The sequence below is a fragment of the Herbaspirillum sp. 1173 genome, assembly GCF_031455335.1.
In the GTDB taxonomy this organism is placed as follows: domain Bacteria; phylum Pseudomonadota; class Gammaproteobacteria; order Burkholderiales; family Burkholderiaceae_D; genus Herbaspirillum; species Herbaspirillum huttiense.
This window is the reverse complement of the sequence record NZ_JAVDSP010000008.1, coordinates 55,645-112,442: the sequence shown is the minus strand read 5'-3', so window position 1 is coordinate 112,442 and position 56,798 is coordinate 55,645. Positions and strand designations below refer to the sequence as shown.

The 56,798-nt window shown below is 61.6% G+C and carries 55 protein-coding genes and 1 tRNA gene (2 of these 56 only partly in view); 15 read left to right on the top strand and 41 right to left on the bottom strand.

The window, feature by feature from the left end; translation table 11 throughout:
* Positions 1–1,052, bottom strand: the 5' portion of a protein-coding gene (locus J2X56_RS21805; protein ID WP_310162561.1) for a DegT/DnrJ/EryC1/StrS family aminotransferase. The gene continues 115 nt to the left of window position 1, outside the view; the window shows 1,052 of its 1,167 coding nt (coding positions 1–1,052); the start codon lies at positions 1,050–1,052; the stop codon falls past the left edge of the window.
* 280 nt (positions 1,053–1,332) lie between these two features.
* Here J2X56_RS21805 and J2X56_RS21800 point away from each other — a divergent pair, with 280 nt between their 5' ends.
* A complete protein-coding gene (locus J2X56_RS21800) occupies positions 1,333–2,946 on the top strand; it encodes a hypothetical protein (RefSeq protein WP_310162558.1) in 1,614 nt (537 codons plus the stop codon).
* Here J2X56_RS21800 and J2X56_RS21795 read toward each other — a convergent pair.
* On the bottom strand, positions 2,913–3,182 hold the full coding sequence (locus J2X56_RS21795) for a hypothetical protein (protein ID WP_134135089.1): 270 nt from the start codon (positions 3,180–3,182) through the stop codon (positions 2,913–2,915). The genes J2X56_RS21800 and J2X56_RS21795 overlap by 34 nt on opposite strands.
* Before the next feature lie 47 nt (positions 3,183–3,229).
* Positions 3,230–3,712, bottom strand: a complete 483-nt coding sequence (locus J2X56_RS21790; RefSeq protein ID WP_310162556.1) for an XRE family transcriptional regulator — start codon at positions 3,710–3,712, stop codon at positions 3,230–3,232.
* Between the two features lie 56 nt (positions 3,713–3,768).
* Between J2X56_RS21790 and J2X56_RS21785 the strand changes: the two genes are divergently transcribed.
* Complete coding sequence (locus J2X56_RS21785) at positions 3,769–3,963, top strand: hypothetical protein (RefSeq protein ID WP_310162553.1); 195 nt, start codon at positions 3,769–3,771, stop codon at positions 3,961–3,963.
* Positions 3,964–4,020: 57 nt separating this feature from the next.
* Here the strand turns inward: J2X56_RS21785 and J2X56_RS21780 are convergent, their stop codons facing one another.
* From J2X56_RS21780 to J2X56_RS21755, 6 genes are all read right to left on the bottom strand, one after another.
* Positions 4,021–4,827, bottom strand: a complete 807-nt coding sequence (locus tag J2X56_RS21780) for an alpha/beta fold hydrolase (protein ID WP_310162549.1) — start codon at positions 4,825–4,827, stop codon at positions 4,021–4,023.
* A gap of 236 nt (positions 4,828–5,063) precedes the next feature.
* Positions 5,064–5,792: an ABC transporter ATP-binding protein gene (locus tag J2X56_RS21775; protein WP_034330243.1), complete on the bottom strand. Its 729-nt coding sequence runs from the start codon at positions 5,790–5,792 to the stop codon at positions 5,064–5,066.
* 2 nt (positions 5,793–5,794) lie between these two features.
* The gene (locus J2X56_RS21770; RefSeq protein ID WP_209568387.1) at positions 5,795–7,762 is read right to left on the bottom strand and encodes an ABC transporter permease subunit; all 1,968 of its coding nucleotides are present in this window, start codon (positions 7,760–7,762) and stop codon (positions 5,795–5,797) included.
* Positions 7,763–7,766: 4 nt separating this feature from the next.
* Positions 7,767–8,657, bottom strand: coding sequence for a branched-chain amino acid ABC transporter permease (locus tag J2X56_RS21765; protein WP_039786681.1), 891 nt, complete (start codon positions 8,655–8,657; stop codon positions 7,767–7,769).
* Between the two features lie 176 nt (positions 8,658–8,833).
* Positions 8,834–9,985: an ABC transporter substrate-binding protein gene (locus tag J2X56_RS21760; RefSeq protein ID WP_034337699.1), complete on the bottom strand. Its 1,152-nt coding sequence runs from the start codon at positions 9,983–9,985 to the stop codon at positions 8,834–8,836.
* A gap of 156 nt (positions 9,986–10,141) precedes the next feature.
* Positions 10,142–10,567, bottom strand: coding sequence for a thioesterase family protein (locus tag J2X56_RS21755; RefSeq protein WP_204725298.1), 426 nt, complete (start codon positions 10,565–10,567; stop codon positions 10,142–10,144).
* Between the two features lie 432 nt (positions 10,568–10,999).
* Between J2X56_RS21755 and J2X56_RS21750 the strand changes: the two genes are divergently transcribed.
* Positions 11,000–12,676, top strand: coding sequence for an electron transfer flavoprotein-ubiquinone oxidoreductase (locus tag J2X56_RS21750; RefSeq protein WP_209568389.1), 1,677 nt, complete (start codon positions 11,000–11,002; stop codon positions 12,674–12,676).
* 79 nt (positions 12,677–12,755) lie between these two features.
* Here J2X56_RS21750 and J2X56_RS21745 read toward each other — a convergent pair whose 3' ends face one another.
* From J2X56_RS21745 to J2X56_RS21645, 21 genes are all read right to left on the bottom strand, one after another.
* Positions 12,756–13,331, bottom strand: a complete 576-nt coding sequence (locus tag J2X56_RS21745) for an NUDIX domain-containing protein (RefSeq protein WP_121039211.1) — start codon at positions 13,329–13,331, stop codon at positions 12,756–12,758.
* 110 nt (positions 13,332–13,441) lie between these two features.
* Positions 13,442–13,756, bottom strand: a complete 315-nt coding sequence (locus J2X56_RS21740; protein WP_121039208.1) for a DUF2818 family protein — start codon at positions 13,754–13,756, stop codon at positions 13,442–13,444.
* Positions 13,757–13,768: 12 nt separating this feature from the next.
* Positions 13,769–15,277: an NADH-quinone oxidoreductase subunit NuoN gene (nuoN, locus tag J2X56_RS21735; RefSeq protein ID WP_121039205.1), complete on the bottom strand. Its 1,509-nt coding sequence runs from the start codon at positions 15,275–15,277 to the stop codon at positions 13,769–13,771.
* Between the two features lie 155 nt (positions 15,278–15,432).
* Positions 15,433–16,923: an NADH-quinone oxidoreductase subunit M gene (locus J2X56_RS21730; RefSeq protein ID WP_039786695.1), complete on the bottom strand. Its 1,491-nt coding sequence runs from the start codon at positions 16,921–16,923 to the stop codon at positions 15,433–15,435.
* A gap of 22 nt (positions 16,924–16,945) precedes the next feature.
* Positions 16,946–19,036 carry an NADH-quinone oxidoreductase subunit L gene (nuoL, locus tag J2X56_RS21725; protein WP_034337678.1) on the bottom strand — a complete coding sequence of 697 codons (2,091 nt, stop codon included), beginning with the start codon at positions 19,034–19,036 and terminating at the stop codon, positions 16,946–16,948.
* A gap of 114 nt (positions 19,037–19,150) precedes the next feature.
* Positions 19,151–19,459 (bottom strand): NADH-quinone oxidoreductase subunit NuoK, encoded by a 309-nt coding sequence (gene nuoK / locus J2X56_RS21720; protein WP_013233782.1) that lies wholly within the window; start codon positions 19,457–19,459, stop codon positions 19,151–19,153.
* An 18-nt stretch (positions 19,460–19,477) separates the two neighbouring features.
* A complete protein-coding gene (locus J2X56_RS21715) occupies positions 19,478–20,140 on the bottom strand; it encodes an NADH-quinone oxidoreductase subunit J (protein WP_034337675.1) in 663 nt (220 codons plus the stop codon).
* Between the two features lie 144 nt (positions 20,141–20,284).
* A complete protein-coding gene (gene nuoI, locus J2X56_RS21710) occupies positions 20,285–20,773 on the bottom strand; it encodes an NADH-quinone oxidoreductase subunit NuoI (protein WP_008327661.1) in 489 nt (162 codons plus the stop codon).
* 21 nt (positions 20,774–20,794) lie between these two features.
* Positions 20,795–21,865: an NADH-quinone oxidoreductase subunit NuoH gene (nuoH, locus tag J2X56_RS21705; protein ID WP_121039202.1), complete on the bottom strand. Its 1,071-nt coding sequence runs from the start codon at positions 21,863–21,865 to the stop codon at positions 20,795–20,797.
* A gap of 2 nt (positions 21,866–21,867) precedes the next feature.
* Positions 21,868–24,195: an NADH-quinone oxidoreductase subunit NuoG gene (gene nuoG, locus J2X56_RS21700; RefSeq protein WP_134135081.1), complete on the bottom strand. Its 2,328-nt coding sequence runs from the start codon at positions 24,193–24,195 to the stop codon at positions 21,868–21,870.
* Between the two features lie 82 nt (positions 24,196–24,277).
* Positions 24,278–25,573: an NADH-quinone oxidoreductase subunit NuoF gene (nuoF, locus tag J2X56_RS21695; protein WP_008327658.1), complete on the bottom strand. Its 1,296-nt coding sequence runs from the start codon at positions 25,571–25,573 to the stop codon at positions 24,278–24,280.
* Positions 25,570–26,061 carry an NADH-quinone oxidoreductase subunit NuoE gene (gene nuoE / locus J2X56_RS21690; protein ID WP_006712943.1) on the bottom strand — a complete coding sequence of 164 codons (492 nt, stop codon included), beginning with the start codon at positions 26,059–26,061 and terminating at the stop codon, positions 25,570–25,572. Before nuoE ends, nuoF begins: the two co-directional genes overlap by 4 nt.
* An 88-nt stretch (positions 26,062–26,149) precedes the next feature.
* Complete coding sequence (locus tag J2X56_RS21685; RefSeq protein ID WP_034330584.1) at positions 26,150–27,403, bottom strand: NADH-quinone oxidoreductase subunit D; 1,254 nt, start codon at positions 27,401–27,403, stop codon at positions 26,150–26,152.
* Entirely contained in the window at positions 27,403–27,999 is a 597-nt protein-coding gene (locus tag J2X56_RS21680) for an NADH-quinone oxidoreductase subunit C (RefSeq protein WP_034330585.1), read from the bottom strand. The genes J2X56_RS21685 and J2X56_RS21680 overlap by 1 nt, the downstream gene beginning before the upstream one ends.
* 9 nt (positions 28,000–28,008) lie before the next feature.
* Positions 28,009–28,485, bottom strand: coding sequence for an NADH-quinone oxidoreductase subunit B family protein (locus J2X56_RS21675; RefSeq protein ID WP_006712940.1), 477 nt, complete (start codon positions 28,483–28,485; stop codon positions 28,009–28,011).
* 3 nt (positions 28,486–28,488) lie between these two features.
* The gene (locus J2X56_RS21670; protein WP_006712939.1) at positions 28,489–28,848 is read right to left on the bottom strand and encodes an NADH-quinone oxidoreductase subunit A; all 360 of its coding nucleotides are present in this window, start codon (positions 28,846–28,848) and stop codon (positions 28,489–28,491) included.
* 119 nt (positions 28,849–28,967) lie between these two features.
* Positions 28,968–29,052: transfer RNA gene (locus J2X56_RS21665), tRNA-Leu, on the bottom strand.
* A gap of 109 nt (positions 29,053–29,161) precedes the next feature.
* Entirely contained in the window at positions 29,162–29,536 is a 375-nt protein-coding gene (gene secG, locus J2X56_RS21660) for a preprotein translocase subunit SecG (RefSeq protein WP_084320059.1), read from the bottom strand.
* Positions 29,537–29,624: 88 nt separating this feature from the next.
* Entirely contained in the window at positions 29,625–30,374 is a 750-nt protein-coding gene (tpiA, locus tag J2X56_RS21655) for a triose-phosphate isomerase (RefSeq protein ID WP_084320061.1), read from the bottom strand.
* Between the two features lie 111 nt (positions 30,375–30,485).
* A complete protein-coding gene (locus J2X56_RS21650) occupies positions 30,486–31,463 on the bottom strand; it encodes an NAD(P)H-quinone oxidoreductase (protein ID WP_134135080.1) in 978 nt (325 codons plus the stop codon).
* A gap of 36 nt (positions 31,464–31,499) precedes the next feature.
* A complete protein-coding gene (locus J2X56_RS21645) occupies positions 31,500–32,072 on the bottom strand; it encodes a winged helix DNA-binding protein (protein ID WP_084320063.1) in 573 nt (190 codons plus the stop codon).
* Positions 32,073–32,268: 196 nt separating this feature from the next.
* Here J2X56_RS21645 and pxpB point away from each other — a divergent pair, with 196 nt between their 5' ends.
* The 6 genes from pxpB to J2X56_RS21615 all read left to right on the top strand — a co-directional run bounded on the left by pxpB (position 32,269) and on the right by J2X56_RS21615 (position 37,750).
* The gene (gene pxpB, locus J2X56_RS21640) at positions 32,269–32,922 is read left to right on the top strand and encodes a 5-oxoprolinase subunit PxpB (protein WP_134135079.1); all 654 of its coding nucleotides are present in this window, start codon (positions 32,269–32,271) and stop codon (positions 32,920–32,922) included.
* Complete coding sequence (locus tag J2X56_RS21635) at positions 32,919–33,953, top strand: biotin-dependent carboxyltransferase family protein (RefSeq protein ID WP_310162519.1); 1,035 nt, start codon at positions 32,919–32,921, stop codon at positions 33,951–33,953. Before pxpB ends, J2X56_RS21635 begins: the two co-directional genes overlap by 4 nt.
* Before the next feature lie 9 nt (positions 33,954–33,962).
* Complete coding sequence (pxpA, locus tag J2X56_RS21630; RefSeq protein ID WP_039786721.1) at positions 33,963–34,703, top strand: 5-oxoprolinase subunit PxpA; 741 nt, start codon at positions 33,963–33,965, stop codon at positions 34,701–34,703.
* Positions 34,704–34,963: 260 nt separating this feature from the next.
* Positions 34,964–35,689: a DUF969 domain-containing protein gene (locus J2X56_RS21625; RefSeq protein WP_013233768.1), complete on the top strand. Its 726-nt coding sequence runs from the start codon at positions 34,964–34,966 to the stop codon at positions 35,687–35,689.
* Positions 35,686–36,672, top strand: a complete 987-nt coding sequence (locus tag J2X56_RS21620) for a DUF979 domain-containing protein (protein ID WP_039786724.1) — start codon at positions 35,686–35,688, stop codon at positions 36,670–36,672. The genes J2X56_RS21625 and J2X56_RS21620 overlap by 4 nt, the downstream gene beginning before the upstream one ends.
* A gap of 73 nt (positions 36,673–36,745) precedes the next feature.
* Positions 36,746–37,750 carry a DUF2891 domain-containing protein gene (locus J2X56_RS21615; protein ID WP_310162515.1) on the top strand — a complete coding sequence of 335 codons (1,005 nt, stop codon included), beginning with the start codon at positions 36,746–36,748 and terminating at the stop codon, positions 37,748–37,750.
* An 82-nt stretch (positions 37,751–37,832) separates the two neighbouring features.
* On the opposite strand, the gene J2X56_RS21610 is transcribed toward J2X56_RS21615, so the two are convergent.
* From J2X56_RS21610 to rpsO, 3 genes are all read right to left on the bottom strand, one after another.
* A complete protein-coding gene (locus J2X56_RS21610) occupies positions 37,833–39,125 on the bottom strand; it encodes an NAD(P)/FAD-dependent oxidoreductase (RefSeq protein ID WP_204725289.1) in 1,293 nt (430 codons plus the stop codon).
* Between the two features lie 307 nt (positions 39,126–39,432).
* A complete protein-coding gene (pnp, locus tag J2X56_RS21605) occupies positions 39,433–41,568 on the bottom strand; it encodes a polyribonucleotide nucleotidyltransferase (RefSeq protein WP_039786731.1) in 2,136 nt (711 codons plus the stop codon).
* Positions 41,569–41,904: 336 nt separating this feature from the next.
* A complete protein-coding gene (gene rpsO, locus J2X56_RS21600) occupies positions 41,905–42,174 on the bottom strand; it encodes a 30S ribosomal protein S15 (RefSeq protein ID WP_006712917.1) in 270 nt (89 codons plus the stop codon).
* A gap of 219 nt (positions 42,175–42,393) precedes the next feature.
* Between rpsO and J2X56_RS21595 the strand changes: the two genes are divergently transcribed.
* A complete protein-coding gene (locus J2X56_RS21595; protein ID WP_121039164.1) occupies positions 42,394–42,918 on the top strand; it encodes a hypothetical protein in 525 nt (174 codons plus the stop codon).
* 104 nt (positions 42,919–43,022) lie between these two features.
* Here J2X56_RS21595 and J2X56_RS21590 read toward each other — a convergent pair whose 3' ends face one another.
* The 4 genes from J2X56_RS21590 to J2X56_RS21575 form a co-directional block, all read right to left on the bottom strand.
* Positions 43,023–44,375, bottom strand: coding sequence for a GntP family permease (locus tag J2X56_RS21590; protein ID WP_039786736.1), 1,353 nt, complete (start codon positions 44,373–44,375; stop codon positions 43,023–43,025).
* 188 nt (positions 44,376–44,563) lie between these two features.
* Entirely contained in the window at positions 44,564–44,947 is a 384-nt protein-coding gene (locus J2X56_RS21585; RefSeq protein ID WP_017450656.1) for a RidA family protein, read from the bottom strand.
* Positions 44,948–45,071: 124 nt separating this feature from the next.
* Complete coding sequence (locus J2X56_RS21580; RefSeq protein ID WP_209568395.1) at positions 45,072–46,562, bottom strand: amidohydrolase family protein; 1,491 nt, start codon at positions 46,560–46,562, stop codon at positions 45,072–45,074.
* A 1-nt stretch (position 46,563) separates the two neighbouring features.
* Entirely contained in the window at positions 46,564–47,448 is an 885-nt protein-coding gene (locus J2X56_RS21575; RefSeq protein ID WP_039786740.1) for a MurR/RpiR family transcriptional regulator, read from the bottom strand.
* Positions 47,449–47,606: 158 nt separating this feature from the next.
* Between J2X56_RS21575 and J2X56_RS21570 the strand changes: the two genes are divergently transcribed.
* Both J2X56_RS21570 and J2X56_RS21565 read left to right on the top strand, forming a co-directional pair.
* A complete protein-coding gene (locus J2X56_RS21570) occupies positions 47,607–48,899 on the top strand; it encodes an amino acid deaminase (protein ID WP_310162501.1) in 1,293 nt (430 codons plus the stop codon).
* Between the two features lie 35 nt (positions 48,900–48,934).
* Complete coding sequence (locus J2X56_RS21565) at positions 48,935–49,858, top strand: sugar kinase (protein WP_134135067.1); 924 nt, start codon at positions 48,935–48,937, stop codon at positions 49,856–49,858.
* A gap of 28 nt (positions 49,859–49,886) precedes the next feature.
* On the opposite strand, the gene J2X56_RS21560 is transcribed toward J2X56_RS21565, so the two are convergent.
* Positions 49,887–51,218 (bottom strand): tetratricopeptide repeat protein, encoded by a 1,332-nt coding sequence (locus J2X56_RS21560; RefSeq protein ID WP_134135066.1) that lies wholly within the window; start codon positions 51,216–51,218, stop codon positions 49,887–49,889.
* Between the two features lie 130 nt (positions 51,219–51,348).
* Positions 51,349–52,878, bottom strand: a complete 1,530-nt coding sequence (locus J2X56_RS21555) for a PLP-dependent aminotransferase family protein (RefSeq protein WP_209568399.1) — start codon at positions 52,876–52,878, stop codon at positions 51,349–51,351.
* Between the two features lie 176 nt (positions 52,879–53,054).
* On the opposite strand from J2X56_RS21555, the gene J2X56_RS21550 reads away from it, so the two are divergent.
* The 3 genes from J2X56_RS21550 to J2X56_RS21540 all read left to right on the top strand — a co-directional run bounded on the left by J2X56_RS21550 (position 53,055) and on the right by J2X56_RS21540 (position 55,802).
* On the top strand, positions 53,055–53,408 hold the full coding sequence (locus tag J2X56_RS21550; protein WP_209568401.1) for a hypothetical protein: 354 nt from the start codon (positions 53,055–53,057) through the stop codon (positions 53,406–53,408).
* Positions 53,409–53,587: 179 nt separating this feature from the next.
* A complete protein-coding gene (locus J2X56_RS21545; RefSeq protein WP_121039142.1) occupies positions 53,588–55,087 on the top strand; it encodes a sensor domain-containing diguanylate cyclase in 1,500 nt (499 codons plus the stop codon).
* A gap of 4 nt (positions 55,088–55,091) precedes the next feature.
* A complete protein-coding gene (locus tag J2X56_RS21540) occupies positions 55,092–55,802 on the top strand; it encodes an alpha/beta fold hydrolase (protein WP_310162490.1) in 711 nt (236 codons plus the stop codon).
* Positions 55,803–55,828: 26 nt separating this feature from the next.
* Here J2X56_RS21540 and J2X56_RS21535 read toward each other — a convergent pair whose 3' ends face one another.
* Positions 55,829–56,320: a hypothetical protein gene (locus tag J2X56_RS21535; protein ID WP_245202161.1), complete on the bottom strand. Its 492-nt coding sequence runs from the start codon at positions 56,318–56,320 to the stop codon at positions 55,829–55,831.
* A 185-nt stretch (positions 56,321–56,505) separates the two neighbouring features.
* A protein-coding gene (pssA, locus tag J2X56_RS21530; RefSeq protein WP_121039133.1) for a CDP-diacylglycerol--serine O-phosphatidyltransferase crosses the window boundary here: on the bottom strand, positions 56,506–56,798 show its 3' end. The gene runs 568 nt beyond the window's last position; only the last 293 of its 861 coding nucleotides appear in the window; the start codon falls outside the window, past its right edge — the gene reads right to left on this strand; the stop codon is at positions 56,506–56,508.

The window sequence follows — 56,798 nt, the reverse complement described above, 5'->3', positions numbered from 1 at the left end:
ATATCAGCGGCGAAGCGTCCGTTGAACATTTCCTGGCGATGATCGGGCACGGGAAAATGAATATCATGGGGCACCTGCATGGTGCGCAAATGCGCTGACAGGGAATCGCGCTGTCCGCAGCGGATGACATACAAGTGGCCAACATGATCCGGGCCGTAAGGAGCCGGCAGCGTGATCTGCGGATGACGGAGAAGCTTGCCGTACAAATCAAAAATGGCCCTGCGGCGGGCATTCCAACGGTCAAGATACGGCAGTTTGACTCTGAGGATAGCTGCCTGTACTTCGTCCAGACGACTATTTCTGCCACCGATCACCGTGGAACGATACTTTTGTGTCCAACCGTACTGCCGCAGTTGCTTGGCGCGTTCCGCGACATCCGGGGCGTTCATGGTCAAGGCACCACCGTCACCCAACGCACCGAGATTTTTGGTCGGGTAGAAACTGAACGTCGCCAGATCACCCCACGATCCTGCTTTTTTTCCATCTCGCACAGCGCCGTGCGCCTGTGCGCAATCTTCGATGAGCTTGACACCCTGGTCTCTTGCGAGGCGCGAAATTTCTTCGATGTTGGCCAACCGCCCATACAAGTGGGTCACGATGATGGCACTGATGCTGGAGGCCTGCAGTGCGCGTTCCAAAGCCAGGACGTCCATATTCAAACTGAAAGCATCCACATCGACATAAACGGGTACGGCCCCTATCGCATTGACGGCAAAGGTGCCATAGCCCCCCGCGTTGGCGACCAAGGCAACGCGGTCGCCCGCCTCAACGCCTGCCGTCCGCAGCGCCAGCTCCAGGGCATCAGTGCCGTTGGCCACACCGAGTGCATACTCCGTTCCGCAATATGCGGCGAACTCTCGCTCGAACGCAGTGACCTCTGCCCCCAGCACATACCAGCCACGTGCCAAAAAATCCTGGAAAACCTTGCTGATTTCAGGCTCAAGCGGCTCGTTGTGCCGGAATAAATCGTTGATTGCTTTTAGCGGTTTCATTCGTTGTCCAAAAAATGAATGTTTGCTCATCCGCGCAAACATGCATAGATAAGTCTTCATCTGGGCTGACGCCAGCCGAATTCTATCGCGTCATCACTGTGATGAATAAAAATTGTCTGTTGGCCATTGCCAACGCCTTGCTCTGGCGAAGAATTCGCAGGCAAGACAAGAAAAATGAGTGACTTTCCCCCGGCACGGTTTGAGAAGCTTTGGAATTCCCGCCTCTTCTTGCGTTTTGACAATGTCTCGTAGATGACAAGTATAATTCAGCGCCCCCCTTATAAGGCTCACTCTCTTGCAGTGAAGCGACTGATAACTCGCGGATTTCGATCGGACAATAATGAAAAATGTTTCCCCGACGCATGATCAGGGCCAATCCCGGCTTCTATCCATATTTTGCTCGCTGCTGACTGCCGGCGGCTTGGTTTTCGTATTGCTTGCAGGTTTCGGTGCCTACTGGGGTAACGATGACGCCGGCATGGCCATGATCGCCCATGGCTACGGAATTGCTGCATTCGGCTCACCCAATATTGTATTTTCCAATGTGCTCTGGGGACATTTCGTCAGAGCAATACCATCAATCGATGGCCTTGACGGCTATTCTGTTGCCATGATCGGGGTGCTATTCGTGGTCACGGCGACGACGATCTACGGATTGCGTGAGCTGAAGACGAGCATCACCTTATGTACGCTGATTGCGGCGTTCCTGTTCGTGCGTCCTGTGCTTTTCCCGCAATTCACGATCAACGCCGGCCTGCTCGGTATTGCGGGCGTCATTTGCCTGTTGGTCTTCATTCGGGAGCGCAGCAGAGCGATCCTCTTGCTGGGCGCGGTGCTACTGTTTACCGGTTACCTGATACGCAGCCGCGAAGTGTTGTTTGTACTGCTGGTTTCGGCACCTCTCGTTCCATGGCGCAACCTGATCCAGGACCGAGTTGCCAAATTCGTGATCGGGGCCTTTTTTGCGGCCGTTCTGATCGCCGCGCTTGTCGACTACCAAGCCTACCAAACGGCCAGTTGGGCGACATTCAATGAAACCAGCAAAGTTATCTCTCCCATTGTCGATTTCGGTGCAGGTGCTCTGCTCAGGCAGCATCCAGCCATCCTGCAAGCTCATGGTTACTCAACCAATGATATTGACTTGCTGATCAACTGGTTCTTCGTCGATCTCAATATTCTCGACGTGAACAAGCTCAAGCAAATGCTGGCCGAACTGGGTCCCTTGCCAACGCAAGCCAACTCCTTGTCAAACGCGATGACTGGAATCAGATTTCTCTGGAACAAGGAGTTGATTGCTCCGATGCTGGCCGCGTTGTTCATGTTGTTTGTCCTGCCCAGCCGTCGGGTATTCATCAGCTGGATCATCTTTTTGGCCGGGATTTTCACATTGGGTCTGATGGGCCGACCGGGGATCTTGCACGTTTATATTCCTTTGGCAGGCCTGCTGTTGACGGCTCCATTCCTGATTGGCCCCGTGCCCCCACGCCGTGCACGCATGGCGATAATCGGGCTGGCTGTCGTGCTCATCCCTTACACCATCAACCTTTGCATCGAAGCCAATACCGCAAAGTCAACCGTTGCCCGGATCCAAAAAGATTTGACCGAATTCCCCTCCACGACCGTCGTCAATTGGGCCAGCAGCTTCCCGTTTCAAGCAGCCTATCCATTCTTGGGACGACACAAGGCTGACATGCCTTTCAGGCTGTACAGCCTGGGCGGGTTGGCTCAGGCCCCTTACATGAACACCTTTGTTGATCAGAGCAAGCGCCAAGGCGTTCCAGATCTGCTTGCGAGTGAATCAGGCATGAAGTTCATTGCCATTGCACCCTATTTCGATCTTCTGGCCAAATATTGCGAGGAGCATCTGCACGGAGATCTGCAAGAAATCTCAGTTCATAAATATGGTGATGTAGAAGTCAGTCAACGCCGTTGCAACGTTCGCGCCAAGTCGTGATCTCGGACCCAAAGCAGCACTACCGTGCCGATAACCATCGCATCCTGCGCACCGCACAAACTCCACAAGTTCATGCGCAGGAAAAGCATCAGCCGGTTTGCTGAGTCATTGAAAACGAATGGCCCCAACAATGAAAAGCACCACAGCCGATCGTGGTGCTTTTTCGTTTCTGCGGCATTGTGTGAAGTTGTTGTATCAGCCCTCGAAAGGATCGCGCCCCTGGCGTTCAGGCTCATTGTCTTGCACGTCCTGCCCTGCCGACTGCTCCTTCGAAAGAACTGGCTCACTCCTTGCCATACCCGCTTACGACCGGTGTCAACTCCGAAGCAGCTGCGCTGTCCGCCGCTATCGCATTGACCTTGCGCTGCCGTCCTGGCCGGATACGCCTGGCCTCGGTCCCTGCTGGCAGATCGCGCTTCTTCTTCCCCGTCTTGGCCATCTGCGACAAGCCCGACAAGAGCTGAACCAGGGAACTGCGCAGCACCGGATCCACGGCGCGATAGCAGGCAATCAGCTCGCTCTCCTGCTGGGTCGGCGTACTGCCGCGCACACCGGTCAGCACATAGGTAATATCGATCCCGATCTCCCCCAGGCCGTGCAGGTAATAAGCGTCCGGCGCGGTCTCGCCGATCTCGTACTTGATTTGGGTACGTGCCGTGATATCGAGCTGGTCCGCTACCGATTTCTGGGTATGACCGCAGCGGCCACGCTCTTGCGCAAGGCGATCGCCAAGTACTGTCAAAAATTCACTCTTATTCGATGACATATGAAAAGGACCTCTCCTAGAATGTTGCTTTCAGCTCAACAGCGAGGAGACATCTTATGGCACCCAAGCAACAAAACGAACGCAAGCCCGCAAAAGGAACGACGCGTCTGGTGAATTTTCGATTAAATGAGGCGGAATTCGAGGAAGCTGACCTGTTGGCACAACAAACCTACCGCTCGCGCGCTCTTTTCATTCGCACGATGTATTTGCTGGGACTGCAGACGTATCGCCGCCAGCATCCTGCCGATTGAGATCGCGCACACGCATTCGCCCGACCAGGATGACGATGAACGGGGCGGCCGAACGGGTCAGATGAGGCCGCGGCGCAGCAGGAACGCCCTGGCTTCCCGCATCACCTGATCCGCTTGCTCGCGGTGCGGGACATGGCCACATTGCGCCAGCACCCGCGACTCGCCCTGCCCCGGGAACGCTGCGGGCAGGCTGGCAATCATGCGCGGATGCGTGAGACTGCCAAATTCATCCAGATCGCCATGCAGCGCCAGCACCGGACTGCGCAGCCGCTCCAGCATGGGGGCCAGCGACCAGTGCGCAAAGGAAGGCGAGAGCCAGGTGTCGATCCACGCCGAGAGCACCCAGCGCGCTTGTTGCAGGTCGTTGCCGTGGTACTTCGCCAGGCGCGCGAGTTGTGCCGGATCGGCAAAGCGGGTTCGCGCCTCCTGAATGCCCTGCAAGGTCCGGTCCTCCACGAAGGCTTGTGCCGATTCGGTGATGACGGCCAGCACTCGCTGCGGCCACTGTGCCGCCGCCGACACGGCCATGCCACCGCCGACGCTGTGGCCAAACAGGATCACCTTCTCCACTGCGAAATGCTGCAGGACCACGGACAGCGACGTGGGTGCTTCAGCAGAGATGAAATCCAGCGCCAGTCCATCCGTCCTCACCGAGGACAGTCCGAAGCCGGCCCGATCATAGGCAATGACGGGAAGTCCGGTCTGCGCCGCCAGCCGGGCAGGAAAGTCGCGCCACAAGGCGACCGAGCCCAGCGAGTCGTGCAACAGCACAATCGGCGTGCGTGCCTCGGGCGAACCGCCCCACACGCTGGCATGCAGGGTTCCGCCCTCGGTCTCGATATACGCGTCCTGCCGTTCGGACATGCTCGCTCCTCTGCTTGGGTACTGACGCATTGCGTCCGGCCGCCGCCCCCCCCTACCTGCACACGGCACCCAAAGGGGCAGACGGCAAATAAAAAGGCGCACCGGGGGGTGCGCCTGAATCAGCCTTCAAGGGGGTATGGCTCCCCCGCAATATACCGGACACGCTATCAGCTTGCGCGACGTGCGAGCCCCAGTATCACGCCAGGCGCATGGCTGATGCTGCTCGCTTGCAGCCCTCAGTGATGCGCACCGCCGCCCAGATAGGCGGCCTTGACCGCCGGGTCGTTCTGCAGCTTGTCGGCGGGTCCGTGTACGGAGATCTTGCCATTCTCCAACACATAGCCGTAGTCCGCAACATTGAGCGCGGCAGCGGCGAACTGCTCCACCAGCAGCATGGTCACGCCCTGCTCCTTGAGCCGCACGATGATGCGGAAGACCTCATCCACCAGGATCGGCGCCAGCCCCATCGATGGCTCGTCCAGCAGGATCACTTCGGGGTTCAACATCACCGCGCGCGCCATGGCCAGCATCTGCTGCTCGCCGCCCGACAGGGTACCGGCCAGCTGCGTCTGCCGCTCCTTCAGGCGCGGGAACAGCTCCAGGGCGCGTTCCAGGTCGTGCGCGATATCGCCCTTGGGGCGGGCCCGCGTAAAGCGCGGGAAAGCGCCCAGCAGCAGGTTGTCGGTCACGCTCATGGTGGCGAAGACGCGCCGGCCTTCCGGCGAATGCGCCAGGCCGTAGCGCGCGATGCGGTGCGAGTCCAGGCCGGTGATGTTCTTGCCGCCGAGCGTGACTTCCCCTCCCTTCGGTTTGATCATGCCGGAAATGGCGCGCATGGTGGTGGTCTTGCCGGCACCGTTGGAACCGATCAGGGTCACCACCTTGCCCTTGGGGACGTCCATCGAAATGCCATGCAGCACCTCGACCTTGCCGTAAGCGGCGTGCAGATTGGAAATGGTCAGCATGTTCAGGCTCCCGCGGGGCTGGGTGGGTTGTCGTGGGCATCGCCTGCGCCACTGCCGAGGTAGGCTTCGATGACCTTGGGGTCAGCCTGGACCTGGGCCGGCTTGCCTTCGGCGATCTTCTGGCCGAAGTCGAGCACGGTGACGGTATCGCAGATCGACATGACCACGTCCATGTGGTGTTCGATCAGGATGATGGTGATGCCGGCTTCGCGGATCTTGCGGATGATGGCGACGAGCTCCTTGATGTCCGGTGCCGTCAGGCCGGCGGCCGGTTCATCGAGCAGCAGCAGGCTGGGGTTCAGGCCCAGCGCACGGCCGATTTCCAGCAGGCGCTGCTTGCCGTAGGGCAGGTTGCGCGCCTCCTCGTTGGCCAGGTTGGCCAAGCCGACAAATTCCAGGATCGCAGCGGCGCGTTCCCGTGCGGCCTGCTCTTCGCGCACGTAGCGCGGCGTATTGACCATCACGTCGACCACGTTGCTGTTGAAGGTGTGGTGCAGGCCCACCAGCACGTTTTCAGTGGCCGTCATTTCACCGAACAGCTGCACGTTCTGGAAAGTGCGCGCCACGCCGCCCAGGGCGATGGTCGAAGGCGTATTGCCGGAGATCGGGCGACCGTCGTATTCCACCACGCCATCGGTAGGACGATAGATGCCGGTCAACACGTTCATCATGGTGCTCTTGCCCGAGCCGTTCGGGCCGATCAGGCCGTGCACGGTGCCTTTACGCACATCCAGGTCAACCCGGTTCAAGGCCTTCAGGCCACCGAACTGCATCAGGATCTGGTTGACCTTCAGCAGCGTTGCGCCCTCGTCCTTGACGGAGTCGGTGGTGATGACGGCGCGCTCCTTGTCACCGGCGATCTGCTGGGCCACGGGCACGTGCTTGGTCAGCATGCGGCCGAACAGGTTGCGGCAGAAGCCGACGATGCCGTCCTGCAGGTAATACACGACGAACAGCGTCATCAGACCGAAGATGGTCAGGCGCCAGTCGGTGATGTTTTCCAGCTTGTAGGAGAAGGCGGCCATGGCGATGGTCGCCACCACCGGCACCGCGATGCCGCGCGCGGTCTTGGTCCCCTTGGCCAGCTGCACGCCGGCGCCGATCACCACGATCACGGCCAATACGGTGGCGATCTGGCGGAACAGCGCGATGTCCGACAGCAGGCTGGGCAGCATCACCACGATCAATGCGCCGATCAGCGAACCGATGCGCGACTTGCGGCCACCCATGATCACCGCCAGCAGGAACAGGATGGTCAGTTCGAAGTTGTAGGTATTGGGCGAGATGTACTCTTCCGAATACGCATACAAAGCGCCCGACAACCCGGCCAGCGCCGCACTGATGATGAAGGCATAGACCTTGTAGCGATACACCGACACGCCCATGCAGTCCGAGGCGATCGGACTGTCGCGCAACGCCTGGAAGGCACGGCCCAGGTTGGACTTGAGGATGCGATGCACCACCAGCATGGAGATCACCATCAGGATCGCCACCAAGTAGAAGAACTGCACTTCGTTCATCTTCTCGCCACCCAGCATCGGCTTGGCGACCTTGATCCCGAGCGGGCCTTCGGTGAGGAAGGTCATCTCGTTGATCAGGATCTGGATGATGGTCCCGAAGGCCAGCGTCACCATGGCCAGGTAAGGACCGGTCACGCGCAGCGCCGGCAGCGCCAGGATGGCACCGAAGACGGCAGTCACGGCAATGGCCGCCGGAATCGTCACGAAGATCGGCAGGCCCAGCTTGAAGAACAACACGCCGGCCGCGTAGGAGCCGATGCCGAACAGGCCCGCATGGCCCAGCGAGACCTGGCCGGTGTAGCCGACCACGATATCGAGCCCGAACAGCAGGATGGCGTAGATGAGGATGGTTTCGATCAGGTGCAGGTAATACGGGTTGTGCACCACCATGGGAATGCCGCCCAGCGCGGCGATGCCCAGCAAGGACAGCAGCAGGATTTTCTTGTTCATGGTGTCAGACCTTCTTGATCGCAGTTTTGCCGAAGAGGCCCGCAGGTTTCACCGCCAGCACCAGCAGCAGCAGCACCAGTCCCGGTACTTCCTTGTAGCCGGTCGAGATATAGAAACCGGTCACGGTTTCAGCCACGCCGAGGATCAGGCCGCCGACGATGGCGCCCATGCCCGAGGTCAGGCCACCAATGATGGCCACCGCGAAGGCTTTCAGCCCCAGTGCCGCGCCCATGGTGGCGCCGGTCAGCGTCAGCGGCGCCACCAGCACGCCAGCGAAGGCGGCGGTGGCCGAAGACAGGGCATATGAAAAAGTGATCACCATGCTGGTATTGATGCCCATCAACCCCGCCGCATCGCGGTCGTTGGAGGTGGCCACTACGGCCTTGCCGTAGATCGACTTGCGATTGAACAATTCGACCGCCGCCATGATGAGCAAGGCACCGATCACCACCAGCACCTGCATCGGCTGCACGTTGGCACCGAAGACCTGGAAGGGTGTGCCGGAGATGGGCGACGGGAACGGCAGGTCGTCCTTGCCCCAGATGTTCTCGGCGACGTTCTTGAAGATGATGGCCAGCGCGATGGTGGACATGATCCAGCCGAATTCGGACTTGATCTTGATGGCCGGACGCACGCCGATCCATTCCACGAACATGCCCTGCAGGGCACCGAAGACCAGCACGATGGGGATCATCAGCCAGTAGTTGAGATAAGGCCCGCCGTGGATGTTGCCTACCACGGAGAGCCCGACCAGCGCGCCCAGCATCAGGGCTTCACCCTGGCCGAAATTGAGCGTGCCGGACGTGGCAAAGGTCAGTTGGTAACCGAAGGCGATCACGGCATAGATCATGCCCAGCGCGATCCCGGAGAAGACCAGTTGTAAGAGGATGTCCATTGTATTTCCCAAGAAGCGGCTACCGCCGGGTGGCGGCGTAGAGCTGCAACGATCCCGCGGCGACCGCCCCCGGCGCCGTTAGAAATTCGTCAACAGATCGTGTGAAAAAGGCCAGCCCCCGGATCGCAAGGACTGGCCTCTTCGACTGCGTTACGTGAAGTGAAGCGAGTCGGTTCTTATTTGCCGAGGATGACGCGGCCGTTCTTGACCTCGCCCATCACGACCATGCCAGGCTTGATGGCTTCGTGATCGTCATGGGTGAACGGCTTGTCATAAGTGGTCACCACGCCTTCGACCTTGGTGTTCAGGTTTTCCAGCGCGGCGCGAACCTTGTCGCCATCAGTGGTGCCAGCCTGCTTGATGGCAGCGGCCAGCAGCAGGATGGAGTCATAGCCCTGGGCAGCCGAGACGGCCGAAGGCATGCGGTCAACCTTGTAGGCCTTCTGGTAAGCCTCGATGAAGGCCTTGCGCTTGGGCGTGTTGCCGTCCTGGATGAAGGTTTGCGGCATGCGGGCACCGTTGCCGTTCTTGCCGGAGTTGTCGATGAAGTTGCCCATCGACAGCGGCCAGCTGCCGATGATGGGCACCTGCCAGTTCAGCTTTTCCATGCCGTTGGCGATCTGCGCCAGTTCCGGGCCGATGCCGTAGGTCAGCACGGCTTGCGCGCCGCCCTGCTTGGACTTGAGCAGCTGGGCTGTCATGTCCACGTCCTTGATGTTGTACTTTTCGACGGCCACCGGGGTGACCTTCTTGTCGGCCAGCACTTTTTCCAGGTCTTCACGGCCGAGCTGGCCGTAGTTGGTGGAGTCGGCCAGGATGGCGACCTTGGTGAACTTCTGCTTGTCAACCGCTTCATCGGCGATCATCTTGGCCTGGATCTTGTCGGCGGCCGAGGTGCGGAAGATGTAGTTGTCCTTTTCCTTCTCGAACTGCTTGGTGATCACGGTGCCGGTCGCCACGTTGTTGATCACCGGGATCTTGGCTTCCTGGTAGAAGCGCTGCGAGGCCAGGGCCACGCCGGTGTTGATGAAGCCGACGGTGGCAACCACCTTTTCCTTGTTGATCAGTTCCTGGGCGATCTGCACGCCGCGTTCGTTCTTGGCTTCATCGTCGCGCTCGACCAGCTGGATCTGCCGGCCCAGCACGCCGCCAGCGGCATTGATCTCGGCCACGGCCAGCTTGACGCCATCACGCATGGACACGCCCATCGGGGCAGAGCCACCGGTGTAAGGGCCGGAAACGCCGATCTTGATCGGATCCGCAGCCTGCGAAGTGAGCGCCAGGCTCATCAGGGCAGCGGCAACAAAGGCTTGGGTCTTGTAGCTCATGTCATCCTCCAGAATGTAATTGTTGGCTAGCACGCGAGCGGGCGTAGCGCTTTTGGAACCCGCTCCGTGTGAACGAATTCTCCGCTCCCCTTCGCTCTGTGGCGAATCCTTGCGGGAGTGTCGGGCCGATTCTGTCCCAGTTTCCTTGCGCCAAACTTACAGGCTTGTCAGGAGCTGTCGCAGCTTCTCAGGCAGTGCAGTGGATTTCTCTTTCTTGAAATCGACCCAGACGATTTTTGCGGCACCGTCAGCATAAATGATCTGTTCATCGGCAGCGTCGCGGATGACATACGTAGTTTCCACACTCGTGCGCCCCAGGTGCCCCGCGCCCATCTGCACCAGGATGCTGGCGGGATACTTCATCTGGCGGCGGAAATTGCAGTGCGCATTGACGATCACCGGGCCCTCCTCGCCTGCGATGGTGGGCCCGAACACATCTTCCAGCCACTCGATGCGGCACTGCTCCATGAAGCGGAAATAGAGCGTGTTGTTGACGTGGCCGAAGGCGTCCATGTCGCCCCAGCGAATGCGTTGCTGCGAGACGTACAGAGGCTTGGTGGCGGCGGCTTCGTGACTGCTCATCGTGGGTCCTTTTCCGGTTTGATTCATCAATGAATGTAATTTTTTTCATGCGCGACGCGCGAGATCTGTCGCATTTACGACGCAGCCGTGCCCCGCATCCGCTGGGGCTTTCTGCTTCACTACCGAGTCACCCTGCTCGCCAACGCGCCCTCACCGCAGCGACCGCGCATAACACAGGGTTATCAGGTCACGCCAATACGGTATGAGCCTCGCGCAGAAAATCCCATAAAATACGGCACCTCCGGCAAGCTTCCGGCGCGGGGCGATTTTCCCGCAGGACAGTCCGCTTGCAGTGCATTGTTTCAGATATGAACGCTAGAAGTTGAATAAAAAAACCGCGAAATGGCCGTTCCCTCTAGCGTTCCTTCGAAAAATACTTAACAATAGCACGATCGTTCGAAAAACAGGCAGTTCACATAACACGGGACACCCATGACTTCTTCTCAAGACTTGCTCGCACAATACGGCCCTCGCGAATCGATGGAATATGACGTCGTCGTCATCGGCGGCGGGCCCGCTGGTTTGTCGGCAGCGATTCGCCTCAAGCAGCTGGCTGCGCAACAGAACCGGGAAGTCTCGGTCTGCGTGCTGGAAAAAGGCAGCGAGGTCGGTGCCCACATCCTCTCCGGCGCGGTGATGGACCCGCGTGCATTGACCGAACTGATCCCCGACTGGAAGGAACAAGGCGCGCCCCTGAACATGCCGGTGACCGAGGACCGCTTCCTGTTCCTCTCCGAGAACAAGGCCTACAAGACCCCCAACTGGCTGCTGCCGACCTGCTTCCAGAATCATGGAAACTACGTGATCTCGCTGTCCAATGTCACCCGCTGGCTGGGCCAGCAGGCCGAGGCGCTGGGCGTGGAGATCTTCCCCGGCTTCCCGGCGGCCGAAGTGCTGTATCACGAGGACGGCTCGGTCAAGGGCGTGGCGACCGGCAACCTGGGCATCAACAAGGAAGGCGAACCCACCGGAGACTTCCAGCTGGGCATGGAGCTGCACGCGAAATACACCTTCTTCGCCGAAGGGGCGCGCGGCCACCTGGGCAAGCAGTTGATCGCCAAGTACAAGCTCGATGCCGGACGCGATCCGCAGACCTACGCCATCGGCATCAAGGAACTGTGGGAAGTGAAGCCCGAAGTGCACCAGCCCGGCCTGGTGGTTCACACCGCCGGCTGGCCGCTGGCTAATGACACCTACGGCGGCTCCTTCCTGTATCACCTGGAAAACAACCAGGTCGCCGTCGGCTACGTCGTAGGACTGGCCTACCAGAATCCGTATCTTTCGCCCTTCGAGGAATTCCAGCGCTACAAGACCCATCCGGAGATCCGCAAGTTCTTCGAAGGCGGCAAGCGCATCTCTTACGGCGCACGTGCCATCACGGCCGGTGGCGTGCAATCGCTGCCCAAGCTGGTCTTCCCCGGTGGCGCCCTGCTGGGTTGCGATGCGGGCTTCCTCAATGCCTCGCGCATCAAGGGCAGCCATGCCGCCATCAAGAGCGGCATGCTGGCCGCAGATGCCGCCTTCGCGGCGCTGGGCGAGAACCGCCAGTCCGATGAGCTGGCGGCTTACCCGGCAGCCTTCGAGGCTTCCTGGCTGAAGGAAGAACTGCACAAGGCACGCAATTTCAAGCCGTCGATGAGCAAGGGATTGATCACCGGTACCCTGCTGGTCGGCATCGACCAGGTGCTCTTCGGGGGCAAGGCGCCGTGGACGCTGCGCCATACCCACGCCGACCACGAATGCCTGCGCCCGGCTTCGGACTTCGCGCCGATCGCCTATCCCAAGCCGGATGGCAAGCTGACCTTTGACCGCCTGTCTTCGGTCTTCATCTCCAATACCAACCACGGTGAAGACCAGCCCGCGCACCTGACGCTGAAGGACAAGAATGTTCCGGTGCAGGTGAATCTGGCCAAGTACGCCGGCCCGGAATCGCGCTACTGCCCGGCCGGGGTGTATGAATTCGTCAAGAACGAGGACAATTCCGATCGCCTGCAGATCAACGCGCAGAACTGCGTGCACTGCAAGACCTGCGACATCAAGGACCCGACACAGAATATCGTGTGGGTCACCCCGGAAGGCGGCGGCGGGCCGAACTACTCGGGCATGTAAGCGCCCTTCCCTGTCTCGCAAAAACGAAAGCCGCATCCTTGTCAGGGATGCGGCTTTTTTCGTTGGGTCAGCACAGTTCTCAGATGCCGGCCGGGCGTTCGGGCGGGGTCCAGCTGCCATTGATTATCTTCTCCAGCCAGAACACCCCGATCACGGTCTTCACATCCGTGATCTGGCCATTGCGTACCTGTTCCAGCAGCTCGGCCAACGGGGCCTTGTAGATGTCGAGGAATTCACCTTCATCCAACTCCCGCTCGCCCTCTTTCAAGCCACGCGCCAGATACAGCACCAGATGTTCATCCGAATAGGCGATGGCATTGTGAATGGTGCACACGTACTGCCATTCGGTGGCGGTATAACCGGTCTCTTCCTTCAGTTCACGCTTGGCGCAGTCCAGCGTATCCTCGCCCGGATCGATCTTCCCGGCCGGGAATTCGATGAAGACCCGGTGCAGCGGATAGCGGAACTGGCGCTCCATCAACACGCTGCCGTCCTCGAACAGTGGCAGCACCGTGACTGCACCGGGGTGCTTGATGTATTCGCGGCTGGTTTCCTTGCCGTCCGGGAGCACGATGGTGTCCTTTTGGACCTTGAGGAAATGGCCGTCGTAAACCTGGCGAGTGTCTTTCTGCGTCTCTTTGAGATGGGCGTCCATGATATGTGCGAGGGGATGAGGTTGGAGAAGAAAAACGACCGGCCGCGCCCGACCGGCACGCACCAAGAAAAAAGGCGTCAGTCAGTGACCGACGCCTCTTGCAGGCTGCTTCAGGCGTGCTGCTTGCGCAGGTATCGCATCACATAGCCAGGATAGGCCAGCACCAGGAACAGACAAGCGGTGATGGCATAGAATTCCCAGCCCTGCGAAAAGACGTTGCCGATGCCGCTTTCCAGCAGATGGGCAGCGACGCCGACCAGGAAATACAGCACCACCAGTTCCAGCAGCCGCAGCCAGATCGGCTTGACCCAGGCGGCGTCCTTGTTCAGCGGAATCAGGCCGAACAATTGCTGGTTGAAGAAAGGCAAATTGGCCGCCAGGGCGGCCAACAGGATGACGATCCAGCTGAACAGGGAAACGTTCATTTCCCTGTTTCCTTACGCCACGACCTTGCTGAGGAAGGTCGCCAGGGTGCTGACGATGGCGTTGGTGCAGGCATCCATCAGGTGCCCCGGCCACAGGCCGATGGCCAGGGCGGCGATACCGTTCAAGCTCAGCACGACACGCATTTCAGGCGTAGCGACGATCTTGCTGGTGTCGGTGGGCTCGTCGAAATACATCACCTTGACCACGCGGATGTAGTAGAAGGCACCGATCAGCGAGAAGACCACGGCCAGCACCGGCAGCCAGATCTGGCCAGTGGCCATGGCGGCCTGCAGCACCGACAGCTTGGCGTAGAAGCCCACCAGCGGGGGAATACCGGCCAGCGAGAACATCATGATCATCATCACGGCGGCGAACCACGGGCTACGCTGGTTCAGGCCCTTGAAGTCGTCCAGGGTGTCAGCTTCGAAGCCCGAGCGCGACAGCAGGATGATGACGCCGAAGGAACCCAGGGTAGTGATCACATAGGTCACCGCGTAGAACAGCGAAGAGCTGTAGGCGTTGACGGCCGAGAACAGGTTGCCGTCTACCACGCCCGACAGCATGCCCAAGAGCATGAAGCCCATGTGCGAGATGGTCGAGTAGGCCAGCATGCGCTTGATGTTGGTCTGTGCGATAGCGGTGACGTTGCCCAGGATGATGGACAGCACGGCCAGCACCATCAGCATCTGCTGCCAGTCCACGGCCAGCGGCAGCATGCCTTCGACCAGCAGACGGAAGGTGATGGCGAAGGTCGCCAGCTTCGGTGCGGCACCCAGCAGCAAGGTCACCGGGGTGGGCGAACCTTGGTAGACGTCAGGCACCCACATGTGGAAGGGCACGGCACCCAGCTTGAAGGCCAGGCCAGCCACCACGAACACGATGCCGAACACCAGCGGGGTGCGGTCAACGGTACCGGAGACGATGGCGCGGAAGACTTCGTTCAGCTCCAGTGCACCGCCGGTCGCACCGTACAGCATCGACATGCCGTACAGCAGGAAGCCGGAGGCCAGTGCGCCCAGGATGAAGTACTTCATGCCGGCTTCGGTCGAAGCGGCGTGGTCACGGCGCAGGGCCACCAGGGCGTACAGCGACAGCGACATCAGTTCCAGGCCCAGGTAGATGGACAGGAAGCTGTTGCCGGAGATCATGACCATCTGGCCCAGCAGCGCGAACAGCGCCAGGGCGTAATATTCGCCGCCCAGGGGACCACCGGTGATGCCGCGAGCAGTGTTGTACTGGCGCGAGTAGATGAGCGTGACGCCCACACCCAGGTAGGTGAACAGCTTCAACAGGTTGGCCAGCGGATCGGACACGAACATGTTGTTGAACGTGTAGACCGTAGCGCCCGTGTTGAGGTCGGCAAAGGTCAGTACCGCACACACCACCAGCGCTGCCAGGGACAGCAGATAGGTGATGACGCGCTTGCTTTCCGGCAGGAACATATCGATCAGCAGGATCGCGGAAGTCGCGATCAGCAGAAATATTTCCGGATAGACAGGGATCAGATTCATGTTATTCATTTAGTTACTACCGCTTGTGTACGCCCGCTTGTGTCGCGACCTTGATCGCGCCGCCCGACCGGCAATGCCACACCGGCTCGTCTCGTTACTCGTTGTTGCCCAGCTTGGTTGTCGGCGGGACGCGAGCGCCCCGCCCTTCACTTCTTCTGCGCAGATCAGTTGATCTTGGAGACCGCCACGTGCTTCAGCAGGTCGGTCACCGAGGTCTGGATGCTGTCGGTGATGATGCCGGGATAAATACCCATGACCAGGGTAGCGATCGCCAGCAGGCCCAGGATGAAGAACTCGCGGCCATTCACATCCACCAGTTCAGCCACGTGATGGTTGGTCACGGCACCGAAGATCACGCGCTTGGCCAGCCACAGCGAGTACGCCGCGCCCAGGATCAGGGCGGTGGCGGCCAGGAGGCCAATCCAGAAATTGAACTTCACTGCACCCAGGATCACCATGAATTCGCCGACGAAACCGGAAGTGGCCGGCAGGCCGCAGTTGGCCAGCGAGAACAGGATGAAGAAGAAGGCGAAGCGCGGCATCTTGTTGACCACACCGCCGTACTGCGAAATCTCACGGGTGTGCATCTGGTCATACAGCACGCCGATACACATGAACATCGCGCCGGAGACGAAACCGTGCGAGATCATCTGCACGATACCGCCCTGCACTGCCATGTCGTTGAACATGAAGAAGCCCAGGGTGACGAAGCCCATGTGGGCGATCGATGAGTAGGCGACCAGTTTCTTCATATCCTGCTGGACCAGGGCTACCAGACCGATGTAAATCACGGCCACCAGCGACAGGAAGATCATGAAGCCCGACAGCGCATGGCTGGCGTCCGGAAGAATCGGCAGCGAGAAGCGCAGGAAACCGTAAGCACCCAGCTTCAGCATGATCGCAGCCAGCACGATGGAGCCACCGGTCGGTGCCTGCACGTGGGCGTCAGGCAGCCAGGTGTGCACCGGCCACATCGGCACCTTCACCGCGAAAGCGGCCAGGAAGGCGAAGAACAGGATCTTCTGTTCCATCATCGACAGCGGCACCTGATGCCAGGTCGGGATCTCGAAGCTGCCGCCCGACACGTAGTACAGGTAGATCAGGGCGATGAGCATCAGCAGCGAACCCAGCAGCGTGTACAGGAACAGCTTGAAGGCTGCATACACGCGGTTGTCGCCGCCCCAGACGCCCACGATGATGAACATCGGGATCAGGGTCGCTTCGAAGAAGGCGTAGAACAGCATCGCATCCAGCGAGGAGAACACGCCGATCATGATGCCGGAGAGGATCAGGAAGGCACCCATGTACTGGGCCACGCGCTTCTGGATCACCACCCAGCCGGCCAGCACCACGATGACCGTGATGAAGGCGGTCAGCGGCACGAACCACAGCGAGATGCCGTCCAGCCCGAGGAAGTAGCTGATGCTGAAGCGGTCGATCCAGGGCGTCTTTTCGACGAACTGGTAACCGTGCGCCAGCGGATCGAAGTGCTGGATCAGCGGGAAAGTAACGACCAGGCCGACCAGCGACCCGAACAGCGCCAGCCAGCGGGTCAGGCCCGGATTGCTGTCGCGGCCCAGTGCCAGGACGAGGATGCCGAAGACGATCGGTACCCAGATCGCGAGGCTCAAGATGGGAAATGTTGACTGCATCATGGTTGTTATTTACTCGGACAGCTTATTTGGCGAACGGGAACGGCATGAACCACACCAGGAAACCCAGCACCCCGATGATCATCACGAACGCATAGTGATAGATGTAACCGGACTGCCAGAGACGCGTGAATTTCGAGAACCAGCCGACGACCTTGGCGCTGCCGTTGACGAACAGGCCGTCGATGATGCCACGGTCGCCCACGGTGGACAGTCCGCTGCCCAGCAGGCGGGCACCGCCGGCGAAGACGACTTCGTTGAACTTGTCCATGTAGTACTTGTTGTCCAGGATGGTGTAGATGATGCTGAACTTTTCCTTGAACCAGGCCGGCACGCGCGGGTTGATCATGTAGCAGTAGTACGCCACGACCACACCGGCAATGGCCAGCCACAGCGGCGCGCTGGTGAAGGCGTGCAGCACCATGGCCACCGGGCCGTGGTATTCGTGGGCCAGTTCTTCCATGACCTTGTGGTTTTCACCGAAGAAGATCACGCCCTTGAAGAAGTCGCCATACAGCATCGGCGAGATCGCGAAGAAACCGACGATGACCGAGGGAATGGCCAGCAGGATCAGCGGCAGGGTCACCACCAGCGGCGACTCGTGCGGCTTCTGGCCCGGAGCCAGGCCGTGATGGTGCTCATCATGGCCGTGATCGTCGTGGGCATCGTGCGCATGGTCGTCATGCACGCCGTGGGCCGCAGCCGGAGCGTGGTGATCGTCATGGCCGTGCGCCTGGCCGAAGCGCTCCTTGCCATGGAAGACCATGAAATACATGCGGAAGGAGTAGAAGGCCGTCACGAAGACGCTGGCCAGCACGGCGAAATACGCGAAGCCCGAACCGGCCAGGTGCGACTCGGCCGCGGCTTCGATGATCGAATCCTTGGAGTAGAAGCCCGAGAAGAACGGGGTGCCGATCAGCGCCAGCGAACCCAGCAGCGAAGTGATCCAGGTGATGGGCATGTACTTGCGCAGGCCGCCCATGTTGCGCATGTCCTGGTCGTGGTGCATGCCGATGATGACCGAACCGGCACCCAGGAACAGCAGTGCTTTGAAGAAGGCGTGGGTCATCAGGTGGAACACGGCCACCGAGTAGGCCGACGCACCCAGCGCCACGGTCATGTAACCCAGCTGCGACAGCGTGGAGTAAGCGACCACACGCTTGATGTCGTTCTGCATGGTGCCCAGGAAGCCCATGAACAGCGCCGTGATGGCACCGATCACCAGGATGAAGGACAGCGCGGTGTCGGACAGTTCGAACAGCGGCGACATGCGGGTCACCATGAAGATACCGGCCGTCACCATGGTGGCGGCGTGGATCAGCGCGGAAATCGGGGTCGGGCCTTCCATCGAGTCCGGCAGCCAGACGTGCAGCGGGAACTGGGCCGACTTGCCCATGGCACCCACGAACAGGCAGATACATGCCACGGTCAGCAGCATCCAGTCGGTACCCGGCAGGGTCAGCTGGGCCAGCTCGGCACGCTTGTCGAAGACTTCGGTGTAGTTCATCGAACCGGCATAGGCCAGCAGCAGGCCGATACCCAGGATGAAGCCGAAGTCACCCACGCGGTTGACCAGGAAGGCCTTCATGTTGGCCTTGATGGCGGTCGGGCGGGTGTACCAGAAACCGATCAGCAGGTAGGACACCAGGCCCACCGCTTCCCAGCCGAAGAACAGCTGCAGGAAGTTGTTGCTCATGACCAGCATGAGCATGGAGAAGGTGAACAGCGAGATGTAGGAGAAGAAGCGGTTGTAGCCTTCATCTTCGGCCATGTAGCCGATGGTGTAGATGTGCACCATCAGGGACACGAAGGTCACCACGCACATCATCATCGCGGTCAGACTGTCGACCATGAAGCCGATCTCCAGCTTGAGGCCGGCCACCGTCATCCAGTTGTACAGCGTACCGTTGTAGGTCGCGCCGTCCAGCACTGCGAGCAGGGTCTGGATGGAGATGATGGCGGCGATCAGCACGCCCAGGATGGTCGCGGTATGCGACACCTTGCGGCCAACCACGTTGCCGAAGAATTTGGTACCCAGCAGACCGGCGATGGCCGAGCCTGCCAGCGGCGCCAGGGGTACAGCAAGAAGAAGATGTGGGTTAAGTTGCCCAGCCATGATGAACCTTATCGCTTATTGGCTGCCCCGCCCGCAGCGCTGCTGCAAGGGGGCCTCCCATCTTTAAATGAAATTCAAACCAGAACACAAAAACAGGACGCTGCGGATGCCGACTCAGCCCTTGAGGCTGTCGAGGTCTTCCACGTTGATGGTATCCAGGTTACGGAACAGCACCACCAGAATCGCCAGACCGATGGCGGACTCAGCCGCAGCTACGGTCAGGATGAAGAACACGAAGATCTGTCCGCCCGCGTCACCGAGGTAATGCGAGAAAGCAATGAAGTTCATGTTGACCGCAAGCAGCATCAGTTCGATGGCCATCAGCAGGACGATGACGTTCTTGCGGTTCAGGAAAATGCCGACGATCGAGATCGCGAACAGGATCGCGCCGATGATCAGGTAGTGGGAGAGCGTGATTGCCATGATTCTTGTGCGCCCTTCTTAAGATTGTTGACCGGCGGCCGGCTTGTCGGCCGCTGCAGCAGCAGCGTCGGCTGCGGGTGCATTGCGGGTGGATTCGGCCTTCATGCTGACCAGGCGCACGCGGTCCGATGCCTTGACCTTGACGGCCTGGGCCGGATCGAAGTACTTGCTGTCCTTGCGCTTGCGCAGGGTCAGTGCCACGGCGGCGACGATGGCCACCAGCAGGATCACGGCCGCCACTTCAAAGGCGTAGACGTATTCGGTGAAGATCAGCTTGCCCAGCGGCTTGGTCTGGCCCAGCGTGTCGGAGACGGCCGGCACCTGCGATTCGTAGACCCAGAAGCTGTTGAGCAGCACGGCCGCCATTTCCAGCACGATGATCACGCCGATGGTGGCCGCCAGCGGGAAGTAGCCCCAGAAGCCTTCGCGCAGCTTGTCCATGTTGATATCGAGCATCATCACCACGAACAAGAACAGCACCATCACCGCGCCGACATAGACCAGCACCAGCACGATGGCCAGGAACTCGGCCTTGAGCAGCATCCAGAGGCCCGCTGCCGAGAAGAAGGACAGCACCAGGAACAGCGCCGCATGCACCGGGTTGCGGGCCGTGATGACGCGAACGGCGGCGATTACCACCAGCACCGCGAACACGTAGAACAAGACAGTTTTAAATTCCATAATCAACCAGAAGTTGGTTCATTCAATCAGCACGGGGACCGCACAGCAGGCCACCCCATCGCAATACATCCGACACCTTGCCGCAAGCCCTGCACCACCCTGCCCGGCTGCCCCGTATTTCGCAGGGCCACCCGGCAGCACCGATCAACGGTAGGCGGCGTCGGCCGCACGTGCAGCGGCGATTTCGTTTTCGTAACGGTCGCCCACTGCCAGCAGCATTTCCTTGGTGTAGTACAGGTCGCCCCGCTTTTCACCGTGGTATTCCAGGATGTGCGTTTCGACGATCGAGTCGACCGGGCAGGACTCTTCGCAGAAACCGCAGAAGATGCACTTGGTCAGATCGATGTCGTAGCGGCTGGTGCGACGGGTTCCGTCCTCACGCTGCTCGGATTCGATGGTGATGGCCATCGCCGGGCAGACCGCTTCGCACAGCTTGCAGGCGATGCAGCGTTCTTCACCGTTGGGATAACGGCGCAGCGCATGCAGGCCGCGGAAACGCGGGGACATCGGCGTCTTTTCCTCGGGGAACTGCACGGTGATCTTGCGCTTGAACAGATAGCGACCGGTCAGGGCCAGGCCCTTGAACAGTTCGCGGAGCATCAGGCTGCCGAAAAAATCCTTAATAGCTTCCATTTTTAGCCTCAGCCTTCCAACTTATTTCCAGATATTCCAGGGCGACTGGATCCAGATCGCCACGACCACCAGCCAGACCAGGGTCAGCGGGATGAACACTTTCCAGCCCAGACGCATGATCTGGTCATAGCGGTAGCGCGGGAACGATGCGCGGATCCACACGTACAGCGACAGGAAGAAGAAGGTCTTCAAGCCCAGCCAGATCCAGCCCGGGATGAAGTCCAGCGCGGACACCGGAGCCGACCAGCCGCCGAAGAACAGCAGTGCGGTCAGGATCGAGATCAGGATCATCGCGGCGTATTCGGCCAGGAAGAACATGGCGAAGGACATGCCGGAGTATTCGATCATGTGACCGGCCACGATTTCGGATTCACCTTCCACCACGTCGAACGGGTGGCGGTTGGTCTCGGCCACGCCGGAGACGAAGTAGATCACGAAGATCGGCAGCAGCGGCAGCCAGTTCCAGGACAGGAAGTTCAGGCCCATGCCGGCGAACTGCCCCTTGGTCTGGGCCAGCACGATGTCGGTCATGTTCAGGCTGCCGGTGACCATCAGCACCACCACCAGGCAGAAGCCCATGGAGATTTCATAGGACACCATCTGTGCCGAAGCGCGCATTGCACCCAGGAAGGCGTACTTCGAGTTCGAGGCCCAGCCGGCGATGATGATGCCGTAGACTTCCATCGAGGTAATGGCCATCAGATACAGCAGGCCGGCGTTGACGTTGGCCAGCACGTGTTCCGGCGAGAACGGCACCACGGCCCAGGCGGCCAGCGCCGGCATGATGGTCATCACCGGCGCCAGGTAGAACAGCGCCTTGTTGGCCTTGGACGGGGTCGAGATTTCCTTGAAGATCAGCTTGACGGCGTCAGCGATGGGCTGCAGCAGACCAGCAGGACCCACGCGGTTCGGGCCCAGACGCACGTGCATCCAGCCGATCAGCTTGCGCTCCCAGTAGGTCATGTAGGCCACGCACACCAGCAGCGGCACCATCACCACCAGGATCTTGACCAGAGTCCACACCAGCGTGAACAGGGTCGGACCCAGCAGCGCCGGTCCCACGTTGTTGATTTGGGCGATCAGGTGATCCATTTTTACGCTTTCTCCACGACGATTGCGCCAAACATGCCGCCCAGTGCAGCGGTGGAGGCGTGCGCAGCAGCGACGCGAACCACGTTTTCCGGCAGTTTCTTATCGATGGCGGCGGTCAGCGCAGCGCTGCCCGAGCCTTGCTTGACGTTGACCTTGTCGCCTTCGGCCACACCCAGCTTGGCAGCTAAAGCAGCCGACAGCCACGCCTTGGGCGCCTGGCCGTCGCGGGTTTCCAGCAGCGGCGGTGAACGGCGTGCGATGGCGTCAGCGAAGTAGATGGGCACATCCGCCACACGCTCGACGCCACCGGCGGCGGCTTGCACAGCCTGCGCTTGCACGCTGGCGATGTTGTTCAGGCGCGCCGACAGGTCGGTTTCCTTGCCCAGCAGCTCGTCGCGGATGGATTCGGCGGTTTCGTAATCGAAGTTTTCCAGTTCCAGCAGGTTGCCCAGCACGCGCAGGACCTTCCAGCCCGGACGCGCATCGCCGGCCGGCTTGACGGTACCGTTGAAGCTTTGTGCACGGCCTTCGGCATTGACGAAGGTACCAGCGGTTTCGGTGAAGGGTGCGATCGGCAGCAGCACGTCGGCATAGTCGGCACCGTGCTGGTAGGCCGACATCACCACGACCATCTCGGCCTGGCCCAGCGCGGCACGGGCCGCTTGCGGATCGTAGCTGTCCAGTTCCGGCTCGGCGTTCAACAGCAGGTAAGCCTTGCGCGGCTGTGCGAACACGGCAGCGGCATTGGCACCCTTGCCCGGAGTCGGCACGGCGTTGGCCAGGTAGCCGCCCACGGCGTTGCCGCCATCGGTCAGCACGCCCAGCTTGGCACCGGTCTGTTCGGCGATCCACTGTGCAGCAGCATGCAGTTGCGCAGCTTGCGGATGCTGGACCGCAGCGTTGCCCAGGAAGACGCCACGGCCTTCGCCCGACAGCAGGCTGGCGGCAGTTGCCTTGGCAGCGTCCGATGCCACCACGCCAGCGTAGGCGGCGGGGGCAGCCACACCCTTGGCTTCAGCCACGGCCACGGCCACTTCGGCCAAGGCGGACAGCCATGCCGAAGGAGCGGCGACGATCTTGTTGGCGATCGGCATGAGCAGATCGTCGTCGGTGGCGTGCAGCACGCTGACCTTGGCACCGCTCTTGGCGGACTGGCGCAGGCGGGCCGACAGCAGAGGGTGATCCTTGCGCAGGAAGGAACCGATCACGAAGACGCGGTTCAGCTGCGAGAACTCGACGATGGACATGCCCAGCCACGGCTTGATCTGGCCGTCCAGGCCGAAGTCGGACTGGCGCAGGCGGAAGTCGACGTTGTCCGAACCGATACCGCGCACCAGCTTCTGCAGCAGGCTCAGCTCTTCCAGCGTGGAGTACGGGGTACCCAGCGCGGCGATCGAGTCCGCACCATGTTCGTGACGGATGTTGCGCAGGCCGTGGGCGACGTATTCCAGCGCAGTCTGCCAGTCCACTTCCTGCCACTTGCCGTCCTGCTTCAACATCGGCTTGGTCAGGCGTTGATCGCTGTCCAGCGCTTCGTAAGCGAAACGGTCCTTGTCAGAGATCCAGCACTCGTTGACTTCTTCATTTTCGAAGGGCAGCACGCGCATGACCTTGCCATTCTTGACCTGGACGATCAGGTTGGCACCGACGCTGTCGTGCGGGCTCACCGACTTGCGGCGCGACAGTTCCCAGGTACGGGCGCTGTAGCGGAACGGCTTGGAGGTCAGCGCACCGACCGGGCACAGGTCGATCATGTTGCCCGACAGTTCGGAGTCCACGGTCTTGCCGACGAAGGTGGTGATCTCGGAATGTTCACCGCGGCCCAGCATGCCCAGCTCCATCACGCCGGCCACTTCCTGGCCGAAGCGCACGCAGCGGGTGCAGTGAATGCAGCGGTTCATTTCCTTCATGGAGATCAGCGGACCAACGTCCTTGGGCTCCACGACGCGCTTTTCTTCCTGGTAGCGCGAAGAGGAACCGCCGTAACCGACGGCCAGATCCTGCAGCTGGCACTCACCGCCCTGGTCGCAGATGGGGCAATCCAGCGGGTGGTTGATCAGGAGGAATTCCATCACGCCCTTCTGGGCCTTGACCGCCTTGTCGCTGGCGGTGCGCACGATCATGCCGTTGTTGACCGGCGTGGCGCAGGCAGGCAGCGGCTTCGGGGCCTTTTCAACCTCGACCAGGCACATGCGGCAGTTGGCCGCGATGGACAGTTTCTTGTGATAGCAGAAGTGAGGGATGTACGTGCCGATCTTGTTGGCAGCGTCCATGACCATGCTGCCTTCTTGCACTTCAACCTTCTTGCCGTCTATTTCGATTTCAACCATGGCTGTTTGCCCAAGCTAAATATTCTTTGCCAACGATACCGACGGAAGGCTTATCGCATCCCGCCAGCATCCCCTGCCCTGTTCAGATGTAAGCCGGAACCAGGCAGTGTTTGTGCTCGATGTGGTATTCGAACTCTTCGCGGAAATTCTTCACGAACGCGCGTACCGGCATCGCCGCTGCATCACCGAGCGCACAGATGGTGCGGCCCTGGATGTTGTCGGCTACCGAGTTCAGTACGTCCAGATCTTCCATCTTGCCGTGACCGTTTTCGATACGCTCCACCATGCGGTACATCCACCCGGTGCCTTCGCGGCACGGTGTGCACTGGCCGCAGGATTCTTCATAGTAGAAGTAGGACAGGCGCAGCAGCGACTTGACCATGCAGCGCGTCTCGTCCATCACGATCACCGCGCCCGAACCCAGCATCGAGCCGGCCTTGGCGATGGCATCGTAGTCCATGGTGGTGTCCATCATGACGTCGCCACGGATCACCGGTGCGGACGAACCACCCGGGATGACGGCCTTGATCTTTTTGCCGCCGCGCATGCCACCGGCCAGTTCCAGCAAGGTGGAGAACGGGGTGCCCAGCGGGATCTCGTAGTTGCCCGGACGCTCGACGTCGCCCGAGATCGAGAAGATCTTGGTACCGCCGTTGTTGGGCTTGCCCATCTCGGCGTAGGCCTGCGGGCCTACCTTGAAGATGAAGGGCACGGCCGCAAAGGTCTCGGTGTTGTTGATGGTGGTCGGCTTGCCGTACAGGCCGAAGCTGGCCGGGAACGGCGGCTTGAAGCGCGGCTGGCCCTTCTTGCCTTCCAGCGACTCCAGCAGCGCGGTTTCTTCGCCGCAGATGTAGGCGCCATAACCGTGGTGCGCATGCAGCTGGAAGCTGAAACCGGTACCGAGGATGTTGTCACCCAGGAAGCCGGCCGCACGGGCTTCTTCCAGGGCTTCTTCGAAACGCTCGTACTCGGCGAAGATTTCACCGTGGATGTAGTTGTAGCCGACCGTGATGCCCATTGCGTAGCCGCCGATGATCATGCCTTCGATCAATGCGTGCGGATTGTAACGAATGATGTCACGGTCCTTGAAAGTGCCCGGCTCACCTTCATCTGTATTGCAGACGAGGTATTTCTGGCCCGGGAACTGGCGCGGCATGAAGCTCCACTTCAGGCCGGTCGGGAAACCCGCACCGCCGCGGCCACGCAGGCCCGAGGCCTTGAGGTCGGCGATGACTTGTTCCGGAGTGATCTTCTCGTTGAGGATGCGCTTGAGCGAATCGTAGCCGCCGCGCTTGACGTAATCCTCGAGATGCCAGTTCTCGCCATTCAGGTCGGCGAGGATCAGCGGTTTGATGTGGCGGTCGTGCAGGCAGGTCATTTCTTCAGTTCCTCCAGCAGCGCGTCGATCTTTTCGTTGGACATCCAGCTGCACATTTGATGGTTGTTGACCAGCATGACCGGTGCGTCGCCGCAAGCGCCCATGCATTCGCCTTCCATCAGCGTGAACTGGCCGTCGGCCGTGGTTTCGCGATAATCGATGCCCAGCTTGTGCTTCAGGTGATGGGCAGCGCGCTCGCCACCCGACAGCAGACACGGCAGGTTGGTGCACACGGTGATCTTGTGCTTGCCCACCGGGCTGGTGTTGAACATGTTGTAGAAGGTCGCGACTTCCTGCACGGCCACGGCGGGCATGCCGATGTAGTCGGCAATTTCCTGCTGCAGCTCGGCCGGCAGCCAGCCATGTTCCACCTGGGCGATGCGCAGCGCGGACATGACCGCAGACTGGCGCTGGTCCGCCGGGTATTTCGCGAGTTCGCGATCGATTTTCTTAAGGGCTTCTTGACTTAACAGCATATCGTTGGCCATCCATGCGCATCAGTGCTGCGCGGTTATTGGATATTCCCCAAACCTGACGGGCTTCCTGAGAAGCCCGCCTTGACTCTTACACTTCGACTTATCGGTCGATTTCCCCGAACACGATGTCTTGCGTACCAATGATGGTGACCGCATCGGCAATCATGTGGCCCTTGGCCATTTCGTTCAGGGCTTGCAGGTGGGCAAAGCCCGGGGCACGGATCTTCAGGCGGTACGGCTTGTTGGCACCGTCGGAGACCAGATAGATACCGAATTCACCCTTGGGATGCTCGACGGCAGCATACGCTTCGCCGGCAGGCACACGGAAGCCTTCGGTGAACAGCTTGAAGTGGTGGATCAGGTCTTCCATGTTGGACTTCATGTCCGCACGTTTGGGAGGCGCGATCTTGTGGTTGTCGGTAATGACCGGACCCGGATTGTTGCGCAGCCACTCCACACATTGCTTGATGATGCGGTTGGACTGGCGCATTTCGGCCACGCGCACCAGGTAACGGTCGTAGCAGTCGCCGTTCTTGCCGATGGGGATATCGAAGTCCAGCAGGTCATACACTTCATACGGCTGCTTCTTGCGCAGGTCCCAGGCGATGCCCGAGCCACGCAGCATCGGACCGGTGAAGCCCATCTGCAATGCACGTTCCGGCGAGACCACGCCGACGCCGACCAGACGCTGCTTCCAGATACGGTTGTCGGTCAGCAGGGTTTCGTATTCGTCGACATAGGTCGGGAAACGATTGGTGAAGTCTTCGATGAAGTCCAGCAGCGAACCCTGGCGATTTTCGTTCAGTTCGCGGATGGCCTTCTCGTTGCGCACGATGGACGCCTTGTACTGCGGCATGCTGTCCGGCAGGTCGCGGTAGACGCCGCCCGGACGGTAGTAAGCCGCGTGCATGCGGGCGCCGGAGACAGCTTCGTAGCAGTCGAACAGGTCTTCACGCTCACGGAAGGCGTACAGCAGCACGCCCATGGCGCCCACGTCCAGCGCGTGCGCGCCGATCCACATCAGGTGGTTCAGCAGGCGGGTGATTTCGTCGAACATCACGCGGATGTACTGCGCGCGCAGCGGCACTTCCAGACCCAGCAGGCGCTCGATGGCCAGCACGTAACCGTGCTCGTTGCTCATCATCGAGACGTAGTCCAGGCGATCCATGTAAGGCACGGATTGCAGGAAGGTCTTCTGTTCGGCCAGCTTTTCGGTACCACGGTGCAGCAGGCCGATGTGGGGGTCGGCGCGCTGAATGACTTCACCATCCAGCTCCAGCACCAGACGCAACACGCCGTGCGCGGCCGGGTGCTGGGGACCGAAGTTCAGCGTATAGTTTTTGATCTCTGCCATTATTTGATCCCGTAGTTTTCTTCACGAATGATGCGCGGGGTGATTTCGCGCGGCTCGATCGTTACGGGTTGATAGATGACGCGTTTCTGTTCGGCGTCGTAACGCATTTCGACATAGCCGGACACCGGGAAGTCCTTGCGGAACGGGTGGCCAATGAAGCCATAGTCGGTCAGGATGCGGCGCAGGTCGGGGTGGCCATCGAAGAGGATGCCGTAGAAGTCGAAGGCTTCACGCTCGTACCAGCCAGCCGAATTCCAGATCGGATCGACCGAGGCCACGATGGGCAGGTCGTCATCCGGCGCGAACACGCGCACACGCACACGCCAGTTGTGCGAGATCGACATCAGGTGCGACACGACGGCAAAGCGCGGACCGTCCCAAGCACCATCGCCATAGGTCGAATAATCCACGCCGCACAGGTCCAGCAATTGTTCGAAACGGGTGTCGGCATGGTCGCGCAGCACGCGCATGGCCGACAGGTAGTCAGCGGCCTTGACCACCACGGTGACTTCACCGAGGGCCACGGTCAGGTTCTGAAGATACCCTCCAAGCGCATTACGCAGGGCGGCTTCGAGAGTTTCCAATTTTGTCGTCATACTGCCCTCTTAGCGCGCGATGGTGTTGGTGCGCTTGATCTTGTTCTGCAGCTGGATCACGCCATACAGCAGCGCTTCCGCCGTCGGCGGGCAACCCGGCACATACACGTCGACCGGCACGATGCGATCGCAGCCACGCACCACCGAATACGAATAGTGGTAATAGCCGCCACCATTGGCACAGGAGCCCATGGAGATCACCCAGCGCGGTTCCGGCATCTGGTCGTAGACCTTGCGCAGCGCCGGCGCCATCTTGTTGCACAGGGTGCCGGCCACGATCATCAGGTCGGACTGGCGCGGCGACGGACGGAACACCGCACCGAAGCGGTCCAGGTCGTAACGCGACGCACCGACGTGCATCATTTCAACCGCGCAGCACGCCAGACCGAAGGTCATGGGCCACAGGGATCCGGTACGGGTCCAGTTGATTACTTTATCCAGCGAGGTGGTAACAAACCCCTCATTCAATACGCCTTCAATAGACATGGCTTACTCCCAATCCAGGGCACCCTTTTTCCAGATGTACCAAAATCCGACAACAAATTCAGCGATGAAGACCATCATCGTGACGAAACCTTGCCAGCCCAGCTCACGCATGGACACGCCCCAAGGGAAGAAGAAGGCGGTTTCCAGATCAAACAGGATGAACAGGATGGCGATCAGGTAGTAGCGCACATCGAACTTCATGCGCGCATCTTCGAATGCTTCGAAACCGCATTCGTAAGGAGAAGTTTTTTGAGCGTCCGGCTTGTGCGGACCAAGAAGACGACCGAGGAGCTGGGGAGCGACACCGACACCGATGCCGACAAGAATAAACAGGAGGACTGGGAAGTAATTTTCGAGGTTCACGATTGGCCGCTATGCGTTGGTTTATCGATGGGAATGATTCTCAATATCAATCAGAAACTTCCTCGACAAAAAGCCAGCTCAGGCACTAGGACCTTCGCTGGCTTTTCATTTCATTTCTATGGTGCCGACGACGAGACTCGAACTCGTACAGCTTTCGCCACTACCCCCTCAAGATAGCGTGTCTACCAATTTCACCACGTCGGCTTGAAGCAGCTATTGTACCTTCATTTGTTACTCTTGTTCAATGCACAATCAGCGAAAAAGAAAGATTCTTCCTACTTTATTCTTCGATTATTTCAGTATCCGCAAAGGCTTATTTCGGAATCTGATTCGACTGGTCGCCCGGCTTCGCAGCTTCGGTCGGCGCAGCAGGTGCAGCCGGTGCAGCTTGCTGCGCAGGAACGGCCGGCGCCTGCAGATTATCCATCACGCTGCCGCTTTGTGCAGTGTGATGATTGCCGATGAAGGTCAAGCCCAGGGTTGCCACGAAGAAGATGCCGGCAGCCACCGCGGTCGACTTCGACAGGAAGTTCGACGAGCCGGTCGCACCGAAAAGACTGCCCGACGCGCCGGAGCCAAAGGCCGCACCCATGTCAGCGCCCTTGCCGTGCTGCAGCAACACCAGACCGATGATCGCCAGCGCTGCCAGCACCTGAACTACAACCACTACCAAAAACAAAGTATTCATTTAAACAAGTCCACTCTTGATGTTTCAATCGCCTGCTGCATCTGCGTCAAAGTATCGCTTCCGCAACTGACAAACCCCTTACTTCACTTCAGGCCGCTGCCTTGATGATGGCCAGAAAATCTGCCGCCTTCAATGCCGCGCCGCCAATCAGGCCGCCATCGATGTCGGCCATGGCCAGCAATTGCTCGGCGTTGTCCGGCTTCATGCTGCCGCCGTACAGGACGCGCACCTTGGCCGCCGCTTCCGCACTCTTGGCGCCGAGACGCGCACGCAGCATCGCATGCACTTCCTGGGCCATTTCCGGCGTGGCAGTCTTGCCGGTGCCGATCGCCCAGACCGGTTCGTAGGCCACCACGATGCGGGCCGCTTCTTCCACGCTCAGCGCCGCGAGTACGACGTCGAGCTGGCCACCCACGATTTCGTTGGTCTGGCCGGCTTCGCGCTGTTCCAGCGTTTCGCCCACGCAAACCACCGGCACCAGGCCAGCCTTCAATGCTGCTACCGTCTTGGCCGCCACCGCTGCATCGCTCTCGCCATGATAGGCGCGACGCTCGGAGTGACCCAGAATGACATATTGCACACCAAATTCCTGCAGCATCGCCGCAGACACCTCGCCGGTGAAGGCACCGGAAGCATGCGCGGACATGTCCTGCGCACCCAGCGCCACAGCCGAACCGGCCACCGCGCCCTGCACTTGCGCCAGATAAGGCGCCGGCACACAGACGGCCACATCACATGCGTCAGCCGGCAGGCCTTCCTTGATACCAGCCACCAGGGCTGCATTGGCAGCCAGGCTGCCGTTCATTTTCCAGTTACCGGCTACGAGTTTGCGACGCATAGGCTGATTTCTACGAGATGGGTGTCAATTTGGATAACCTCGCATTGTAGCCGTTACAGGCGCTTGGCGCAAAGCCGGACTGTCTCGGCCGTTCGCCCTGCGCTCATCCGGTCACAGTTCCAGCATGATCTTGCCGATGTGGGCGCTCGATTCCATCATGGCATGCGCCTGTGCCGCCTGCTCCAGCGGGAAGCGATGATGGATCACCGGCCTGATCTTGCCGGCCTCGATCAGCGGCCACACGTGCTGGCGCAAGTTCGCTGCAATGGCAGCCTTGAAGGCGATCGGGCGCGGACGCAGGGTCGAGCCGGTGATGGTCAGGCGGCGGCGCATGACCTGACCCATGTCCAGCTCGCCCTTGCTGCCGCCCAGCTGGGCGATGAACACCAGGCGGCCATCATCGGCCAGGGACTTGATCTCGCGCGGCAGGTAATCGCCGCCGACCATGTCCAGAATCACGTCCACACCCTTGCCGCCAGTCAATTCCTTGACCACCGCCTCGAAATCCTCGGTTTTGTAATTGATGGCGCGTTCTGCGCCCAATTCTTCACATGCACGGCACTTGTCAGCGCTGCCGGCCGTGGCAAACACGCGATGTCCCAGCGCACGGGCGATCTGGATGGCCGTCACGCCGATGCCGGAAGAACCACCTTGCACCAGCAAGGTCTCTTCACCTGACAGCTGGCCACGGTCGAAGACGTTGCTCCACACGGTGAAGTAGTTTTCCGGCAGGGCCGCTGCCTCCAGCGCGCTCAAGCCCTTGGGCACCGGCAGGCACTGGGCCAGCGGCGCCGCGCAGAACTCGGCATAGCCGCCACCCTGTACCAGCGCACAGACCAGGTCGCCCAGCTTGAAACCGCTGTCGCCCAGATCGCCGGCCACGATCTCACCAGCCACTTCCAGGCCCGGCAGGTCGGATGCGCCAGGCGGCACCGGATAGTTACCGGTGCGCTGAAACACGTCCGGGCGGTTCACGCCCGCCGCATGTACCTTGATGAGCACTTCACCTGCCTTCAACTCCGGCACGGGCCGCTCACAGGCCTGCAATACCTCGGGGCCGCCAAATTGCTTGATTTCGATTGCGCGCATGTGTCCTATCCTTCAATTCAATGGGGTGTGATGAGCTCAAAGCGAAGCCGCTGCCCGCGCCGCCGTGTCGTACAACCCGGAAGCATTGCGCAGCAGCTGGGCTGCCTCGCCGATGGCCTGGTTGGGGATGCCGCTCTCGACCTGGACCTCGATCAGGCAGCGCTCGCGCACCTCGCGGTATTTCATGCACAGCGCCTGCCCGGCTGGAGTCGTCGAGAACAGCAGTTCCTTGCCCGCCTTCTCGCTCTTGACGTAGCCGGCCTTCACCAGCTTCTTCAAGGCATAGGTGACCACGTGGGTGTCCTCGACGTTCAATACGAAGCAGATATCGGCCAGCTTTTTCTTCCGGTCCCGGTGATTGACATGATGCAGCAGCGAAACCTCGATGGCCGTCATGTCCTTGGCACCGGCGGCGGCCATGCAGCGCACCATCCAGCGGTTGAAGGCATTGCTGGCCATGATGAGGGCGTATTCCAGCTCGGAAAGCTCGGCACTGCGTTCGGACACCAGGTGCTGCGACGACACGATCTTGGTCGGGCGCGGCGCCGCAACGGCCTCGGGCAATTCAGTCTGGACGGGCTTGGACGTCTCGTTGTTCTCTTGGCTCATGGGAAGCGTGGGGCTCAGGACGACAGAATGGCAACACTATAGCGCAAAGGTTAAATAAATAATTTATCGACATATTGTTTATATTTTCTTTGAAATGTAATATCCGCAAAAAAGCAGGGCATCACCAGACGCACCTTGACCCCGGCAGCGGCACGGCCGGGTTCTCAACAAAAATCTCAGCCGAGGCGAGAGACACATGCAGCCACCCCAGCTCCACCCCTTGGGCGACCGCGCACTGCTCTGCAGTTTGCCGGCCCCTGCCACCCTGCCCCAGCAGCAACGCATCTGGGCACTGGCCACGCTGGCCAGTGAATGGGAAGAAGTCAGCGAAGTCGTGCCCGGCATGAACAACCTGACCCTGATCACCAAGCGCCCCGTAGCCGACCTCGACACCCTGACGCAACGCGTCCTGAAGAGCTGGCCCAAACTCGGCACCACAGCCAGCGAAGGCCGCACGGTCGAGATCCCGGTGGTCTACGGCGGCAGCGCCGGTCCTGACCTGGACAACGTGGCCCGTCACACCGGCCTGTCGACCAGGGAAGTGATCGAACGCCACAGCCATGCCGAGTACGTGGTCTATTTCCTCGGCTTCCTGCCCGGCTTCGCCTACATGGGCGGGCTCGACGCCAGCCTGGCCACGCCGCGCCACACCACGCCGCGGGTGAGCATTCCGGCCGGCTCAGTGGGCATCGGCGGCGAGCAGACCGGCATCTATCCGATGGCCTCCCCCGGCGGCTGGCAACTCATCGGCCACACCGCCCTGCAACTGTTCGATCCTTCCCAGCAACCGCCGACGCTGCTGCGTCCCGGCGACCGTGTACGCTTTACCGTGGAGCGCGTGGCCTCATGATCGACATCATCCAACCCGGCATGCTGGCCTCGGTGCAGGACATGGGCCGCACCGGCCATCGCAGCCTCGGCATCCATCCCGGCGGCGCACTCAATACGCTGGCCCTGGCCAGTGCCAACCTGCTGGTAGGCAATCCGGTTGATGCAGCCGGACTTGAAATCACCATGGGCGTGGCCGAACTGCGCTTCACCCGCGACACCCGCATTGCCCTCGGCGGTGACGACATCGGCGCCACCCTCGATGGCAAACCCGTCGCCGCCTGCTGGAGCATTCCGGTGCGCGCCGGCAGCGTGCTCAAGCTCAGCCTGGCGGCCGCCGATTCCCCCGAGCAGGCCCCGCGCCACAGCATGCGGACTTATCTCGCTGTAGCGGGTGGCATCGATGTCCCTGTGGTGCTGGGCTCACGCAGCACGGACCTGAAGGCCGGTTTCGGTGGCCATCAGGGACGCGCCCTCAAGCGTGGCGACAAGCTCCCCATCGGCGACACCAGCTCAGCCGCTGCAGCGGTCCACGGCCCCGCCTTCGGCGTGCGTTCTCCGCGCTGGAGCGGCCTGGCCCTGCGCGCTGATGAACACAGCCAGCACGTCACCCTGCGCGTGCTGCCCGGCCCCGAATTCGATCAGTTCAGCAAGACTTCGCGTGAAGCGCTGTGGTCCGATACCTGGCGCGTCACGCCCAACAGCAACCGCATGGGCTATCGCCTCGAAGGTCCTGAACTCAAGCGCAAGCAAGGCCGCGACATGCTCTCGCATGGCGTGGTGCCGGGCGTGATCCAGGTGCCGCCTTCTGGCCAGCCCATCATCCTGATGGGCGATGCCCAGACCACCGGCGGCTATCCCAAGATCGGCGTGATCATTGGTGCCGACCTGTGGAAGCTGGCACAAGCGCCGCTGAACGCCACCCTGCGCCTGGAACCCTGCGAGCTGGCCGATGCCCTGGCCGCCGCCGAAGAACAGCAGCGCTATCTCGATTCCATCCGCGCCACGGTCGCTGCTCTGGACTGGTCGCGCGCCACGCTCTACAAGAAATAAGGGAACGCCATGCATATCGATCTGAATGCCGACCTCGGCGAAGGCTGCGACACCGATGAACAACTGCTGACCCTGGTCAGCTCCGCCAACATCGCCTGCGGCTGGCATGCCGGCGACGCCAGCACCATGCGCCGCAGCGTGCGCTGGGCGATCCAGAACCACGTGGCCATCGGTGCCCACCCCAGTTTCCCCGACCGTGAAAACTTCGGCCGCAGCGCCATGCAATTGCCGCCCGAAGACATCGTCAGCGGCATGCTCTATCAACTCGGTGCGCTCGATGCCATCGTGCGCGCCGAAGGCGGCCGCATGACCCACGTCAAGCCGCACGGCGCGCTCTACAACCAGGCCGCCAAGGATGCCGTGCTGGCCAATGCCATCTGCGCCGCCATCCGCACCTTCAATCCGGAACTGAGCCTGTATGGCCTGGCCGGCAGCGAACTGATCGCCGCCGCCCGCCATGCCGACCTCAATGCGGTCGAAGAAGTCTTTGCCGATCGCGCCTATGAAGCCGACGGCAGCCTGGTCGCGCGCAGCAAGCCCGGCGCCATGATCGAGAACGATGCCGACGCCATCGCCCAGACCCTGATGCTGGTCAAGCAGAAGAAGGTCAAGGCCATCGACGGCAGCCTGGTCGAAGTCAATGCACAGACCGTATGCCTGCACGGAGATGGCGCGCACGCCCTGGATTTCGCGCGCCAGATTCGGGCACGCCTGCACGCCGAGCAGATTGCCGTGCGCGCGGCGATATGAAGGATTTTTCCGGCGTCGTCGCAAGACGCAGGAAAGTAGGCACCCGCAGTTGAACACGGGGTGCTGCAAGCTGTAGTTCCGTTCCGAAAACAACAAGAAAAGCCGTCAGCCTGAGGCCCGCGAGGTCGCAGGAAAAGTCACGCCCCTACTCTTTGCAGATTCTCGCAAAGCCAGTCCGGGCGCGGCTTTCCGCGACATCGCTGGCACGGACCTTGCACCATGGCGGCAGGATTTTTCCTCATTCACATAGGGAGTTTTTCATGGAGAGTACGACACTGTTGCCACTGATCGGGATACCGATCGTCGTGGCCGGTTTTGCCTTGCGTTTCAACCCGCTGCTGGTGGTCACGGTCGCGGGTCTCACCACCGGCCTGTCGGTCGGCATGGACTTCGGCATGCTGCTGGAAACCTTCGGCGAGAAATTCGTCAACAGCCGTTCGCTGGCGACCTTCCTGCTGATCCTGCCGATCATCGGCCTCTTGGAACATTACGGCCTGAAGGAACGCGCCCAGGCGTGGATCTCCAGCATCGCCAGCGCCACCTCGGCGCGCATCCTGATGCTCTACTTCATCCTGCGCGAAGGCACTGCCGCCCTGGGCCTGATCTATCTCGGCGGCCAGGCGCAGACGGTACGTCCGCTGCTGGCACCGATGGCCGAAGGCGCAGCGGTCAACGCCTATGGAGAAGACCTGCCGCAACACATCCGCGACAAGATCAAGGCCCATGCCGCCGCCTGCGACAACATCGCGGTGTTCTTCGGCGAGGACATCTTCATCGCCTTCGGCGCGGTGCTGCTGATGGATGCCTTCCTGAAGGAAAACGGCATCACCAACATCGAGCCGCTGCACATCGGCCTGTGGGCCATCCCCACTGCCCTGTCGGCACTGGTGATCCACATGTTCCGCCTGACCCGTCTCGACGCTTCCATCCGCCGCGACGTCGATGCGTGGAAAGCTACCCAATCCGCTGCCAAGGTGTCCGCATGAATACGCTCATCTCGATCAACCGCATCTACTACCTCATCGGCATCATCGTCATGATGCTGACCGTGATGACCCTGCGCGACAAGGGCAACCCCAAGCGCTTCACCACGGCCCTGTTCTGGTTCCTGTTCGGCGCAGTATTCCTGTTCGGCGACCTGCTGGTGGAAAGCCTGGGCAAGTCCATGGCTCACCGCATCATCGGCGGCACCGTCATCATCATCTCGCTCATCGCCGGAACCGGCATGCTCTCCATGGGCAGCTATGCGACGTCCACGCATGAAGAACGAGTGGCGTCCGCCAAACGGCTGGGCAACTGGCTGTTCTTCCCGGCGGTGCTGATCCCGGTCATCACGGTGGCCTGTACCGTCCTGCTCAAGGGCGTCTCGGTCGGTGGCCTGATGCTGCTGGACCAGAAACAGCTGACCCTGGCCGCCCTGTGCGTGGCTTGCGTGTGTGCGCTCATCGCCGGTTGCGTGCTCACCCGTGGCACGCCGCTGCAAGCGGTACGCCAGTCGCGCCGACTGGTGGACTCCATCGGCTGGGCCGCGATCCTGCCGCTGATGCTGGCCATGCTCGGTGGCGTTTTCGTCGCCGCCAAGACCGGCACCTCGGTGCAGCAGGTGGTGAGCCTGTTCGTCAATCCGGACAATCGCTTCCTGGTGGTGGTGATCTATTGCGTGGGCATGGCGCTGTTCACGATGGTGATGGGCAATGCCTTCGCCGCCTTCCCGGTGATGAGCGCGGGCATCGCGCTGCCCTTCCTGATCCTGGGGCATCACGCCGATCCGGCACCGCTGGTGGCCATCGGCATGTATTCCGGCTATTGCGGTACGCTGATGACGCCCATGGCCGCGAACTACAACATCGTGCCGGCCGCGCTGCTGGAACTGAAGAACAAGTACCAGGTCATCAAGGTGCAGATCCCGACTGCACTGACGCTGCTGACCGTGAACGTGTTCCTGATGTACTTCCTTGCCTTCCGCTGATCTGAACGGAAGGCCTGACATGGCCGCATGCGCTGTTGCGGCCAGGTCGCCCCACTTGCTTCAAGGAGTCCCCATGCAACTCACTCTAGACCGGGCTGAACAATTTGCCCGCATGCCGCTGGCCTACCTGCGCCAGGAATATCCCAACCACATCATGCATCTGCTCAACGATGAGGGCGATGTGCTCTCTCCGCGTGCGATGCATCCGGTCTTCTACGGCTGCTATGACTGGCACTCGGCGGTGCATGGCTACTGGCTGCTGTTGCGCTGCCTGCGCCTGTATCCGTCGATGGCGGTCACTGACGAGATCACGGCGATCTTTGACGACCATTTCACACCTGAGCTCATGGAGCGCGAAACGGACTATTTCCGTGCGCCCAATCGCGCCCCCTTCGAACGCCCCTACGGCTTCGGCTGGTTGCTGGCACTGGACCAGGAACTGTTGATGTCGGCCCATCCCCGTGCGGCCGAATGGCATGCTGCGATGAAACCGCTGACCACCGAGATCAGGCGTCGCCTGTTCGACTATCTGTCGAAGCTGAGCTATCCGATTCGCGTCGGCACGCACTTCAACACGGCGTTTTCACTTGCCCTGGCATTGGATTACGCGCGTCACGTCACCGATACCGAACTGGAAGCGCTGATTGTCGACTGGTCGAATCAACACTACGGCAAGGACACCGACTATCCGGCTCACTATGAACCGGGTGGTGACGAATTCATCTCTGGTGCGTTGACCGAGGCCTTGTTGATGAGCAAGGTGCTCTCGTCCGATGCATTCACCGCATGGTTCGATCTGTATCTGCCCCGCATTGCCGAAGTCACCCAGATCACGCATCCCGCCTACGTCTCCGACCCGACCGATCCGAAGGTTGCGCATCTGGATGGTCTGAACCTCTCGCGCGCCTGGTGCATGAAGAACGTGCTGCGTCACCTGCCCGCCCATCACGCGGCACGCAGTGCGATCGAAGCGGCGATCCAGCGCCATATCGCGACCTCCATCGACCAGGTGGTCGGCAGCCATTACAGTGGTGGCCACTGGCTGGCCAGCTTTGCCATGCTGGCGCTGGAAGACTGATCCACACGCCGTCCTCCCGCAAAACAAAGCCCTCGCTCCCGATCACGGAAGCGAGGGCTTTTTGCTGGAATGCAGACCGAATCTACTCAGCCACTTCCTTGCGCAAGGGCGTCTGCTCGGTGTGCGTCGGCATGGTCGCCGAGATCACTCGTGCACTGCGCTTGAAGGTGAAATACGCCCAGGCCCAATCAGCCATCACCATGATGCGGTTGCGGAAGCCGATCAGGAAATACACGTGCACGAACAGCCAGAACAGCCAGGCCGGATACCCCGAGAACTTGAGCTTGCCGACCATGGCAATGGCAGCGCGGCGACCGATGGTGGCCAGCGATCCGTAGTCCTTGTAGACGAAGCTCTCGGCCGGCTGTCCGGCGATGTGATGCTTGATGTTGCGCGCGGCCACGCGGCCCATCTGCTTGGCCGCCGGTGACACGCCCGGCACCGGCTTGCCGTCCGACTGTGCGGCAGCCAGGTCCCCGATCACAAACACTTCGTCGTGGCCACCGATACAGAGCTGCGGCGTGACCGGTACACGACCAGCACGGTCCACCGGTACACCCAGTTGCTTGCCCAGCGGCGAGGCCGCTACACCTGCCGACCAGATCACGGTGCGCGTGGCCAGGCTCTGCTCGCCATCGAAATTGGCATAGCGCACGCAGGTCTCATCGATGTGTACCACACGGCAACCGGTGCGCACGTCCACACCGAGCTTGTGCAGCTGTTCGCGGGCTTTCTCGGAGAGGTCCTCGGGGTAGGCCCCCAGCACGCGCTCAGAGCCCTCCACCAGCACCACCCGTGCCGAATGCGGATCGATGTTGCGGAATTCGCCCGACAGCGTATGGCGCGCAATTTCCACCAGCGTACCGGCCATCTCCACGCCCGTGGCCCCGCCGCCGATGACGGTGAAGGTCAGCCATTCCTGGCGACGGCGTGCATCGGTCTCGCGCTCGGCATGTTCAAAGGCCATCAGGATGCGCTTGCGGATCTCGAAGGCATCCTCCAGCGTCTTCAGGCCCGGCGCCAGCGTGCTCCATTCATCGCGGCCGAAGTAGCTGTGCGTGGAGCCTGCGGCGACGATGAGGTAGTCATAGGACAGTTCGCTGCCGTCTTCCAGCGTGACGGATTTGCCGGCGGTATCGATCCCGGTCACCGCCGCCATCAGCGTGGTGAGATTGCGCTGCTGCGCCAGGATGGCGCGGATCGGCGCGCTGATGGCCGGGGCCGACAGCCCGGCCGTGGCCACCTGGTACAGCAAGGGCTGGAACAGGTGGTGGTTGCTGCGATCGATCATGGTGATGCGCACATCGGCGTGGGCCAGTTCGCGCGCAGCGGCCAGACCGCCGAAGCCGCAACCGATGATGATGACGTGGGGCATTGCCTTCCTTTCAAAAGTAACGTGTTGTTCTGTCCGCGCAGGCCGGTCACGTGAAGCTGGCCTGGCCGCACGGCTGTCCCCTACTCTCTATTCGGATCTGCGGATCTGCCTGTTGGCAGTACCACGCCCTCCCCTGATGAGCGCGGCACACCGGAACCTTGATGTCCCTCAAAGCAGACGGACAGAATCGCATACTTTTGGTTCGAAATCACTTGGGCAGATTGTCCGCATCAACTTGCACGCATAAAAAAATCCCCCGGCCTTGCGGCACGGGGGATTTTCTTGTTGCCTGTTCAGGCAGAAGGGATTACTGCGCTTCTTGCGGAGCGGCAGCGTCGCCTTCTTCAGCCTGGGCAGCCTTCATCGACAGCTTCAGGCGGCCGCGGTCATCGGTTTCCAGAACCTTGACGCGCACTTGCTGGCCTTCCTTCAGGTAGTCGGCCACGGCGTTGACGCGCTCGTTGGCGATCTGGCTGATGTGCAGCAGGCCATCCTTGCCCGGCAGGACCTGGACGATGGCGCCGAAGTCCAGCAGCTTCAGGACGGTGCCTTCGTAGATCTTGCCCACTTCCACGGAAGCGGTCAGCTCTTCGATGCGGCGCTTGGCTTCCTGGCCAGCCGACGCATCCACGGAGGCGATGGTGACCACGCCTTCGTCGCTGATGTCGATCTGGGTGCCGGTTTCTTCGGTCAGCGCACGAATGACGGCGCCGCCCTTGCCGATCACGTCACGGATCTTTTCCGGGTTGATCTTGATGGTGATCAGGCGCGGGGCGAAGTCGGACAGCTCGGCACGGCCAGCCGGCACGGCTTCCTGCATCTTGCCCAGGATGTGGTGACGGCCTTCCTTGGCCTGCTCCAGCGCGACCTGCATGATTTCCTTGGTGATGCCCTGGATCTTGATGTCCATCTGCAGGGCGGTAATGCCGTTGGCAGTACCGGCCACCTTGAAGTCCATGTCGCCCAGGTGATCTTCATCGCCCAGGATGTCGGTCAGCACGGCAAACTTGTTGCCTTCCTTGATCAGGCCCATGGCGATGCCGGCCACGTGGGCCTTCATCGGCACACCGGCGTCCATCAGTGCCAGGCAGCCGCCGCACACCGATGCCATCGAGGAGGAACCGTTGGACTCGGTGATTTCCGAGACCAGGCGCACCGAGTAGCTGAACTCGTCAGCAGCCGGCAGCGCGGCGATCAGCGCGCGCTTGGCCAGGCGGCCGTGGCCGATTTCGCGGCGCTTCGGGGTGCCCACGCGACCGGTTTCGCCGGTGGCGAACGGAGGCATGTTGTAGTGGAGCATGAAGCGGTCGGAGTATTCACCCAGCAGACCGTCGATCTTCTGTTCATCGCGTGCGGTACCCAGGGTCGCGATGACCAGGGCTTGCGTTTCGCCACGGGTGAACAGGGCCGAACCGTGGGTACGCGGCAGCACGCCGGTACGGATCGAGATCGGACGCACGGTGCGGGTGTCGCGGCCGTCGATGCGGGGTTCGCCTTCCAGGATCTGCGAACGCACGATCTTGGCTTCCAGATCGAACAGGATGGAACCGACCTCGGCAGCATCCGCAGCCACGCCGTTGTTGGCAGCGGCTTCAGCGACCAGGGCTTCGTTGACCTGGGCGGTCACGGCCTTGAGCTTTTCGGTACGGGCTTGCTTGTCCTTGGTCTGGTAGGCTTCGCGCAGCGGGCCTTCGGCCAGTTGCGAGACGCGTGCGATCAGGGCTTCGTTCTTGGCCGGGGCGGTCCACTGGACTTCCGGCTTGCCGCCGTCACGCACCAGGGCGTGGATGGCTTCGATGACAGCCTTGGACTGGTCGTGACCGAACACGACAGCGCCCAGCATGACTTCTTCGGACAGTTGATCGGCTTCCGATTCCACCATCAGCACGGCGGTTTCGGTACCGGCCACCACCAGGTCCAGCTGCGAGGACTTGAGCTGCGAGGTGGTCGGGTTCAGGACGTACTGGCCGTCGATGTAACCGACGCGGGCTGCGCCCACCGGGCCATTGAAGGGGATGCCGGCCAGCGACAGGGCTGCCGAGGCACCGATCATGGCGGGGATGTCCGGATCGATTTCAGGGTTCACCGACAGCACGTGGATGATCACCTGCACTTCGTTGAGGTAGCCTTCCGGGAACAGCGGGCGGATCGGACGATCGATCAGGCGCGAGGTCAGGGTTTCCTTTTCGGAAGGCTTGCCTTCACGCTTGAAGAAACCGCCGGGGATGCGGCCGGCTGCATAGGTCTTCTCGATGTAGTCGACCGTCAGGGGGAAGAAGTCCTGGCCGGGCTTGGCTTCCTTGCGGGCCACCACGGTGGCCAGGATGACGGTGTCTTCCACCGACACCACCACGGCGCCAGAAGCCTGGCGAGCGATTTCGCCGGTTTCCAGGGTCACTTGATGCTGACCGTACTGGAAGGTCTTGGTTACTTTATTGAACACGGTATTTCCTTTCTTTTATGGAGCCGGCCCCGACTGTGTCCGCGGTGCACGGCTTCCTTTTGCCGACAGATTTTCAGGCGCTGTCGTTCACCTCACCACAGTGGCCGGCGAAACCGGTCACTCACGACGAACGCGGCATTGATCACACAAACAGCCTGCCGCGATGAAACGATGATGCATTCCTGCCCCGAGGGAGGGCGTTTTGCGAGTGTCCTTGCCCCGGCTTATGCCTGAGCTTGCGGAATCGCAAAAAACAAAATGCCCGCGTCAACGAGTGACGCAGGCATTTCGTGGTGGTCCGGGGCGCAAACCCCGGGACCCAGACGCGGAGTCAAATTACTTGCGCAGACCGAGTTTCTCGATCAGGGCGCGGTAACGATCAGCGTCCTTGTTCTTCAGGTAGGACAGCAGGCTCTTGCGACGGTTGACCATCTTGATCAGGCCACGACGGGAGTGGTGATCCTTGACGTGGGCCTTGAAGTGGCCGTTCAGGTCGTTGATGCGTGCGGTCAGCAGCGCGACTTGCACTTCCGGAGAACCGGTGTCGTTCGTGCCGCGGGCGTTTTCGGAGATAATGGCAGCCTTGGCTGCTTTTTCGATGGACATTGCTTTTACCTTTCACAAGCGGTGTGCGGAGCGTCGAAAACTGGCCTGCCCTGCATACCGTGAACAAAAAATGAGAATCCGGTCAAACCGACCGGACGCGAAATTATATAGCAAAAAACCATTCCGACCAACATCGGCAAGCACAGCCGCACTGTTTCTGCCGATGACGCTGCGTCCCTGCCACAGCCGGACGGAATGACAACTTACTCAGGAGTCGACATGCCTTCCCCCGTTTCCCTCATGCAACGCGCCCGCCCCAGGCTGGCGGCCGCCCTGCTGGCCGCTGCCGCCCTGTCCGGCTGTGCCTCGCTGCTGCAACCGCCGGTGCAGCCGGGCGAGCCCGAAGAGCAGGTCGTGGCCCGCTTGGGCGCGCCCACCAATGTGTATCCGGATGGCAACGGCCGCGTCTTTGAATACGCTGCCGGTGCCTTCGGCCAATACCAGTACATGGCCCGCATCGGTCCCGATCATCGTTTGATTTCCTACGAGCAAGTGTGGACGCTGCAGAATTTCCACGCCATCCGCGCCAAGCAGGACACCAAGCTGGATGTGCTGCGCCGCGTGGGCCGTCCCACTGAAGTGACGCGCTATGCGCGCATCCCCTTCGAGGCGTGGAACTACGGCTTCAAGGAAAGCGGCGTCTGGAATTCGCAGATGACCGTGTATTTCAACGACCAGGGCATCGTGGAGAAGATCGAGAACGGTCCTGATCCGCGTTTCGATGATTCGCGTTTCCGCAACTGAGCACGCGCATCCCCTGCCTCACACCTGCACGATGAAGAAAGAAGAAAGGCTGCCCGGATCGCTCCGGGCAGCCTTTCTTTTTCAGCGCAAGCACTGCAGCGTACTTACACCACTGTCGCCAGCGCCAGCGTGAACAGCAGGGCCAGCACCGAGACCAGGGTTTCCATCACGGTCCAGGTCTTGAAGGTCTGCGGCACGGTCATGTTGAAGTATTCCTTGACCAGCCAGAAACCGCCGTCATTGACGTGCGACAGGATCAGCGAACCGGCACCGGTGGCCAGCACCATCAGCTCGGGACGCACGCCACCGACGGTGGAGACGATGGGCGCCACGATACCGCAGGCGGTGGTCATGGCCACCGTCGCCGAACCGGTCGCCACGCGGATCAGCGCGGCCACGAACCAGCCCAGGATCAGCGGCGACAGATGCGCATCGGTGGCGATGCCGACGATGGCCTTGGAGACGCCGCCATCCATCAGGATGCGGCCAAAGCCCGCACCCGCACCGACCACCAGCGTGATACCGGCGATGGGCGCCAGGCACTCGTTGGTGAATTTCAGGATCTGGTCGGCACCGAAACCACGGGCGCGGCCGAAGGTCCAGAAGCTCACCAGGGTGGCGATCAACAGCGCGATCACGGAGTTGCCGATCAGGCGCAGGAAATCATTGGCGAAGGTCTTGGGGGCGAAGAACAGGTCCGCCCAGCTGCCGATCAACATCAGCGCCACCGGCAACAGGATGGTGAAGAGCGTGATGCCGAAGCCCGGCAGTTCACGATCCTTCTTGCTCTCATCGACGAATTGCGAGATCAGCGGATTGTCCGGATTGGGAATCACCACCTTGGAGATCAGCTTGCCGAAGATCGGACCAGCGATGATGGCCGTAGGAATACCGACGATCAGCGCATACAGGATGGTGCGGCCGATATCGGCGCTGTAGGCGGTCACCGCCAGCAGCGCGGCCGGGTGCGGCGGGATCAGGCCGTGCACCACCGACAGGCCGGCCACCATGGGAATGCCGACCAGCACCATGTTGGTCCCGGTGCGCTTGGCGACGTTGAAGGCGATCGGCACCAGCAGCACGAAACCGACTTCGAAGAACACCGGCAAGCCGACAATGAAAGCCACCGTCATCATGGCCCAGTGCACGTTCTTTTCACCGAAGGCCTTGATCATGGTGTTGGCGATGCGCTCGGCGCCGCCCGACTCGGCCATCATCTTGCCCAGCATGGTGCCCAGGCCCACCACCAGTGCGATGTGGCCCAGCGCATTGCCGACGCCAGTCTCGAAGGCCTTGACGATATTGCCCATGGGCATGCCCACGGCCAGGCCCAGCACCAGCGACACCACGATCAGCACGATGAACGGGTTCATCTTGAATTTGGCGATCAGCACGATCAATGCGATCACCGCTACCAGTGCATAGACCAGTAGCGCACTTCCTTGTACAGCCTCCATCTGTTGCTCCTCTTCAGAAGGTAAAAGACACCGCCGGCGATACGACACCCCTGCCGGCAAATTGGTACTGCGAAATCGAAAAATCTTTTAAATCTTTTATATCGTTTATTCTTTTTGTTCTTCTTGTTCCGTCTTGCCCGGCAACGGGCAGGACAAGGCAGTTCCAGAACTGCCCTGCCCCTGCTGCATCAGCGCTTGAAGGCCACGCAATCGACCTCGACCTTGCAGTCCACCACCATGCTGGAGACCACGCAGGCACGGGCCGGCGGGTTGGCACCGAAGTATTCCTTGAAGACCTTGTTGAAGGAGGGGAAGTCGCGTGCATCATCGAGCCACACGCCACAGCGCACCACGTGCTCGGGGCCGTAGCCGGCTTCCTTCAGGATGGCCAGCACGTTCTGGATGGCCTTGTGCGACTGCGCCACGATGCCGCCGTCGATCACCTCGCCGTTTTCCATGGGCACCTGGCCCGACACATACAGCCAGCCATCGGCGGCCACTGCGCGTGCGAACGGCAGATGCTGGCCACCGGTGCCGCTGCCACCTTCCACACCAAATCGTTGAATGCTCATTGCTGCTCCTTTACTGAACTTGGATTGAACTCGGATCCGAATCTGAAAAATGAATCTGAAAAATGAATCTGAAAAGCGATTTGCAACTTGAAGTTGATAATCGCCCGCTGACGTTTTCTGCAACTCAGGCTGACGTTTTCTGCACCGTGCGCGCCAGGAAGCGTCCGGCACGTGCACTGGTGGATTGCTTGTCCTGGCCGCGATAGGCCAGCTGCCCGTTGACCCACACCGCCTCGATGCCATGCGCCGGCTGCATGGGATCAGTAAAGCTGGCGGCATCACGAATGGTCTCGGGATCGAACAGCACCAGGTCGGCGTGATAACCCTCGCGCACGAAACCGCGCTGTTCCAGGCCGAAGCGCTGGGCCGACAAACCCGTCATCTTGTGCACGGCGGTGGCCAGCGAAAACAGTTTCTGCTCTCGGCTGTAATAGCCCAGCACGCGCGGGAAAGCGCCCCACAGGCGCGGATGCGGCAAGGGATCGTTGGGCAGGCCATCGGAACCGACCACCGTGGCCGGATGCGAGAGGATGCGATTGACGTCGTCATCCGACATGCAGTGATACACGGCCCCGGCAGGCATCAGGCGCGCGGCGGCGACATGCAGGTCCACACCCCAGTCGGCGGCGATCTGCTTCAACATCTTGCCGCCCTGCTCCGGATGCGGCTCCGACCAGGTGACCTGGATGTCGTAATCGGCGGTGACCTGTTTCAGGTCGAGCGTGGAAGAGCTGGCGGTGTAGGGATAGCAGTCACAGCCCACGTGCTGGTGGCGCGAGGCCGCTTCCAGCGCCTGCAGCACTTCACTGCTGCGGCCCCAGTTCTCCACGCCCGCGCACTTCAGGTGCGAGATCACCACCGGCACGCGTGCATGCTTGCCGATGCGGAAGGCTTCGTCCATCGCATTGATGATGTCGGCGAATTCGCTGCGCAGGTGTGTCGCATAGAGCCCGCCGAACTCGGCCAGCGGCTCGGCCAGGGCCAGCACTTCTTCCGTGGGGGCGTTGATGGCATTGCCGTAGGCCAGTCCCGTGGAAAGACCCAGCGCACCATGCTCCAGCGCCTCGCGCAATTGCGCGCGCATGCCGTCGATTTCCGCATCGCTGGCCGCACGGTCGAGACGGTCCATGTGGTTGTTGCGCAAGGCCGTGTGGCCGACCAGCGCAGCCACGTTGATGGCCGGCTGCGCGGCATTGACGGCCTCGACATAGCTGGCAAAGCTCGGATAGTGGAACGCCTCGGACTTGCCCAGCAGGTTCATCGGGTCCGGCGGATCACCCTTGAGCGTGACCGGTGCGGCACTGATACCGCAGTTGCCGACCACCACCGTGGTCACGCCCTGCGACAGCTTGGGGAACATCTCCGGCGTGCGGATGACGTTGGTATCGTCATGCGTGTGCGCATCGATGAAGCCGGGCGAGAGCACGCGCGCGGTGCCGTCGATTTCCTGCCCGGCCTGCCAGCCCGCAAGCTGGCCGACGGCGACGATGCGGCCGTTGCGCACCGCTACGTCGGCTTGTACCGGCTCGGTCCCGCTGCCATCGATGACAAGAGCGTGGCGGATCAGAATGTCGCAGTGCAGGGGGCTGCCCGACGATTGCTGCGTGGATGTCATGTCAGTCTCCCAGTGGCTGGTGCAAGTCGCCGCCGCCGCGATGGGCATCGAGCACGTACTTGAGGCGGCGCAGGCGTTCCTGGCTGCTTTCCTTGTGCAGCAAGGCCAGCTCCAGCACCAGCATGTCCAGCGTCGCCATCATGGCGTAGCGCGACGAGGACGGTTTGAAAATCAGGTCGGTTTCCAGCGTCTTGATGGGCAGCAGCACATCGGCCATCTTCGCAAGCGGCGATCCAAGGGCGGTGATGGCGATCAGCTTGACGCCGTATTCGCGCGCCACCTCGCAGCTGGCCAGCAGCTCGGGCACGCTGCCGGTGGTCGAGAAGACCAGCAGCACGTCGTCCTTGTCGAGGGTGGCCGCCACCATCTTCTGCAGCACCGCATCGTGATAGGTCGCCACCGGACGGCCCAGGCGCACCAGGCGATAGCGCGCCTCGTCGGACATCATGGTGGAGCCGCCGCCCATGCCGAAGCAGTAGATCATGCGCGCGCCCAGCAGCAGGTGCGCGGCTTGCATCAGCATGTCGGGGTTGAGCATGGCGCGGTTCAGTTCCAGCACCGCGTGGATGTCGCGGTAGACCACGTCGGCCAGTTCCGGCGGCTGTTCGGAAGGCACCGTCTTGGCACCATCGAAGAAGCGCTGCCCCACCGCCACCGCCTGGGCCAGCAGGAACTTGAATTCGCGCACGTCGCGGCAGCCCATGGCCTTGGCAAAGCGGGTCACGCTGGCCACCGAGACGCCGGCCTTCCCGGCCAGCTCGCCGATGCTGGCGCTGGCGGCGGCAGCGAGATCGCCCAGAATCGCTTCAGCCACCTTCTGTTCGGCCAGGCGCAAGGTACTGCTGCGCTCGGTGATGCGGGAAATGATGTCCAATGTCTGCGCCATGGGAAGGAAAATTCAGTCTGCGGGAATGGGCGGGCGATCAAACCAGCGACCCCGGAAGGGTGCCGCGGAAACAATTTATGTTATTTACTAACACGGCGTAAACATAGTAAATTCAAGGCTATTATTACGTCAATCCTAATTTCACGGGAATTAAAGCGATGAGTGATACAAACTACCAAGGCCAGTTTCAGGCCGGCATGATCGACCCGCTCAACAAGGGCCTGGGTGCGCTGGCGCAACCCCTCACCCCGCAGCAGGCGGGCAAGGTGCGCTGGAACCTGCTCAATGAAGACATCAGCCTGCCGGCTGCGGTGTTGTATGAAGAAAAGATCGCCCACAACCTCAAGTGGATGCAGGACTTCGTCGGCCAGTACCAGGTCAAGCTGGCCCCGCACGGCAAGACCACGATGGCCCCCAAGCTCTTTGCACGCCAGCTCGACACCGGCGCCTGGGGTATCACCCTGGCGACTGCCCACCAGACCCTGGCCGCCTATCACCACGGCGTGCGGCGCGTCATCATGGCCAACCAGTTGGTGGGCAAGCGCAACATGGCCATCATTTCAGAGTTGCTGGCCGATCCCTCGTTTGAATTCTTCTGCCTGGTCGATTCGGCTGCGCTGGCCGATCAGTTGGGCCGCTTCTTCGCCGAGCGCAAGCAGACCCTGAACGTCCTGCTGGAACTGGGCCCCGCAGGCGGCCGCACCGGCGTGCGTGACGACGCGCAGCAGCGGGCAGTGCTGGCTGCCATTGCGCGCTGGGACAGCCTGGCTCTGGCGGGTGTGGAGGTTTATGAAGGTGTGCTCAAGGAAGAGGCCGACATCCGCCGTTTCCTGCAGCGCGCGGTGGCCTGCCTGAAGGATCTTTCCGCGCAAGGCCAACTGGCACGCCGCCTGGCGCAGGGCCCGGCGATCCTGACCGGGGCCGGTTCGGCCTGGTACGACGTGGTCGCCGAGGAATTCGGCCAGGCCGACATCGGTGCCGCGCTGGACGTGGTACTGCGTCCGGGCTGCTATCTCACCCATGACGTGGGCATCTATCGTGCCGCGCAATCGCAGATCCAGGTCCGCAATCCGGTGGCGCACAGCATGCGCAGCCAGCTGCAGCCGGCGCTGCAGCTGTGGGCCTACGTGCAATCCATCCCCGAGGCCGACAAGGCCATCATCGCCCTGGGCAAGCGCGATGCGGCTTTCGATGCCGGCCTGCCGGCCCCGGTCACGCGCTTCCGCCCGGGCCAGGATACCCAGCCGCAAGCCACCCCGGCGCACTGGGAAGTGACCGGCATGATGGACCAGCACGCCTACCTGAAGATTGCCGAGGGCGACGATATCCAGGTCGGCGACATGATCGCTTTCGACATCTCCCACCCCTGCCTGACCTTCGACAAGTGGCGTCACCTGGTCGTCGTGGACCAGCGTTTCGATGTGACCGACATCGTGCAGACCTTCTTCTGATCGATGCCCGGGAAAGAAGAGCGAAAGAACAGCACATGAACAAACCCATCCTCGCCTACGGCGAAGCCATGGTCGAATTCAACCAGCGTATCGACACGCCGCGCCAGTACCTGCAAGGTTTTGGCGGCGACACCTCCAACTTCGCCATCGCGGCAGCCCGCCAGGGTGCCGCGTCGGGCTATGTCAGCGCCGTGGGGGACGACCACTTCGGCCAGGACCTGCTGGCGCTGTGGCAGCGCGAGCAGGTCGACGTACAGCACGTGGCGGTGCAAGCCAATGGCAGCACCGGCCTGTACTTCGTCACGCACGACGATCAGGGACATCACTTCCACTATCGCCGCGCCGGCTCGGCAGCCAGCCGCTACACCGTGGGCGACTTGCCTTTGCAAGCCATCGCCGCAGCGGGTGCCCTGCACCTGTCAGGCATCAGCCTGGCCATCAGCGAGAGCGCCTGCGACGCCGGACTGGCTGCGATGGCGCATGCGCGCGCCGCTGGCGTAACCACCTCGCTCGATACCAACCTGCGGCTGCGTTTATGGCCGCTGGAACGCGCACAGGCGAAAATGGCCGAGGCCTTCCGCCTGTGCGATATCTGCCTGCCGAGCTGGGAAGATGTATCGATGCTGACCGGACTCAATGACCGGGACGCCATCGTCGATCACCTGCTGGATTACGGTGTGAAGCTGGTGGCCTTCAAGCTGGGCCATGAAGGCTGCTATGTAGCTACCCGCCGGGAGCGCCGCATGGTCTCGCCCTATCCGGTGCAGGCGCTGGATGCGACGGGTGCGGGGGACTGTTTTGGCGGGGCCTTCATGGCCGAGCTGATGGCCGGGCGCGATCCCTTCCAGGCAGCGCGCTATGCCAACGTCGCGGCCGCCCTCTCGACCACCGGCTACGGCGCAGTGGACCCCATCCCTCGGCGTGAAAAGGTGGAAGCGGCGCTCAAGGCCGCAGCCTGACCGATGCCGTGCCTCGTGGCGCGTCGCTTCACTGCCGGCGCGCCACGAACAGCATGCCGGCCACTGGCTGGCGCACTTCCTCGCGCAATACTTCATCACGCTGATGCAGCGGCTCCATGCCCTGTGCCTGCAGCAACGTGCGCACATAATCGCGGCCATGGCGGTAGCGTCCGCTGGCATGCAGCCGATGGCCTTGCTCCACCCCGTCCTGGGGCGTGAGCACCTCCACCGTGAAGACGAAGTACCCGCCCGGTTTCAAGACAGCAGCAACCGCCTTGAACACGTTCTCCAGATCCCCGAAATAGATCATCGTATCCGCCGCCGTGACCAGGTCGCAGCTTTGCGGATGACGCAGGAGGTAGTCGGTGATCTCGGCCTTTTCCAGTTGATCGTAGTGGCCGGTGGCCGCGGCCTTTTCCAGCATCTTGCCGGCCAGGTCCACGCCGGTCAGATGCTGCGAATAAGGCCGCAAATAGGTCCCGCACAGCCCGGTCCCGCAACCGATGTCGATGGTGGCAAACTGGCGCGCCGCCTGCGTGACCAGGGCCACGCCCTGCCCGATCAGGCTGGGGCCGCGATAGCCGAGGCTGTGCAGCAGATTGGTTTCAAACGTCTCGGCGTAGCGGTCGAAGTGCGATTCGAGGTAACGATCCGAGGCACGCGTGGGCACATCCAACTGCGAGCAGGCGGCCAGCATGTGGGCCGCAATCGGATTGTCGGGTTCGCTGGCCAGCCAGGCGCGATAGGCTTCTGCAGCTTCTTCCAGGCGGCCGAGGAAGTAGAAGGAAATGCCGACCATCTCCCAGGACTTGCCTTCCATCGGCGGTAACACGTAGGCGCGGCACTGGTAGTGCGAAGCCTGCATCTTGTCGCCGGCAGCCTCGAAGAGATTGCCCAGGTGCAGCAGCGCCGGCAGGAATTCGGGGGCGATCTCCACCGCGCGCTGGAAGGCGGCAATGGCCTCCTCATTGCGGCCCCGCTGCATGTGCGTGGCCCCCAGGTTGTTCCAGATCGTGTGATCCGCAGGCGCGGCTTCCAGCGCCGCTCGATACGCCTGCGCAGCACCGTCCAGCTCGCCCAGCGCAAACAGGACATTGCCCAGGTCGTTGTGCCAGGCGGCATTCTCGGGTTCCAGGGCACTGGAGAGCTCCAGCTTGTCCAGCGCCTCGGCATGGCGTCCGGCCTGGTGCAGCCAGATGCCGTAGAAGTGCAAGGCGACCGGCTCGATGGGATCGTCTTCCAGCACGGCTTCGTAGACGGCGCGGGCTTCTTCCCGGCGGCCCGCCATGTGGGCATCGATGGCCGCGTTCAGGCGGACTGCGTGCGGTGGCTGGATCTGCGTAGTCTGCTGCTCAGGCATGAACGGCTCCCCTCGTAAAGCGCATGGAGGCACCGGAAGAAAAGTCCGGCGCTCTTTACATTGTCTTTACAAGTCTGCAGCAGACTGCCCTTTCGGGCAATGCCTGATTCTCCTGAAAGCTTGCCAAGCTCTACAGGAAAGCCAGGCTGTGCCCGATGCTGCCCAGGCGGCGCAGGGCCTGGTCGAGTTCGCGGGTGAAGGGATGGCCGCAGCAGATGCGCAGGAAGTGACCGTAGCGGTTGGAATTGGAGAAGATGGCCCCCGGCGATACCCCCACGCCCTCCAGCAGCGCCCGCTCGAACAACTGCTGCGAGCAGACCTGCGCCGGCAGCTCCACCCACAGCCCGACGCCGCCATTGGGCACATTCAGGCGCGTACCCTCCGGGAAATAGGCTGCGATCGACTCCGCCATGCGTTCGCGCTGTTCCTTGAGCAATTGGCGCAGGCGGCGCAGATGGCGGTCATAGCCGGGGCTGGCGATGAAGTCGGCGGCGGTGACCTGGGTCCATTCCTCATTGGCGCGGGTGTGGGTGAACTTGAGCATCTTGACCCGCTCATGCCAGCGCCCGCCATTCATCCAGCCCAGCCGCATGCCGGGCGCCAGCACCTTGTTGAGCGATGCGCAATAGATCACATTGCCGCTGCGGTCGCGGCTCTTGAGGCTGGAGGGCGGCACGTTGCCGTCGGCCAGCTCGGTATAGGCGTCGTCTTCGATCAGGGGCAGGCGCAATTCTTCACACAGGCGTACCAGCTTGTCCTTGTGCTCGTCGGGCATGATGCAGCCCAGCGGATTCTGCAGATTGGGCACCACCACCACGCCCTTGATGTTGCCGTAGGTGCGCACGGCCAGTTCCAGCGCTTCTACCGAGATGCCGGTGTGCGGGCTGGTCGGAATTTCCAGCGCCTTCATGCCGAGGTTTTCCAGTGCCTGCAGCAGGCCGAAGTAGGTCGGCGACTCCACCGCGATCGTGTCGCCCGGCCCCGCCACCGCGCGCAGGGCCAGGTTGAGCGCCTCGATGCAGCCGTGGGTGACGACCACCTCTTCATGATCGATGCGCATGCCGTGATGCAATGCGCGCCGCGCCACCGCCTGGCGGAAGGTGGCATTGCCGTTGTGCGGCATGGCGCTGGTGAGCAGTTCGGGGCGCTCGCGCAGGGCCCGCATGGCGGCCTGCTTCAGGGTTTCCACCGCATAGAGCTCGGGCGCACAGGTCATGCCGGACAGGTCGATGCGCGGTGCCCCGCTCTGGCGCAGGGCGATGTACTTGGAGACCTTTTCGTGGATGCCCGCATATTGCTCGGGATCGATGGCCATCAGGCTCTTGGGCTCCTGCACCGGCCGGATCGCCGAACGGCGCGGCTGGCGCACGAAGTAGCCGGAACGCGGACGCGCTTCCAGCCAACCGCCCTCTTCCATATGGCGCAGCGTCTGCAAAGCCGTCGACAAACTCACCTGGTGCTGGCGCATCAGGTCGCGCACCGAGGGCATGCGGTCGCCGGCCACCAGGGTGCCGGACTGGATGGCTCCTTGATAATGCTCGGCCAGACGACGGTACAGGGGCTGGCGTCCGTTGTCGGGGGTGGCGGCAAGGGCGGCCGGTGCAGTGGCCGGCGGCGGTGCCGCGGGCGTCGTGTCGGGGAGGTGCAGGCGGGTATCCATAACAGTCATCATCTTCGTGAGGACGAAACCAGAACAGATACAGAGTAGGCGAAAAGCAGGGGTAACAGAGCAAAAAGCTGCAGCCTGTTACGCAGCAGAGTGAATTTTCCTGTGCCTGTTGTCGCCGCGCCGCCCTCCCTAGACTGCAGGCTGGACCATTCAACAAGGAGAACACCATGCCCGCCCCGCTTCCCGCCCGCACCACCACCCAGGTCCTGCCACTGGCCGCCGGCCGGCATCTGCAACTCTGGCTGCCGGCCGGCAGCCAGCTGCTGTGCCAGGCGCCGCAAGTGCGCGTGACCGAATCGGCGCAATGGCAGGCGGACCGTCTGGTGAGCCGCCAGACCCGGCTGAGCGACGGAGAAGGGATGGTGCTGGCGCACGAGGGCTGGATCGGTGTGCTGGCCACGCACGAGGGTGAACTGCTGTGCCTGCGTCCGGTAGCGCAGGCATGGTATGCGCCTTTGGTGGCCTGGCTGCGCACGCTGCGGAGCGGGCGGAGCGCGCCGGAATGGGATCCTGGCCGTTGAGCAATCAGGCCAGGGGCCATCGGATGGATTGATGAAAATTAACTTTTAGTTAACAAGTTCGCATCATTCGCGCTTTTCGAGCAATAAAATTGCGCAAAACGGGGTGAACGGGCGATGGAAGAGCTGCAGGAGTTTCCGTAAAACTATTACACTTCATCATCAGCAAAAGATGAAGTGTCATGCAGAACGAATCCTCCCTCGCCCGCTCCGTTCCGGCTTCCATCCCGGCCCTTTCCGAACAAGAGACCTTCGACCTGACGCCCGTTTCCTTATGGAAAGAGGACTACAGCGGCCTGAAGCGCCTGTTCGACCAGTGGCGCGCCGACGGCGTGACCGACCTGCGCAGCTATCTGACCGTGGACCCCAGCCGCGCCCAGGCCTGTGCCATGCAGATCCGCGTGGTCGACGTCAACCGGCGCACCCTGGAATGGTATGAAGCGCGCGACCTGGCGCACCTGGTGGCCAACCTGGACAAGATCTTCCGGGATGACATGCTCGACACCTTCATCGATGAGATGGTGCAGCTGTGGAATGGCGGCACGACCTTCTCCAGCTATACCGTCAACTACACCCTGGGCGGCAAGCGGCTGGACATCCAGCTCTCCGGGCGCATCATGCCCGGCAGCGAAGAGAGCTGGGATTACGTGCTGCTGGCCATCGAGAACGTCACCGAGCGCGAGACGGCCCGCAAGAAGCTCTCCCGCAGCGAAAACTACGCGCGCGGCCTGTTCGAATATTCACCCATTTCCTTGTGGGTGGAAGATTTCAGCGCGGTCAAGCGCCTCTTCGACGACCTGCACCGCATCGGCATCACCGATTTCCGCACCTTCACGGATGTGCATCCGGAATTCGTGGAGCGCTGCATGCAGGAAATCCGCGTCATCGATGTGAACCTGCAGACACTGTCCATGTTCGGTGCCCCGGACAAGGCCACCCTGCTCTCGCGTTTGTCCGACGTGTTCCGCGACGACATGCGTCCGCATTTCAACGAACAGTTGATCGAGCTGTGGAACGGCAACCTGCTGCACCACCGTGAGGTAGTGAACTACTCGCTGACCGGTGAAACCCTTCACGTCCATCTGCAGTTTTCTGTCTTCCCCGGACACGAAAACAACTGGGACCTGGTGCTGGTGGCGCTCACCGACATCACCGCCCGCAAAAAGGCCGAAGCCTATCTGGAATTCCTCGGCAAGCACGATGAACTGACGAAGCTGCACAACCGCGCCTACATGGTCGACGAACTCAACCGCCTGGAGCGCAAGGGTCCCTTCCCGGTCAGCGTGATCGTGGCTGACCTCAATGGCCTGAAGGAAGTCAACGACGAGCTGGGCCACGCCACCGGCGACGCCCTGCTGCGCCGCGTGGGGGAAGTGCTGGGCAAGGCGGTGGAACGCCCTTGCAGCGTGGCGCGGACCGGCGGTGACGAATTCGCCATCCTGCTGCCGGCCACCGACGAGCGTGGCTGCCAGTTGCTGATGGACCAGATCCAGAAACTGGTCGAAGTGAACAATCAGTACTATTCGGGCGTCTCGTTGAGCCTGTCGATGGGCGCGGCTACCGGCGTTCCGGGCGAGCGCCTGGAGCAGGTGGTGCAGCGGGCCGACAGCCTGATGTATGAAGCAAAACGCCATTATTACGCCAGCACGCCGGGCCTCGAACGCCGTCATCCGGACGACTGAAAACGTGTCCGCGCCCTATCCCTGCCCGCGTGAAGAACTGGCCCTGGCGGCGGGCGCGGAAACGCTGGCGGCCGATATTCTGCGCAGCGCGCCCGGCCAGCCCGTCCATACACTGGTGCTGCACGGGGCCGGGCAAGGGGATCGGCAGCGCCAATGGCCACTGCGGCAGGCCCTTGCCGCACGAGGCTGCGGCAGTGCCGCCATCGATTTTTCCGGCCATGGGCAAAGCAGTGCCCTGCTGCCCAATTCCCTGTCCAAACGCCTGGTCGAAGCGCAAGCCGCGCTGGACCGCCTCACCGTCTCGCCGCGCACCGTCGTGGGCGTGAGCATGAGCGGCGAAATCGCCCTGCGCCTGGCCTGCCGGGCGGAAAACCAGATCGCCCATGTCGTCACGCTGGTCGGTGCGCTCTATGACGGTGCCGCCTTCATGTTGCCTTTCGGGCCGGCCTTCAGCGCGGCCTTGCGGCGCCCGCACAGCTGGCGGGATGCCGAAGTGCTGCAGATGATCCGTGCTTATCGCGGACGGCTCACCCTGATCCGCGCCAGCGAGGATGCCGTCATCCCGGCCGAGATCGCCGAGCTGATCCGCCAGCACGCCAGCTCGGCCAGCGACTGCCGCATCGTCGACCTGCCGGGCGTGGATCATCGCGTCAGCGAAAGCAGCGCGCAGGATGCCGCGCTATGCGCACAGCTGGCCGCGCTCATCACCGACTGAACTGCCAGGAATAAAGGGACACCGCCTCAGGCCATGGTCGAGATCAGGCCGCCGACCACGTTCTGGTTGACGATGTCCTCGACGATGGAACCGGTCAGATCAGGCTGGGATTTGAGCAGCAGGGAGAGCTGCGAACTGAGCTCCTCGCCGGCGAACACGCCTGAGCCATCATAGATGCCCGAAGTCGTCCCCGGCGTGACGATGCTGCCCAGCACCCCCTGGTAATAGCTCTGGGTGGCCTGGTTCTGGGTGAGATCGGTGGAGGTGCCGGCCGACGAACCGGCATTGACGATGGAATCAAACAGCCCCGCCGCATTGTAGGTGAGGCCGGAATTGGCGGAGAACCCGCCGCCCAGAGTCACGATCACCGAGGCCTCCGACGACAGCTCGACCGCCTGCGCTACGGCCGCAGGATTGCTGGCTGCAGTCACCGGATTGGAAGTGCCGCTGCTGCCCAGGCCGTAGGGATCCAGGCTGCCGAGCGTGGTCAAGGTGGAGGTGGAGGATGTGATCGCCATGTTCATACCATCAACGCGCGATATGCAGCAACGCGCTTATCATGGGATTCTAGGAAACTCTGCCCCGCTCGGCAAGGCAGACGTGACGGCGCTGACCGGCCGATGCCCGGCGCAATGCAAAACACCCGGCCGGGGCCGGGTGTTTCTTGTCCTGCGGGAAGATGCTCCGTCAAGCTTAACGGGCATCAGTGCGGCAGATCGCCATGCTCATCCTTGGTCTGCACGATACTGACCGGCTTGCCCTTGATGCGGCGCCAGATGTAGACGCCATAGCCGGACAGGCCATACAGCACGAACAGCCCGAACAGCACCTTGGACGGATCGCTGGAAATGAGCACCAGCGCCACCACCACCAGCAGTGCCGCAATGAAGGGCACCGGCTTGCGGAAGTTGACATCCTTGAAGCTGTAGAACGGCACGTTGGTGACCATGGTGATGCCGGCGTAGAGGGTGATGACCCAGCCATACCAGCTCAGGT

Excerpts from the sequence above, each read along its gene's own strand:
- J2X56_RS21635 (WP_310162519.1), top strand. The coding sequence starts at position 32,919 with ATGATCGACATCATCCAACCCGGCATGCTGGCCTCGGTGCAGGACATG.
- J2X56_RS21615 (WP_310162515.1), top strand. The coding sequence starts at position 36,746 with ATGCAACTCACTCTAGACCGGGCTGAACAATTTGCCCGCATGCCGCTG.
- J2X56_RS21770 (WP_209568387.1), bottom strand. The coding sequence starts at position 7,762 with ATGAACAAGAAAATCCTGCTGCTGTCCTTGCTGGGCATCGCCGCGCTG.
- nuoK (WP_013233782.1), bottom strand. The coding sequence starts at position 19,459 with ATGGCAATCACGCTCTCCCACTACCTGATCATCGGCGCGATCCTGTTC.
- J2X56_RS21765 (WP_039786681.1), bottom strand. The coding sequence starts at position 8,657 with ATGGACATCCTCTTACAACTGGTCTTCTCCGGGATCGCGCTGGGCATG.
- J2X56_RS21535 (WP_245202161.1), bottom strand. The coding sequence starts at position 56,320 with ATGGCGATCACATCCTCCACCTCCACCTTGACCACGCTCGGCAGCCTG.
- J2X56_RS21625 (WP_013233768.1), top strand. The coding sequence starts at position 34,964 with ATGGAGAGTACGACACTGTTGCCACTGATCGGGATACCGATCGTCGTG.
- pxpB (WP_134135079.1), top strand. The coding sequence starts at position 32,269 with ATGCAGCCACCCCAGCTCCACCCCTTGGGCGACCGCGCACTGCTCTGC.
- pxpA (WP_039786721.1), top strand. The coding sequence starts at position 33,963 with ATGCATATCGATCTGAATGCCGACCTCGGCGAAGGCTGCGACACCGAT.
- J2X56_RS21565 (WP_134135067.1), top strand. The coding sequence starts at position 48,935 with ATGAACAAACCCATCCTCGCCTACGGCGAAGCCATGGTCGAATTCAAC.
- secG (WP_084320059.1), bottom strand. The coding sequence starts at position 29,536 with ATGAATACTTTGTTTTTGGTAGTGGTTGTAGTTCAGGTGCTGGCAGCG.
- J2X56_RS21570 (WP_310162501.1), top strand. The coding sequence starts at position 47,607 with ATGAGTGATACAAACTACCAAGGCCAGTTTCAGGCCGGCATGATCGAC.
- J2X56_RS21590 (WP_039786736.1), bottom strand. The coding sequence starts at position 44,375 with ATGGAGGCTGTACAAGGAAGTGCGCTACTGGTCTATGCACTGGTAGCG.
- J2X56_RS21650 (WP_134135080.1), bottom strand. The coding sequence starts at position 31,463 with ATGCGCGCAATCGAAATCAAGCAATTTGGCGGCCCCGAGGTATTGCAG.
- nuoL (WP_034337678.1), bottom strand. The coding sequence starts at position 19,036 with ATGGCTGGGCAACTTAACCCACATCTTCTTCTTGCTGTACCCCTGGCG.
- J2X56_RS21560 (WP_134135066.1), bottom strand. The coding sequence starts at position 51,218 with ATGCCTGAGCAGCAGACTACGCAGATCCAGCCACCGCACGCAGTCCGC.
- J2X56_RS21745 (WP_121039211.1), bottom strand. The coding sequence starts at position 13,331 with ATGGACGCCCATCTCAAAGAGACGCAGAAAGACACTCGCCAGGTTTAC.
- J2X56_RS21685 (WP_034330584.1), bottom strand. The coding sequence starts at position 27,403 with ATGGCAGAGATCAAAAACTATACGCTGAACTTCGGTCCCCAGCACCCG.
- J2X56_RS21760 (WP_034337699.1), bottom strand. The coding sequence starts at position 9,985 with ATGAGCTACAAGACCCAAGCCTTTGTTGCCGCTGCCCTGATGAGCCTG.
- nuoF (WP_008327658.1), bottom strand. The coding sequence starts at position 25,573 with ATGACCTGCCTGCACGACCGCCACATCAAACCGCTGATCCTCGCCGAC.
- J2X56_RS21715 (WP_034337675.1), bottom strand. The coding sequence starts at position 20,140 with ATGGAATTTAAAACTGTCTTGTTCTACGTGTTCGCGGTGCTGGTGGTA.
- J2X56_RS21800 (WP_310162558.1), top strand. The coding sequence starts at position 1,333 with ATGAAAAATGTTTCCCCGACGCATGATCAGGGCCAATCCCGGCTTCTA.
- J2X56_RS21795 (WP_134135089.1), bottom strand. The coding sequence starts at position 3,182 with ATGAGCCTGAACGCCAGGGGCGCGATCCTTTCGAGGGCTGATACAACA.
- J2X56_RS21775 (WP_034330243.1), bottom strand. The coding sequence starts at position 5,792 with ATGCTGACCATTTCCAATCTGCACGCCGCTTACGGCAAGGTCGAGGTG.
- nuoG (WP_134135081.1), bottom strand. The coding sequence starts at position 24,195 with ATGGTTGAAATCGAAATAGACGGCAAGAAGGTTGAAGTGCAAGAAGGC.
- J2X56_RS21555 (WP_209568399.1), bottom strand. The coding sequence starts at position 52,878 with ATGGATACCCGCCTGCACCTCCCCGACACGACGCCCGCGGCACCGCCG.
- J2X56_RS21785 (WP_310162553.1), top strand. The coding sequence starts at position 3,769 with ATGGCACCCAAGCAACAAAACGAACGCAAGCCCGCAAAAGGAACGACG.
- nuoH (WP_121039202.1), bottom strand. The coding sequence starts at position 21,865 with ATGGATCACCTGATCGCCCAAATCAACAACGTGGGACCGGCGCTGCTG.
- J2X56_RS21740 (WP_121039208.1), bottom strand. The coding sequence starts at position 13,756 with ATGAACGTTTCCCTGTTCAGCTGGATCGTCATCCTGTTGGCCGCCCTG.
- J2X56_RS21595 (WP_121039164.1), top strand. The coding sequence starts at position 42,394 with ATGCCTTCCCCCGTTTCCCTCATGCAACGCGCCCGCCCCAGGCTGGCG.
- J2X56_RS21580 (WP_209568395.1), bottom strand. The coding sequence starts at position 46,562 with ATGACATCCACGCAGCAATCGTCGGGCAGCCCCCTGCACTGCGACATT.
- J2X56_RS21675 (WP_006712940.1), bottom strand. The coding sequence starts at position 28,485 with ATGTCTATTGAAGGCGTATTGAATGAGGGGTTTGTTACCACCTCGCTG.
- J2X56_RS21610 (WP_204725289.1), bottom strand. The coding sequence starts at position 39,125 with ATGCCCCACGTCATCATCATCGGTTGCGGCTTCGGCGGTCTGGCCGCT.
- J2X56_RS21755 (WP_204725298.1), bottom strand. The coding sequence starts at position 10,567 with ATGAGCAGTCACGAAGCCGCCGCCACCAAGCCTCTGTACGTCTCGCAG.
- J2X56_RS21550 (WP_209568401.1), top strand. The coding sequence starts at position 53,055 with ATGCCCGCCCCGCTTCCCGCCCGCACCACCACCCAGGTCCTGCCACTG.
- J2X56_RS21620 (WP_039786724.1), top strand. The coding sequence starts at position 35,686 with ATGAATACGCTCATCTCGATCAACCGCATCTACTACCTCATCGGCATC.
- J2X56_RS21575 (WP_039786740.1), bottom strand. The coding sequence starts at position 47,448 with ATGGCGCAGACATTGGACATCATTTCCCGCATCACCGAGCGCAGCAGT.
- J2X56_RS21680 (WP_034330585.1), bottom strand. The coding sequence starts at position 27,999 with ATGACGACAAAATTGGAAACTCTCGAAGCCGCCCTGCGTAATGCGCTT.
- nuoE (WP_006712943.1), bottom strand. The coding sequence starts at position 26,061 with ATGGCCAACGATATGCTGTTAAGTCAAGAAGCCCTTAAGAAAATCGAT.
- J2X56_RS21750 (WP_209568389.1), top strand. The coding sequence starts at position 11,000 with ATGACTTCTTCTCAAGACTTGCTCGCACAATACGGCCCTCGCGAATCG.
- nuoI (WP_008327661.1), bottom strand. The coding sequence starts at position 20,773 with ATGGAAGCTATTAAGGATTTTTTCGGCAGCCTGATGCTCCGCGAACTG.
- tpiA (WP_084320061.1), bottom strand. The coding sequence starts at position 30,374 with ATGCGTCGCAAACTCGTAGCCGGTAACTGGAAAATGAACGGCAGCCTG.
- J2X56_RS21545 (WP_121039142.1), top strand. The coding sequence starts at position 53,588 with ATGCAGAACGAATCCTCCCTCGCCCGCTCCGTTCCGGCTTCCATCCCG.
- J2X56_RS21585 (WP_017450656.1), bottom strand. The coding sequence starts at position 44,947 with ATGAGCATTCAACGATTTGGTGTGGAAGGTGGCAGCGGCACCGGTGGC.
- J2X56_RS21730 (WP_039786695.1), bottom strand. The coding sequence starts at position 16,923 with ATGATGCAGTCAACATTTCCCATCTTGAGCCTCGCGATCTGGGTACCG.
- nuoN (WP_121039205.1), bottom strand. The coding sequence starts at position 15,277 with ATGAATAACATGAATCTGATCCCTGTCTATCCGGAAATATTTCTGCTG.
- J2X56_RS21780 (WP_310162549.1), bottom strand. The coding sequence starts at position 4,827 with ATGTCCGAACGGCAGGACGCGTATATCGAGACCGAGGGCGGAACCCTG.
- J2X56_RS21790 (WP_310162556.1), bottom strand. The coding sequence starts at position 3,712 with ATGTCATCGAATAAGAGTGAATTTTTGACAGTACTTGGCGATCGCCTT.
- J2X56_RS21645 (WP_084320063.1), bottom strand. The coding sequence starts at position 32,072 with ATGAGCCAAGAGAACAACGAGACGTCCAAGCCCGTCCAGACTGAATTG.
- rpsO (WP_006712917.1), bottom strand. The coding sequence starts at position 42,174 with ATGTCCATCGAAAAAGCAGCCAAGGCTGCCATTATCTCCGAAAACGCC.